42 protein-coding genes (1 of these 42 only partly in view) are annotated in these 57,671 nt (G+C 55.7%); 15 read left to right on the forward strand and 27 right to left on the reverse strand.

From position 1 onward, the window contains the following. Nucleotides 1-11 precede the first annotated feature (11 nt). The 3 genes from BM258_RS20690 to BM258_RS20700 all read left to right on the forward strand — a co-directional run bounded on the left by BM258_RS20690 (nt 12) and on the right by BM258_RS20700 (nt 6,665). Entirely contained in the window at nt 12-2,171 is a 2,160-nt protein-coding gene (locus BM258_RS20690) for a malate synthase G (protein WP_090075189.1), read from the forward strand. Nucleotides 2,172-2,385: 214 nt separating this feature from the next. Further along, nucleotides 2,386-3,549, forward strand: coding sequence for an efflux RND transporter periplasmic adaptor subunit (locus tag BM258_RS20695; RefSeq protein ID WP_090075145.1), 1,164 nt, complete (start codon nt 2,386-2,388; stop codon nt 3,547-3,549). Between the two features lie 5 nt (nt 3,550-3,554). Continuing rightward, nucleotides 3,555-6,665 carry an efflux RND transporter permease subunit gene (locus BM258_RS20700; RefSeq protein ID WP_090075146.1) on the forward strand — a complete coding sequence of 1,037 codons (3,111 nt, stop codon included), beginning with the start codon at nt 3,555-3,557 and terminating at the stop codon, nt 6,663-6,665. A gap of 127 nt (nt 6,666-6,792) precedes the next feature. On the opposite strand, the gene pta is transcribed toward BM258_RS20700, so the two are convergent. The 6 genes from pta to BM258_RS20730 form a co-directional block, all read right to left on the reverse strand. Beyond that, nucleotides 6,793-8,883 carry a phosphate acetyltransferase gene (pta, locus tag BM258_RS20705; RefSeq protein ID WP_090075147.1) on the reverse strand — a complete coding sequence of 697 codons (2,091 nt, stop codon included), beginning with the start codon at nt 8,881-8,883 and terminating at the stop codon, nt 6,793-6,795. Between the two features lie 924 nt (nt 8,884-9,807). Next, nucleotides 9,808-11,556 (reverse strand): M14 family metallopeptidase, encoded by a 1,749-nt coding sequence (locus tag BM258_RS20710; RefSeq protein ID WP_090075148.1) that lies wholly within the window; start codon nt 11,554-11,556, stop codon nt 9,808-9,810. Then, a complete protein-coding gene (locus BM258_RS20715; RefSeq protein WP_407062740.1) occupies nt 11,553-12,392 on the reverse strand; it encodes an ABC transporter permease in 840 nt (279 codons plus the stop codon). The genes BM258_RS20710 and BM258_RS20715 overlap by 4 nt, the downstream gene beginning before the upstream one ends. Nucleotides 12,393-12,409: 17 nt before the next feature. Next, nucleotides 12,410-13,333, reverse strand: coding sequence for an ABC transporter permease (locus BM258_RS20720; RefSeq protein ID WP_090075190.1), 924 nt, complete (start codon nt 13,331-13,333; stop codon nt 12,410-12,412). 101 nt (nt 13,334-13,434) lie between these two features. Then, on the reverse strand, nt 13,435-14,964 hold the full coding sequence (locus BM258_RS20725) for an ABC transporter substrate-binding protein (protein ID WP_090075150.1): 1,530 nt from the start codon (nt 14,962-14,964) through the stop codon (nt 13,435-13,437). Between the two features lie 41 nt (nt 14,965-15,005). Continuing rightward, nucleotides 15,006-16,841: an ABC transporter ATP-binding protein gene (locus tag BM258_RS20730; RefSeq protein WP_090075151.1), complete on the reverse strand. Its 1,836-nt coding sequence runs from the start codon at nt 16,839-16,841 to the stop codon at nt 15,006-15,008. A gap of 745 nt (nt 16,842-17,586) precedes the next feature. Between BM258_RS20730 and BM258_RS20735 the strand changes: the two genes are divergently transcribed. After that, a complete protein-coding gene (locus tag BM258_RS20735; protein ID WP_090075152.1) occupies nt 17,587-19,131 on the forward strand; it encodes an aldehyde dehydrogenase family protein in 1,545 nt (514 codons plus the stop codon). Nucleotides 19,132-19,298: 167 nt separating this feature from the next. Here the strand turns inward: BM258_RS20735 and BM258_RS20740 are convergent, their stop codons facing one another. The 4 genes from BM258_RS20740 to BM258_RS20755 form a co-directional block, all read right to left on the reverse strand. After that, complete coding sequence (locus BM258_RS20740; protein ID WP_090075153.1) at nt 19,299-21,512, reverse strand: hybrid sensor histidine kinase/response regulator; 2,214 nt, start codon at nt 21,510-21,512, stop codon at nt 19,299-19,301. A gap of 2 nt (nt 21,513-21,514) precedes the next feature. Next, complete coding sequence (locus BM258_RS20745; protein WP_244544797.1) at nt 21,515-22,687, reverse strand: FIST N-terminal domain-containing protein; 1,173 nt, start codon at nt 22,685-22,687, stop codon at nt 21,515-21,517. 37 nt (nt 22,688-22,724) lie between these two features. Continuing rightward, on the reverse strand, nt 22,725-23,423 hold the full coding sequence (locus BM258_RS20750; protein WP_090075155.1) for a response regulator: 699 nt from the start codon (nt 23,421-23,423) through the stop codon (nt 22,725-22,727). A 168-nt stretch (nt 23,424-23,591) separates the two neighbouring features. Beyond that, entirely contained in the window at nt 23,592-25,577 is a 1,986-nt protein-coding gene (locus tag BM258_RS20755) for a flagellar basal body-associated FliL family protein (RefSeq protein ID WP_090075156.1), read from the reverse strand. A gap of 577 nt (nt 25,578-26,154) precedes the next feature. On the opposite strand from BM258_RS20755, the gene BM258_RS20760 reads away from it, so the two are divergent. The 9 genes from BM258_RS20760 to BM258_RS20795 all read left to right on the forward strand — a co-directional run bounded on the left by BM258_RS20760 (nt 26,155) and on the right by BM258_RS20795 (nt 36,704). Further along, entirely contained in the window at nt 26,155-27,120 is a 966-nt protein-coding gene (locus tag BM258_RS20760) for a TAXI family TRAP transporter solute-binding subunit (RefSeq protein WP_090075157.1), read from the forward strand. Between the two features lie 95 nt (nt 27,121-27,215). Further along, the gene (locus tag BM258_RS20765) at nt 27,216-29,078 is read left to right on the forward strand and encodes a TRAP transporter permease (RefSeq protein WP_090075158.1); all 1,863 of its coding nucleotides are present in this window, start codon (nt 27,216-27,218) and stop codon (nt 29,076-29,078) included. 224 nt (nt 29,079-29,302) lie between these two features. Then, a complete protein-coding gene (locus BM258_RS20770; RefSeq protein ID WP_090075159.1) occupies nt 29,303-30,208 on the forward strand; it encodes a LysR family transcriptional regulator in 906 nt (301 codons plus the stop codon). 98 nt (nt 30,209-30,306) lie between these two features. Next, complete coding sequence (gene wrbA, locus BM258_RS20775) at nt 30,307-30,930, forward strand: NAD(P)H:quinone oxidoreductase (RefSeq protein ID WP_090075160.1); 624 nt, start codon at nt 30,307-30,309, stop codon at nt 30,928-30,930. A 48-nt stretch (nt 30,931-30,978) separates the two neighbouring features. After that, nucleotides 30,979-31,128, forward strand: a complete 150-nt coding sequence (locus BM258_RS24560; RefSeq protein ID WP_175528190.1) for a hypothetical protein — start codon at nt 30,979-30,981, stop codon at nt 31,126-31,128. A 28-nt stretch (nt 31,129-31,156) separates the two neighbouring features. Further along, complete coding sequence (locus BM258_RS20780) at nt 31,157-32,074, forward strand: EamA family transporter (RefSeq protein WP_090075161.1); 918 nt, start codon at nt 31,157-31,159, stop codon at nt 32,072-32,074. After that, nucleotides 32,071-32,790 carry a DUF4386 domain-containing protein gene (locus tag BM258_RS20785; protein WP_090075162.1) on the forward strand — a complete coding sequence of 240 codons (720 nt, stop codon included), beginning with the start codon at nt 32,071-32,073 and terminating at the stop codon, nt 32,788-32,790. Before BM258_RS20780 ends, BM258_RS20785 begins: the two co-directional genes overlap by 4 nt. Nucleotides 32,791-32,928: 138 nt before the next feature. Beyond that, on the forward strand, nt 32,929-34,044 hold the full coding sequence (locus tag BM258_RS20790) for a metallophosphoesterase family protein (RefSeq protein ID WP_090075163.1): 1,116 nt from the start codon (nt 32,929-32,931) through the stop codon (nt 34,042-34,044). Next, the gene (locus BM258_RS20795) at nt 34,041-36,704 is read left to right on the forward strand and encodes an AAA family ATPase (protein ID WP_090075164.1); all 2,664 of its coding nucleotides are present in this window, start codon (nt 34,041-34,043) and stop codon (nt 36,702-36,704) included. Before BM258_RS20790 ends, BM258_RS20795 begins: the two co-directional genes overlap by 4 nt. A 120-nt stretch (nt 36,705-36,824) precedes the next feature. Here the strand turns inward: BM258_RS20795 and BM258_RS20800 are convergent, their stop codons facing one another. Then, nucleotides 36,825-37,661: a universal stress protein gene (locus BM258_RS20800; protein ID WP_175528191.1), complete on the reverse strand. Its 837-nt coding sequence runs from the start codon at nt 37,659-37,661 to the stop codon at nt 36,825-36,827. A gap of 129 nt (nt 37,662-37,790) precedes the next feature. Beyond that, entirely contained in the window at nt 37,791-38,318 is a 528-nt protein-coding gene (locus BM258_RS20805) for a winged helix DNA-binding protein (RefSeq protein WP_175528192.1), read from the reverse strand. Nucleotides 38,319-38,543: 225 nt separating this feature from the next. On the opposite strand from BM258_RS20805, the gene BM258_RS20810 reads away from it, so the two are divergent. Next, complete coding sequence (locus BM258_RS20810) at nt 38,544-42,128, forward strand: hydantoinase B/oxoprolinase family protein (protein WP_090075166.1); 3,585 nt, start codon at nt 38,544-38,546, stop codon at nt 42,126-42,128. Nucleotides 42,129-42,238: 110 nt separating this feature from the next. Here BM258_RS20810 and BM258_RS20815 read toward each other — a convergent pair whose 3' ends face one another. After that, nucleotides 42,239-42,877: a GDSL-type esterase/lipase family protein gene (locus BM258_RS20815; RefSeq protein ID WP_090075167.1), complete on the reverse strand. Its 639-nt coding sequence runs from the start codon at nt 42,875-42,877 to the stop codon at nt 42,239-42,241. A gap of 256 nt (nt 42,878-43,133) precedes the next feature. Here BM258_RS20815 and BM258_RS20820 point away from each other — a divergent pair, with 256 nt between their 5' ends. Then, a complete protein-coding gene (locus BM258_RS20820; protein WP_090075168.1) occupies nt 43,134-44,009 on the forward strand; it encodes an alpha/beta fold hydrolase in 876 nt (291 codons plus the stop codon). Nucleotides 44,010-44,149: 140 nt separating this feature from the next. Here the strand turns inward: BM258_RS20820 and BM258_RS20825 are convergent, their stop codons facing one another. The 14 genes from BM258_RS20825 to BM258_RS20890 all read right to left on the reverse strand — a co-directional run. Beyond that, nucleotides 44,150-45,316 (reverse strand): M20 aminoacylase family protein, encoded by a 1,167-nt coding sequence (locus BM258_RS20825; RefSeq protein WP_090075169.1) that lies wholly within the window; start codon nt 45,314-45,316, stop codon nt 44,150-44,152. Nucleotides 45,317-45,334: 18 nt separating this feature from the next. Further along, complete coding sequence (locus BM258_RS20830; RefSeq protein WP_090075170.1) at nt 45,335-45,796, reverse strand: L-2-amino-thiazoline-4-carboxylic acid hydrolase; 462 nt, start codon at nt 45,794-45,796, stop codon at nt 45,335-45,337. Between the two features lie 12 nt (nt 45,797-45,808). Beyond that, complete coding sequence (locus BM258_RS20835; protein ID WP_090075171.1) at nt 45,809-47,119, reverse strand: NAD(P)/FAD-dependent oxidoreductase; 1,311 nt, start codon at nt 47,117-47,119, stop codon at nt 45,809-45,811. A gap of 147 nt (nt 47,120-47,266) precedes the next feature. Then, a complete protein-coding gene (locus BM258_RS20840; RefSeq protein WP_090075172.1) occupies nt 47,267-47,983 on the reverse strand; it encodes an ABC transporter ATP-binding protein in 717 nt (238 codons plus the stop codon). Further along, nucleotides 47,983-48,738, reverse strand: a complete 756-nt coding sequence (locus tag BM258_RS20845; protein ID WP_090075173.1) for an ABC transporter ATP-binding protein — start codon at nt 48,736-48,738, stop codon at nt 47,983-47,985. The genes BM258_RS20840 and BM258_RS20845 overlap by 1 nt, the downstream gene beginning before the upstream one ends. Continuing rightward, complete coding sequence (locus tag BM258_RS20850; protein ID WP_090075174.1) at nt 48,735-49,733, reverse strand: branched-chain amino acid ABC transporter permease; 999 nt, start codon at nt 49,731-49,733, stop codon at nt 48,735-48,737. Before BM258_RS20850 ends, BM258_RS20845 begins: the two co-directional genes overlap by 4 nt. Beyond that, complete coding sequence (locus BM258_RS20855; protein ID WP_090075175.1) at nt 49,726-50,640, reverse strand: branched-chain amino acid ABC transporter permease; 915 nt, start codon at nt 50,638-50,640, stop codon at nt 49,726-49,728. Before BM258_RS20855 ends, BM258_RS20850 begins: the two co-directional genes overlap by 8 nt. 67 nt (nt 50,641-50,707) lie before the next feature. Beyond that, complete coding sequence (locus BM258_RS20860) at nt 50,708-51,820, reverse strand: ABC transporter substrate-binding protein (RefSeq protein WP_090075176.1); 1,113 nt, start codon at nt 51,818-51,820, stop codon at nt 50,708-50,710. A gap of 168 nt (nt 51,821-51,988) precedes the next feature. Continuing rightward, nucleotides 51,989-52,501, reverse strand: a complete 513-nt coding sequence (locus BM258_RS20865) for an L-2-amino-thiazoline-4-carboxylic acid hydrolase (protein ID WP_090075177.1) — start codon at nt 52,499-52,501, stop codon at nt 51,989-51,991. Nucleotides 52,502-53,147: 646 nt separating this feature from the next. After that, a complete protein-coding gene (locus tag BM258_RS20870) occupies nt 53,148-54,410 on the reverse strand; it encodes an ABC transporter substrate-binding protein (RefSeq protein ID WP_090075178.1) in 1,263 nt (420 codons plus the stop codon). 179 nt (nt 54,411-54,589) lie between these two features. Continuing rightward, nucleotides 54,590-55,420: a carbohydrate ABC transporter permease gene (locus BM258_RS20875; protein ID WP_090075179.1), complete on the reverse strand. Its 831-nt coding sequence runs from the start codon at nt 55,418-55,420 to the stop codon at nt 54,590-54,592. Beyond that, a complete protein-coding gene (locus BM258_RS20880; RefSeq protein ID WP_090075180.1) occupies nt 55,417-56,337 on the reverse strand; it encodes a carbohydrate ABC transporter permease in 921 nt (306 codons plus the stop codon). Before BM258_RS20880 ends, BM258_RS20875 begins: the two co-directional genes overlap by 4 nt. After that, nucleotides 56,334-57,461 carry an ABC transporter ATP-binding protein gene (locus tag BM258_RS20885; protein WP_210186829.1) on the reverse strand — a complete coding sequence of 376 codons (1,128 nt, stop codon included), beginning with the start codon at nt 57,459-57,461 and terminating at the stop codon, nt 56,334-56,336. The genes BM258_RS20880 and BM258_RS20885 overlap by 4 nt, the downstream gene beginning before the upstream one ends. 56 nt (nt 57,462-57,517) lie before the next feature. Further along, nucleotides 57,518-57,671, reverse strand: the 3' end of a protein-coding gene (locus BM258_RS20890) for an SLOG cluster 4 domain-containing protein (RefSeq protein WP_090075181.1). 512 nt of this gene lie beyond the right edge of the window; 154 of the gene's 666 nt are visible here — the last part of the coding sequence; the start codon falls outside the window, past its right edge; the stop codon is at nt 57,518-57,520.

Genomic DNA, 57,671 nt, shown 5'->3' on the forward strand with positions numbered 1-57,671 from the left:
GGACCAAGAAAATGACCAGTAGATTGGATAAATTTGGATTACGGGTAGATCCGGCGCTTTGCGCTCTGGTGGAAAAGGAAATTCTACCCGGCACCGGTGTGGATTCCGGCATCTTCTGGAAAAGTCTTTCCGATACGGTCCGTTTGCTGACGCCGAGAAATATCGAGCTTCTGGCCAAGCGCGATGCGATGCAGCAACAGATTGACACCTGGTGCAAGGGCAACAGCGGACATGCCTTCAATCAGGGCTTCTATCGCGATTTTCTTGAAGATATCGGCTATTTGCTCCCTGAAGGCGAGGATTTTGAAATCACAACAGCTAATGTGGATGAAGAGATCGCCACGCTGGCCGGGCCGCAGTTGGTTGTGCCAGTGATGAATGCCCGCTTTGCACTCAATGCTGCCAACGCCCGTTGGGGTAGCCTGTATGATGCCCTTTATGGCACCAACGCCCTTGATCAATCAGGCGATCTCGCGCCGGGAAAAAGCCTCAATGAAGCCCGCGGACGCGCCGTCATTGCAAAGGCTTGTACCTTTCTGGACGAAGCCGTACCTCTGGCAACGGGGTCGCATGCCGATGTAGTCGTTTATGCCCTTAGCGCAGATAAAAGCACTCTGTCTGCCAGTTTTGCCGATGGCAACGTTACAACTCTTGGCGATGCATCCCAATATGCCGGCCATGTTGACGATAGATTGTTTCTGCTGAAAAACAATGGCCTGCATATCGAATTGCATATCGACAAGGGGCACCCGATCGGCAAGCTCTCCTCTGCTGGCGTGAAAGACATCATTATCGAATCCGCAATCAGTACCATTCAGGATTGTGAGGATTCCGTTGCTGCGGTTGATGCCGAGGATAAATGTCTGGCCTACCGCAACTGGCTTGGCCTGATGAAAGGTGACCTCAAGGACAGTTTTGAGAAGAACGGGCACATGATGACCCGAACCCTCAATCCGGACCGCACCTACGTTGCCCCTGATGGCAAACCACTGACCCTGCATGGTCGCAGCCTTTTGTTGGTGCGCAATGTCGGCCATCTGATGACCAATGACGCCATTCTGGACTGCTCGGGCAAGGCTATCTTCGAAGGCATCATGGATGCCTTCATCACGACCGCCTGTGCGCTGCATGATCTCAAGCGCAAGGGCAACAGCCGCACCGGCAGCATTTATATCGTCAAACCCAAGATGCACGGTCCTGAAGAGGTTGCCTTTGCAGAGGATCTCTTCTGTCAGGTGGAAGATGCCTTCTCGCTGCCGCGCAACACACTCAAGATCGGCGTCATGGATGAAGAACGCCGCACGACGATCAACCTCAAGGAATGCATCCGCGCTGTGAAGGATCGCATCGTCTTCATCAATACCGGTTTTCTGGATCGCACCGGCGATGAAATCCACACTTCGATGGAGTTGGGGCCCTTCCTTCCCAAGGACGAAATCAAGGCCCAGCCATGGATCGCGGCCTATGAGGACTGGAACGTCGATATTGGTCTGGAAACCGGCCTCAAGGGCAAGGCGCAGATCGGCAAGGGTATGTGGGCCAAGCCCGACGAAATGGCGGACATGATGGACAGTAAGATTGGCCATCCGAAAGCCGGTGCAAGCTGCGCCTGGGTGCCCTCGCCCACAGCAGCCACTTTGCACGCCACTCATTATCATCAGGTCAATGTGGCTTCGGTTCAGGACAGTCTCAATTCCCGTCCTCGTGCGGATCTGGACAAAATTCTCACAGTGCCTCTGCTGGGCCTGCGCGAGCTGGATGCCGAGACCATCCAGAAAGAGCTGGATAACAACCTGCAGGGTATTCTGGGCTATGTGGTACGCTGGATTGATCAGGGCATAGGCTGCTCCAAAGTACCTGACATCAACAATGTGGGCCTGATGGAAGACCGCGCCACCTTGCGCATTTCCAGCCAGCATGTCGCCAACTGGCTCTATCATGAGTTGGTCGACGCCGATCAGGTTCTGGAAACCATGAAGCGCATGGCGTTGATTGTGGACGGGCAGAATGCAGGGGATCCTGCCTACACCCCGATGGGTGGCAATTTCGATGGCTCTGTTGCCTTTCAGGCGGCATGTGATCTGGTCTTCAAGGGCAGAGAGCAACCGAGCGGCTATACCGAGCCGCTGCTACACTCCCGCCGCAGAGAGGCTAAACAGCTGGTGAGCTAGATACAGCCTAAAAGGAAACGGCTATGAAGCCCCGCCATCTGGCGGGGCTTTTTGCTTTCCGCAAACGGCAGATGATACCGGAATTCGTATGTCCGCCCAGAAGAAAGCGGATACAATCGGTTACAATAATGGGCTAAATGTTACTTGAAACGGCCACAAACCGATAAGATAAAAGTATAACTTTGTACATATTTGCCCCATACGGACAAACCAGATGAAACATATTTTAAGCCTGATCGCTGCGGCGATTCTCATATTTGCTGCCTATATTTATCAATTTGGAATGCCCGCGGGCATCTCTGCCCTCTTTTCAGATAAAACCGACCAGACCGCGTCCGGGCAACAGGGCGGAGCGCCACAAGCCAATAGTGGCCGACGCGCCAGAGGCTCCAGCGCCACCTATGTTACGCTGGCTGACGTGGCTTTCCGGCCCTATGAAGATACATTCAGCTCCATCGGCACGGGTGTCGCCAAGCAGAGTGTCACGCTGGTCTCTGAAGTGTCCGGCCAAATCAAACAGGTCATGTTTGAAGGCACCCCGCAAGTGTCCGCCGGTGATGTTCTGTTGCAGCTGGAAAATACCAGCCAACGCATCAATGTTGAAATCGCCCAGGCGAACCTGTCTCAGGCAGAAGACACCCTAGAGCGCTATAATCTGCTGCAATCGCGCAATAGCGGCATCGTGACAGCCACGAGCATGAAGGAGTCCGAATCGGCAGTGGCCGTTACGCGCGGCAATCTGGCTCTCGCCCAGAAAGAGCTTGAAGACCGCACGATCAAGAGCCCGATTGATGGTCGCCTCGGGCTGGTGGAATGGGAGGTTGGTGATTTTCTCTCCAATGGGGCTGAAATTGTCGACATCAACAATACGGAAACCATTCTCGTCACGTTCGAACTGCCAGAGCGCGCCATGAATTTGTTGGAGTTGGACAAAGACGTATTCGCAACGACACCGGCCATCAATGGCAAGATATTCAACGGCAAGATCATCGCCTTTGACAGCACCATCGACGAAACCACCCGTACGATCACAGTCAAGGCAGAAATCGACAATCATGAAGGGCGCCTCTGGCCCGGCATGACCTTTGAAGTGATGCTGCGCCAAGCAACCGAACCGCTGGCAGCCGTGCCCGCCATGGCGCTGACATGGACGCGTGATGGCACGCAGGTCTGGCTGGCTGAAGAAGGCAAGGTGCGGGCTGTTCCCGTCATTTTCCGCTATCGGCAGGATGATACCATCTGGATCGAGAGCGATGACCTCAAGCAAGGCACGAAAGTGGTCGTGGAAGGCGTGCAGAAGCTGCGCCCGGGCGCGTCCATTGTGGCTGAAGAGACCTCGCCCCCTTCCTCCGACGCCCCATCCCCATCTGCGGAGTAACCTAGATGTCGAACAAGCATGTTGAAGGCATGACGCGCATCTTTGTTGCCCGTCCCATTCTGGCCTTCGTACTCAACCTGTTGATCATCATTGCCGGTATTGCGGCGCTCTCGGGTGTCGAAGTGCGCGAAATGCCTGACGTTGACAAACCGTCTTTGTCCATTCGCACCAATTATGACGGCGCTTCGGCCGAAGTGGTCGACAGGGAAATCACATCGGTGCTGGAAGATGCCTTCGGGGCGCTGGATGGCGTCAAGGGTATTTCTTCCACCTCTAGCTATGGCCGCAGCCGCATCACGCTGGACCTGAACAGCGATAGCGACGTGGATATTGCCGCCAACGAAGCGCGCGAGATCGTCTCCCAGACCATGCGCCAGTTGCCTGATGATGTGGAAGATCCGACCGTGCGCAAAAGCAATGCAGATGCCGATCCGATCATTCGCCTTGCGCTTTCGGGCAACAAGAGCCTTGCCGAGCTGACGACCCTCGCCGAGGGCCAGATCACCGACAGGCTTAATCTGGTGGAAGGCATTGCCGAAATCACGGTGACCGGTGCCAAGGCCAATGAGTTCCGCATCAATGTCTCCATGCCCGCGCTGCTGGCCCGTGGATTGACGCTCAATGACATCAGCACCACACTCAGAACCCTGCGCAATGACTATTCGCTGGGCTCGGTTGATAGCGACACGAGCACGACGACGCTCCGTTCTGTCAATCCGGACGTCACGGCTGAAATGATCGGCAAACTGCGTATCAACGCAACCACCTATGTGTCCGACATCGCCAATGTGCAGTTGACAGGCGAAGACACAACACAGGCCGCGCGCGTCAATGGCCGCCCATCTATCGGCCTCGATATCGTGCGCCAGTCTGTCGGCAACACGCTGACAATCTCGCAGGATGTGCGGCAGGCAGTCGAAGAACTACAGGGGCAGTTGCCTGAAGGCGTTGCCCTGACAACCACCACCGATGACGGTATCTTCATCGAGGGCTCCATTCAGGAGGTAACCAAATCCATCCTGCTGGCCGTGGCCATCGTGATTGTCGTGATCTTCCTGTTCTTGCGCTCCTGGCGGGCCACCATCATTCCGGCCATTGCCATTCCGGTTGCCCTGATCGGGACGCTTGCGGCCATCTGGATCGTCGGATTTTCGGTCAACACCATCAGCCTGTTGGCTCTCGTGCTTGCCACCGGCATGGTGGTGGACGATGCCATTGTGGTGGTGGAGAATATCGTACGTCGCCGCCATGAGGGCGAAGGCGCGCGTTTTGCTGCCGTAACGGGCACCAACGAGGTGTTTTTCGCGGTGATCTCCACCACGGCAACGCTGGCCGCCGTGTTCATTCCCATTTCCTTCCTGCCCGGACAGGCGGGCGGCGTGTTTTCCGAGTTCGGCTTCGTGCTCGCCTTCTGCGTCACCCTGTCTTCTCTTGTGGCCCTCACCATGGCGCCAATGCTGGCGTCCATTCTCGATCCGGGCAAGCCATCCCGAAAGATGCTGGCAGCCAGCGAAAAGGACGACTATTTCGAGGACAGCCTGCCCAAGAAGCTGTTCCTGAAGGTCATCGACAAGGCCATACGCTTCCCGCTGCTGACCATCGGTATCGCCATTGCCTTTGCCGTCTTTGCCATCGGGGCTGCGCAGAATCTCACCAGCACCCTGACGCCATCCGAAGACCGGGGCATGTTCTTCATGATTGTCTCCGGACCGGTTGGTGGGGCCAATGACTATATGAACGAGCAGACAGAACAGGTGGAAGAGATTCTCGCTCCCTATCGCGACAGCGGCGAGATCACATCCGTATTGAGCCTGATTGGCCGCGGCGGCGGTACCCGCGCCTTCGTAATTGTCCGTCTGGCCAACTGGGCGGATCGAGAACGCGACCAGCAGGCGATTCTGGCTGAATTGAACCGCAAATTCACCCAGATTCCAGGCATTCGCGTCATCGCCCGCTCGGGCAACTCGCTCGGCATTCGCGGCGGTGGCTCTGGGCTCAGTTTCGCGGTTACAGGGAACGATTATCCAAGGTTGGTAGAAGGCGCGGACACGCTGATTGCCGCCATGGAACAAGATCCCACCTTCACCAACCCGCAACTGCGCTCCAATGATACCTCCCTACAGATCAGCGTAGACATTGACAGAGACCGGGCGCTTGAGCTGGGCATCACACCGGACACAGTCGCCGACACCATTTCGGCGGTAACGCAGGGATTGACCCCGACCTCGGTTTTCATCGACGGGGAAGAGGTTGATCTCACTGTCAATCCCGATGGGGGCTGGCCGGTCAATGATGCCAGCGATCTGGAGCGCATGTTTGCCCGTACCAGCGAGGGCAACATCATTCCGCTTTCCTCGGTTGCCACCTTCCAGCAGGTGCTCAGTCAGGCATCTTATGCGCGAGAAGGCGGCTCATTGGCGATTTCCATCAACGCCAATCTGCCCCAAGGGGTAGATCTGGGACAGGCGGTTGAGCGCATGCGTGCCATCGCGCAAGATGTCCTGCCCCAAGGCACCAGCGTAACCCTGCTTGGCGAAGCCGCCGAGCTGGATTCGGGACGGGCCGGAACCCTGCTGATCTTCGGCATTGCCGCGATCATCGTGTTCCTTGTTCTTGCCGCCCAGTTTGAAAGCTTCGTCTCGGCGCTGATCATCATGATCACAGTGCCGTTTGGCCTTGCGGCCGCCATGCTGGCGATCCTGATCACGGGCGGAACGCTCAACTATTACAGCCAGATCGGCCTTGTGATGTTGATCGGTGTGATGGCCAAAAACGGCATTCTGATCGTGGAATTTGCAAACCAGCTGCGCGAGCGGGGACAGGATATCGACAGCGCCATCCGCGATGCCGTCAGCCTGCGTATTCGTCCGGTGATGATGACCATGGTGTCCACCGTCTTTGGCGGCTTGCCTCTGATCCTGACCTCGGGCGCCGGAGCAGAGGCACGCATCGCGGTCGGCTGGGTCGTGGTGGGCGGTTTGGGCTTTGCCACCCTGTTCACCCTTTTCCTTATTCCTGTTCTCTATCGCTGGATTGCCCCCTTGGGCGGAGAACCGGGCGCGGCCAGCCATCGGCTGGATCAGGAAGTGGCCTCTCATATTGGCTTGACGGACTAAAGCTTAGGACCTTGATGTGCAGGCATGCCAGAGCATCGTCTGTCGCCAGAAAAAAGATACAAAAAGAGGCTCCCGGACGTTTTGTCCGGGAGCCTCTTTTCAATTCATAGGCCTCGCTGCGGTTAGCTTAGGCCTTTTCAGCACCAGCCTGAATGGCCGTCAGAGCGATGGTATAGACGATATCGTCAACCAGAGCACCGCGAGACAGGTCGTTCACTGGCTTGCGCAGACCCTGAAGCATCGGGCCGACGGAGACGACATCAGCAGACCGCTGAACAGCCTTGTAGGTGGTGTTACCGGTGTTCAGATCCGGGAAGATGAACACGTTGGCATGACCATCGAGCGGGCTGCCCGGCGCTTTCTGGCGGTTGACGCTCTCAACGGAAGCCGCATCATATTGGATCGGGCCATCGATAATGATGTCAGGGCGTTTTTCCTTCACGATGGCTGTTGCCTCGCGCACCTTGTCAACATCAGCGCCAACACCGGAGGTGCCGGTGGAGTAGGAGATCATGGCCACTTTTGGCAGGATACCGAAGGCCTTGGCGGAATCGGCAGACTGCATGGCCACTTCAGCCAGCTGGGCTGCATCCGGGTCCGGGTTGATGGCGCAGTCGCCATAAACCAGAACCTGATCCGGCATCAGCATGAAGAAGACCGAAGACACGATGGAGTTGCCCGGAGCGGTCTTGATCAGCTGCAGAGCAGGACGCACGGTGGAAGCCGTGGTGTGAACAGCGCCGGAAACCAGACCTTCAACGTCGCCGGTTGCCAGCATCATGGTGCCCAGAACCACATTGTCTTCCAACTGTGCTTCAGCCTGATCGGGGGTCAGGCCTTTCTTTTTGCGCAGCTCGCACATCGGTTCGATATATTTGCCGCGGATTTCGTCAGGATCGACAATTTCAAGTCCGGCAGGCAGGGTAATGCCATGGCTTTTGGCAACAGCTTCCACATCGGCAGGTTTGGCCAACAGCTGGCACCGGGCGATATTCTTTTCAACGCAGATGGCCGCAGCACGCAGTGTGCGTGGCTCGTCGCCTTCCGGCAGAACAATGGTTGCGCCAGCGCGGCTTGCATCCTTGATCAGGCGATGGCGGAACATTGGAGGAGGCATGTGAACGGTCGCATCTCCACTGTCATCCAGGCGCAGAGCCGCCAGATCCGTGTGGTCGGCGGTGTGATCCATCAGTACTTCCATGCGTGGGTCATCGCCCAGACGGACACGACGGTCCATGGCAGCCAAACGGGTTGCCGCATCAAAAGTCTGTTCTTCGATTTCCAGAATGGTGAGATCGGAAAAGCGAGCGCTGAGGAACTCATCAAGGGAAGGCGAAAGCGGAACGCCGCAGGTCAGCATCAGGCCGGCAATCGGCATGCCTGAGCTTTGAGCCAGAGCGGTTGTCATGATGACGTCGGAGCGGTCGCCCGGCGTGACAACGAGGGTGCCCGGTTTGAAGAGCTTGACCAGATGCTCTGGTGGGCGTGCAGCAACAACCACATCTTCCATGCGTGCCGCATCAAGACCACCCTTGTAGCGGATGTTGCAGCCCATTTCAGCCACGACATCCTTTAGACGCGGTGCGTTGAGAGTCTGGGTTACCGGATAGGCAGCAATCACCGGGAAGTTGAGATTGGCTTGTTCGAGCGCCACTTTGATGTCGCTGGCGAGCGAAACATCCGGCAGGCGACCGATCATAACACCAGCCAGCGGGCGAACGGCCGTGTTGACACGCAGAGCAACGTCGCGCGCAGCATCCACGATGGCATCAACATCGCCGGATTTACCGGAGAGAACCGCAATGACTTCTGCGGCAAGGCTGCGCCCCATGGCCACGTCCAAATCGCTGATCAGATTGTGATCCTCGGCAGGAACGACGCCTTCGACCACAACGATTTCGGCATCGCCTCGGGCTTCTTCAACCAGCGCCACGATATCTTCGAGCAGGGTGCTGATATTACCAGAGCGGATCTGATCTTCCGCATGGGCCAGAGAGATCGGTTCGGGAACGGTCAGGTTGCACAAGGAGCGTGCGAAATGAACCGAAATATCCTCTTCGCCATCCTCAAAGGTGGAATCGGCAACAGGCTTGGCAAAAGCCACCGTGTGGCCTGCGCGCTGCAGAGCGCGAACAAGGCCAAGCGCCGGCGTGGCGAGACGGAACGCATCCGTCGTCGGCGTCAAAAAGAGCGTGCGGGGTTTAGCAGGAGCGGTCATGAAGGCTACTGTCCTTTTGTTGGTGGTGGCCTTGCCATCATCAAAAGCGATGAACGCAATGTCACTCTGGGGCCAGCGCTCAGCATCTGGAGGAATGATGAGAGCTGCCGATCCTCGGCGGTTATGAATTTTAAGATGACGCCAGACCGTCCCTGAGACGGGCTCGTCTTAATCCGGCATCATGCTTGATGCCGGTAAGCGGGCATCATCGCATTATTCCATTGGCATGCACGTTGACTAAGATCTCACCGGTGCCAACGGGTCACGACGAAGGCATAGCGAGAGTCAAAAAATTGTTCGTACGGACTAAGGCGATAGGCTAAGACGTCACACGCGTCAAGTGCCTTGTCCCGGCCCAAAGCACCCGATTTGGCGTCACCCGCACCCCCGTTCGGCTTTTGAGACAAGCTATGGAAAGCACAGGCATTTTTTTCCCGTTTCGAGATCTCATATCAGCATCGCATTGCGGTACAGATTTTCCGGATAAGACAGGTGACCATCGAGCTGGCAGGGGCAAGATTGGCGTATTGACTTGCCAATCAAGGGCTTCTCTCCAGAGGAAAGAAGCCAGAAAAATCATCGGGTTATTTTGTTTATGGCTGGAGAAAGCGCAAGAATGTCGCCTCACTGGACAAAAATGTGCAGCTCCTGATGACAGAAGAAGGAGGCTTCAAACCGAATTTTCCTTTAAAACTCATATTTTAGCCCTCCCAATTTTGCATAACGACTATTACGAAGACAAAATGTCGCGATCAATTTTTTGCTACCGTGGGCCGATTTCTAGTGAACAAAATCTGGATATCTTCCTATCGGCGCAGGCTTGCTTTTTTGCAGCATCAGCCTTGCACCACGATATGGGCCGGAAGCCTTTTACAGACGGCAAAAAGCCCTGTTCAATCCAAGCAAAAACACGCCACCTTCCCCTTATTCATCCGCGTTCGGGAAGACCATGGACTGCCAAACATCATAGGCGGCAACTGCGGTATTCATCTGCGCGGTGTGCCCCTGAATGAAGTCATCGCCATAGATAGACTCGTCGGGATATTCGGTGATGAGCGTGATCGGAACCCGGTGGCGATCATCAACCGACAGCATGACAGGAAAGCCATTCACAACAGGCCATTCAGGCTTGCCTGCATGGGTGGTGTAAAGGTCAATCTCCTGGGCGTTGTAATCCACGAGCACCTTATTGGCAGCAAGCCGTTCGGTCACCTGTTCGATCAGCGAGTAGGCTTGTTGCTTCCAGTTCTCATGATAGCGGACAATCAGGAAAAAGCCCTTGGGTAGAGTCCACATCTCAAAGCCACGTGGCACATACCCGGTCAAGGGGCGGGTCCATTCATGGGCTGGATAACCATGCAGATTGACATGCAGCTTCGCGCCCGTCAGTCGTTCGGCTTCAAAGCGGATCGCCGTTTCATAAGGATCGTCAGAAGAACGATATTCCAGATCGCAGCCAAAGGCAGTGTAGCGTGCCGCATGATGCATATGGTGGGGGTTATCCGCTCTCAGACGCCACCCCATCTGGTAGCCATCCGGATTCTCCAGAGGAGACACGACGAAATGCGCATCCGGTCGCTTGGCTAATTCAAGGCCCGAACGCATGGCACCAGCAGCGCCGGTCACTTCATTGGCATGCTGACCTCCGCTGATGATGATCGGGCGCTCCGGTCCTTCATGATAGCATGCGGAAACCAATCGTCCGGCACGGGAGCGGGCTGAAAAGGGCGCCCCCTTGATGCTTGCCAGCTCTTTGCGAATACGGGCCGCGGTGAAAGGCGTAGTGAGCTTCTCAACAGTTTCAGCTTGCTTCACTTCTGTCTCGTCATCGGTGAGCGGACGCAGCGAAGCCTTGACCGTCAGGGCTTTCCCGGCTTCCCCTTTGAGGATTTCGGGCACAATCTGGCCGGGCATCAGGCCGCGGTCGCCAACGGGACGACCAGATTTCTTCTGAAACAACTCAAGCAGGGAGAAGTAGAACTCTTCATGCAGCGCTTCCCTGAGGCTGATCAGGGCATCAACCGGCGCCATGGGCAGCCATTCATCTTCCGCCGGATGGGTGACCGTGATGTTCAGTTCGCCAAAATAGGGTTCATCCGGGCCCCAGTCATGATCAATCATGCTTTGCATCGCCGCTTCAAACAGCAGCTCATAGTCGGTCTTGAAAGCTTCATCCAGGCCGTCACCGGTGCGAATCCAGCCGGTCGGGGACAGCGCTTTCTCCCCGATGGAATCATCATGCACCCGGTTCGGCGCAAACAGCTGCACGGTTTCCTCGCGTCCGTCCTGCCACTTCATATGGATGCCATATTTCAGGTCATCCCCTAAAGGCGCGGGAGAGAAACGCACGTCAGCCGGAGCAAGCAGGGCCGCTAGAGGATATGCTTCCAGCAGGAAGCGGTTTTCAGGCGCGGCAGCATGAACCGGATAGCTGATCTCCACCAGCGCCAGTCCTTCACAGGCCACATCTTCGCGGAAATAATGGACAAGCGGCTTGTAGGCGCTATGCACCCGCGCGGCGATCCCTTGCGCCTTGAGCGTTGTTTCCAGCGCACGGCGGGTGGCCGTATCATCAAACAACCAGATATCGGCCTGTTTGCTCTTGCGGGAGGCCAAAAGCTCCGCAACAAGATCGGTGCTGCGAGGGAAGGAGGATTCGAACAGAAGTGTCATAGAGATGTCTTTCCGGTGGGATCGAGCTGATCACGCATCCAGTCGCCCAGAAGGTTGAGGCCGAGCACGGTCAGCATGATGGCCAGACCGGGGAACACGCTAACCCACCAGGCAGTTTGCAGATAAGAGCGGCCTTCAGCAAGCATACCACCCCAGGTCGGGATCGTCGGATCGACACCCATGCCCAGGAAGGTCAGGCTGCTTTCCAGCAGGATATTGTTGGCCACGTTAAGGGTCATCAAGACAATGACCGGGCCGGTGAGATTGGGCAGAAGATGCTGCACGATGATGCGCCAATCCTTGACCCCGATAGCGCGCGCCGCAAGGATGAACTCCCGGTCGCGCAGAGCCAGAACCTGTCCGCGCACAAGACGGGCATATTGCACCCACTGGGACACGATCAGCAGTATGATCGTGTTTATGAGGCTGCCGCCTAGAATGGCGATGAAGGTGATGGCGAGCAAAATGAAGGGCAAGGCCAGCTGGATATCGACAAAGCGCATCATCAGCATGTCAGTGATGCCGCGATAAAAGCCGGCAATCAGGCCGATGGTCACCCCGAGCGTTACTGCGCCGATGACGGACGTTACACCAATCAACAGCGATATGCGCCCACCGGCAACCACGCGAGCCAACACATCACGCCCCAGCGGATCAGATCCTAGCGGATGCTCGGGCTTGGCAAAGGGCGGGGTCAGGCGGGAGAGCAAATCGATCTTGTCCACGCCATCGGGAAACAGCTGATGGGCAAAGAGAGCCGACAGCAGAATGACAATCAGCAGCGTAGCCCCCACGATGAGTTCCATGCTGAGATCGAAGGATCGTTTCTTTTTCATGCTTTCAGCCATCTCTTCTACTCCGTCCGAATGCGTGGGTCGACAAGTCCGTAAATGATGTCGACAGCCAGATTGACGAGAATGATCATCAGGGACAGGACCATGATGGTGGCCTGCAATACCGGATAGTCACGAGCGCCGACCGCATCAAATGCCAACGTGCCCATGCCGGGCCAGTTGAAGACACGCTCGATGACCACGATGCCGCCCAGCAGGCCGCCAAACTGAAGGCCTAGATAGGTGATGAGCGGAATGGCGCAGTTGCGCAGGGCATGCTTATAAAGCACTTTGCGTTCGGAAAGCCCCTTGGCGCGAGCGACCATAATATATTGCGCATTGAGCGTTTCCAGCATGGTGGTGCGCACCAGCCGCACATTCGTCGCAGTCAGGATGATGCCCATGGTTACGCTAGGCATGATGTAAGACAGGGATCCGACCATGCCGCTTGGCGGCAACAGGTTCCATGTGATGGAAAAGACCAGCACCAGCATGATCGCCAGCCAGAAGTTCGGGAAGGAAAGACCAACCAGCGAGAACACGCGAATGACCTGATCCACCATCTTGTTGCGATGCACCGCTGCGGTGATGCCCAGCGGAATGGAAATCATGATGGAGACCAGCATGGACCAGAAAGCCAGCACCAGCGTGGAGGGCAACGCCCCCTTGATCAGCAGGCCAACCGAGGTTCCGCCCAGAAAGCTTTTGCCGAAATCGAAGGTCACCATGCCTCGTAGAAATTCGAAATATTGCACCAGGAACGGCCGGTTAACCCCGAGGGCCTCGCGGATGCGGGCCAGATCGGCTTCCGTGATACTGCCTGCCCCTTGCGTCAGCATCAGGGCCGGATCGCCGGTCAGGCGAATGGCATATGACACCAGCAATGTGACGATAAGCGTTGCGAAAATCGCCTGAAGCATGCGTTTGACGATAAATCCGGCCATCAATCCGATCTCCGTTTCTTCTTCAAGAGCCTTGCCCGGGGCAAGGAAGGGGAGAGGGCGGCAGCGACCGCCGCCCCGAGCCATAGTCCATAAGGACTTCGTTACTGCTTGATGCTGACCGTGTTCAGCTTGACGCGGTTATCCGGAGCCGGCACGAAGCCTTCAAGGCGCTTGTTGACGCCATAGATGGCTTTGAGGCCATAGAGCGGCATTTCCAGAGCTTCATCAGCGACATAGGCGGCGATGTTCTTGAGCAGCTCTTCACGCTTTGCCACATCGGTCATAGGACGCTGTTCTTCAAGCATGGCGTCGAGTTTGGCATCGGTGCCATATGGGTTCCATTTCTGGCCCGTATGATAGAGCAGATAGGCGGTGTTATCATAGTCGAGGGTCCAGCCACCCCAGCTCTGCTGGAACAGGGCACCGGTCTTGCCTTGCGGCACGATATCGTTCAGGAACACGCTGTTCTCGTATGGCTTGATGACAGCTTTCAACCCGACGGTCTGCAAATAGGCACCAACAGCCTGCACCACTTCGTTGAAGGTCGGCTTGCCTGCGCGGATATCGATCTGGATTTCCGTGCCCGGAGCAACGCCAGCCGCTTTCAGCAGCTTCTTGGCTTCTTCAGGATTGTAAGGCAGCGGCTTCAGCTCGGGATCATAGCCAAAGGAGAGCGAGCTCTGGAAGCTTGCGATTTCTTCGGCTTCACCTGCCAAGAGAGATTTGATGATGGTGGAGCGGTCAACGGCCATGACAATGGCCTTGCGCACATCCTTATTGGCAGTGATGCCGTCGCGGGTGTTGAAGCGCAAACCATAAACGGTTGGACCAGCGGTAGAAACAACATCGAGCTTGGCATCGTCCTTGACGACAGAAAGCATTGAAATCGGCAGATCTTCGACAATGTCGAGGCGCCCGGCCTGCAGCTCGGCGACAGCTGTGGTCAGCTCGGAAATGAAGCGATATTCCAGCTCGGATACCTTGGCGACATCGCCCCAATAGTCCGGATTTGCCTTCAGCTCCAGATCAACCTTCGGCTCGTAGGAAACGAAGCTGAAAGGGCCGGTGCCGACCGGATGGGTATTGAAATAGTCTTCGCCTTTTTCCGTGATATATTTAGGCGGCACGATCATGGCGCCATACCCTGCCAGCTTGGTCAGCAGAACCGGATCTGGCTGGGTGAGATGGAAATCAACGGTATAGTCATCAATGATTTCAACGCTTTCAACCGAGGTGTAGTTGGCGCGCTGCGGACCTTTTGCCCCGATTTCACCCAGCAGACGATCGAAGGTAAATTTGACGGCTTCGGCGTTGAATGGCTCGCCATTATGGAATTTCACACCTTCGCGCAGCTTGAAGCGAATGCGCACGCCCTCATCAAGCACTTCCCAACTGGTGGCAAGGCCCGGATGCAGTTTGGCATTGGTGTCGCGTTCGGTCAGTCCGTCAAAGATGTTCGAGCCGACAGCACCCCATGCGACAAGAAATGTATCGATTGGGTCCCAACTGCCTGGATCAAGAGCGACGGAGACAGAAAGCTTGCCTTCTGCCATGGACTGGCTGGTTGCCATGCCCATGCTGGCAATGGCCATGACAGCCACGGCAGCAGTCGTTTTCAGAAATTTATTCATTTTGATGTTCCCTCTTTTGACGAACTTTTTGATGAAGTGATTTATTGATTGGCGACAAGGTGACCGGGTGCGACTTCCCGATGGGAAAGGCGAGCCGGTTCATTGCCCACGGCCCGAATGGGGCTGGGGATGTCGGCTTCATTGATGGCCATCATGATACGCTGGTGCGGATCGGCAATCGGCACGGCAGCGAGCAGATTCTGCGTGTAGGAGTGGGTCGGGTTTTCAAACACCTGACGGCGACTGCCAAATTCGACAATCTGCCCCAGATAGAGCACGGCCACCCGATGGCTGATCTGCTCCACCACCGCCATATCATGGCTGATAAAGAGGTAGGAGAGCCCCCGCTCCTCCTGCAAATCCATGAACAGATTGATAATCTGGGCCTGTACAGACACATCCAGCGCCGAAAGGGCTTCGTCCGCGATGATCAATTCGGGATCGGACGCAAGGGCGCGAGCGATGCAGATACGTTGGCGTTGCCCGCCCGAGAATTCGTGCGGATAACGCCGCCCATGGGATGCCGACAGGCCGACACGGTCCAGCAATTCGCTGACGCGTTTTTCGATCAGCTCTTGATCATGCAGAATGCCGTGGGTGCGGATCGGTTCCGCAATGGAGAAGCCCACCGTCTTGCGCGGATCAAGAGAGGCGTAAGGGTCTTGGAAAATATACTGGATCTTCTGCCGCAGGGCGCGCTTCTCGCCCCGGCCCATATCTGCAAACCGCTTGCCATTGAAGGTGATATTGCCTGCCTGGCTTTCCTGCAGCTGTTGAATGGTACGGCCGATGGTCGATTTGCCCGAGCCACTTTCGCCTACCAGAGCCAGCGTTTCTCCCGGGTAGATATCAAGGCTGATTTCCTCGACCGCATGCACCCGATGGGTTGGACGGCCCAGAAAATTCTTCTTCACATTGAAGCGCACGACAAGATCTTCCACACGCACCAGCGGGGCAGCTTCATAATTGGCGGTATTCTGAACTCGCAACTCCCCTTCTGTGTGAGCTCCTGCCTCATCATAGACCGAAACCGGCAGGCGTTTCGGGAAATCCTCACCATTCATGGCACCCAGCTTGGGCACAGCCGAAAGCAGCGTCTGGGTGTAGAGATGCTGCGGATTGGTGAAAATGGCCTCCACGGGCTGCTCTTCCACCTTGTGACCCTTGCGCATGACGACCACATCGTCGGCCATTTCCGCCACAACGCCCATGTCGTGTGTGATGAAGATGATTCCCATGTCGAGGCTGTCTTTCAGATCCCGCAAAATTGCCAAAATCTGGGCCTGAATGGTTACATCCAGCGCGGTGGTCGGCTCATCTGCAATCAACAGCTTGGGACGACAGGCCAGTGCCATGGCGATCATAACGCGCTGACGCATGCCGCCGGACAGTTGGTGCGGATAGCGGCCAATGATGCTTTCTGCGTCAGCCAGACGCACCATCTTAAGCAGTTTCACCCCTTCGGCCAAAGCCTCCTTGCGTGCCATACCCTCATGCAGCTGCAGGACCTCGGCAATCTGGTCACCGATTGTGAAGACAGGATTGAGCGAGGTCATCGGTTCCTGAAAGATCATGGCAATTTCCTTGCCACGGATGGCGCGCATTTCCTGCTGCGACAGGGCAAGCAAATCCTGCTCTCCCTTAGTCGATTCAAACAGAATGCGTCCGCCCAGATAGTGCGCCCCGGAAATATCTGCGAGCCGCAGGATCGACAGGGACGTGACCGACTTGCCCGAACCGCTCTCGCCGACGATGGCCAAGGTCTGGCCGGAGCGCACCGAGAAGCTGAGATCTTCAACCACCTTTTCGGCACCGAATGCCACGGTGAGGTTTTCTACCCTGATGAGAGAGGATGCATCGGAGGAACTCTCTTTCACTGTTCAACCTTTCAAAATTCTTCAGCCGAGCAGCGCTGGCAGGAGAGGCAACTAAAACATTTTCCCTAGGACAGGGACGCCGGCTAGCGGGCGATGATCTATGTTTTGAGGGGAAATTCAGCGGGGGAAACATGAATTCCCGTGCGTTCTGTCAACGCGGGGGACACACTCAAACAATGCCAAAAACTTGTATTACATATGTCGACAAATATGTCGAAATGAAAAGAAAAATCAACTGTAAAAATTATTGTTGCACCAACAGCTTGATCAAATCGGTGCATGCACGAAAGATCTTGGACCACCCCTGATTGCAGGACCATTTTGGGGCCATTGGCTATCTGTCTCGATTCCAAGACAGAATCCCCGGACTGAACCTGCTTTGCTTGCAAACCCAGCGCGCAGCCATGATCAGTGAGACAAATGAACGCAGCGAGCCTTGCCTTCGGCCTCTTCAACAACGAGCTGACCTACCGGACCATTAGCCCCGTGCCAAAGTCGGCATTTGTCGTTTCGAACCCGCTTGTCGCACTGCGGTAAGTCATTGTTTTCCCGACAAGTGAGTCATCGCAATTTTCTACGTAAATACACTAATACTTAAGATAGGCACCTTGGTCTCATAGGCGCGCGAGCGGGTCGGTTTTAATCTGGAATAGTTACAGTTTGCGGACCGTCAGAAATAAGCAGACCCACGAGCAAGAGGTCCGACAGGATCTGGGCGGCACGCAGTATTTTTGGGAGGAAAATCATGGATATCAATACACCGATCAGCCGCAGTGCGGCGCTTGATACGACGCATCTTAATGTGGAATTCCCGTTCAAGCCCCGCTATGGCAACTTCATCAATGGCGCATTCGTCGAACCGAAGTCCGGGCAGTATTTCGAGAATGTGACGCCCATCACCGGCGAAGTCATCTGCGAATGCGCCCGTTCCAACGCCGATGACATCGAAGCCGCGCTGGATGCAGCTCATGCGGCCTTCCCGACCTGGGGCAAGACCTCGCTGACAGAGCGTTCCAACATGCTGCTCAAGATCGCGGATCTGATGGAAGCCAACACCCAGATGCTGGCCGTGGCCGAAACCATCGACAATGGCAAGCCGATCCGCGAATCCATCGCGGCCGACGTGGCACTGGCGATCGATCATTTCCGCTATTTCGCTGGCTGCATCCGTGCAGAAGAGGGGCATATCTCGGAGATTGATCACAACACCTATGCCTATCACATTCCTGAGCCATTGGGCGTGGTTGGGCAGATCATCCCGTGGAACTTCCCGCTTCTGATGGCGGTCTGGAAGATGGCTCCGGCGCTTGCTGCAGGCAACTGCGTGGTGCTCAAGCCTGCCGAGCAGACTCCGGCTTCTATCATGGTCTTTCTGGATCTGGTCGGTCATCTGCTGCCGCCCGGCGTGCTCAACGTCGTCAATGGCTTCGGTCTGGAAGCAGGCAAACCGCTCGCCTCGTCCAACCGCATTGCCAAGATCGCCTTTACGGGCGAGACGACCACGGGTCGTCTGATCATGCAATATGCCTCGCAGAATCTCATTCCCGTGACGCTGGAGCTTGGTGGTAAATCGCCCAATATCTTCTTTGAAGACATCATGGATGCAGACGATGCCTATTTTGACAAATGTCTTGAAGGCTTCTCGATGTTCGCCCTCAACTCTGGTGAGGTCTGCACCTGCCCGTCTCGTGCCCTGATTCAAGAATCCATCTATGACGACTTCATGGCCCGTGCATTGGAGCGCGTGAAGAAGGTCAAGCAGGGTAATCCGCTCGACATGGAAACAATGATCGGTGCACAGGCTTCCGGAGAACAGAAGGAAAAGATCTCGTCCTATCTGACAATCGGTGAACAGGAAGGCGCCACCTGCCTGATGGGTGGCACGGTTGCCAATTTGCCCGGCCTAGAAGGGGGCAACTATATCAATCCGACGGTCTTCAAGGGTGACAACAAGATGCGCATCTTCCAGGAGGAAATTTTCGGGCCAGTATTGTCCGTTTGTACCTTCAAGGATGACGAGGAAGCATTGGCCATCGCCAACGATACCGACTATGGCCTTGGCGCAGGGATCTGGACCCGCAACGGCAACCGTGCCTTCCGCTTCGGTCGTGAGATTCAGGCCGGTCGTGTCTGGACCAACTGCTACCATGCCTATCCGGCTCATGCGGCCTTTGGCGGCTACAAGCAATCTGGCATCGGGCGTGAAAACCACAAGATGATGCTTGAGCATTATCGCCAGACCAAGAATATGCTGGTGAGCTATTCAACCGATGCTCTCGGTTTCTTCTGATACTCCCGCAGGGCTCCGGCCCTGCCCCCCTTCCGGGGATGCGTGGGTTTAGATATTTCCCGGAAGGACGGGCTTGCAAAAGCCAACACCCACAACGAAGACGAAGACCATCAAGATGTTACAGTCCCCCAGCTGTTCACGGTGAGCCAATAGGCCTGAAAGCAAGCCTATCGGCTCACCGCATCTTCCAGAAATTCCCTCAATTCCAACGGGTTCAATGGTTTATGATGCAATGATGCCCCCATCCGTCGGCAGTGGTCGGCCAATAAAGGCGAACGGTTGGCCGAGATGATGCAAGTGGGCACCTTGCCATAACGCTCGCGCAAACGCTCCACCACATCGGTGCCCAGCTTGCCATCATCTAGCTGGTAATCCGCGATGATGGCATCGGGTGCGATATCGAGCTCTTGCAAGACCGAAACCGCTTCCTCTTCTCTGGCGCAGGGCAACACGTCCACACCCCATTTTTCCAGTGTGATCGTGATGGCGCTCCTGAGGCTATCGTCATTTTCAAGCAGCAGCACGATGTGATGCTCTAGGCTCAGGCGCTTTTCCTTGCCCAGAAGGATCAGATCATCGGGCAGGTCGCATTTTGGCGCCACCGACGAGATCGGCAGCTCAACCGAGAAGCAAGTGCCCTTGCCCACCTGAGACTGAAGATGCAGGGGATGTTTGAGCAGGCGGCAGGCGCGCTCCACGATGGCGAGCCCAAGCCCCATGCCGTCTGCTGCGCTGACGCTGGCATTAAGGCGCTGGAATTCATCAAAGATCCGGCCGCGCTCATGTTCTGGAATGCCGGACCCCGTATCCCTCACTTCAACGAACAGGCGTCCCTGCCGTTTGCGCACCCCGACCAGAACCTTGCCCTGCCGGGTATAGCGAATGGCATTGCTGATCAGGTTCTGCAGGATACGGCGCAAATAGGACGCGTCGCTATCGACAACGGCCGGAGGCGCGATCATGCGGAATTGCAGGCCCTTCTTTTCAGCGAGCGGCCCCAATTCATCGCGCAACTGATCCAGAATCTGGTGCAGGGACACCGGACCCACATGCAGTGCCGCCCGGCCGGAATCCAGCTTTGAAATATCAAGGAGCGCATTGAGGATATTCTCCGCGCTCATTAAGGCATTGCTGGCCTTGGAAATGCGCTCGGCCAGCTCCGGCTCTTCGATTTCGCTTTCCAGGGAGGCTACAAACAACTTGGCCGCGGAGAGAGGTTGCAACAGATCGTGGCTGGCGGCGGCCACGAAACGGGACTTGGAGGCATTGGCTCGTTCAGCCTCCCAGAGCGCGTCTTCCAGCTCCAGCGTGCGCTCGGTGACCCGTTGTTCCAGTGTTTCATTCACTTCTGATATGGCCCGCACAGCTGCCCGCTCGGCGGACACATCGGTAAAGCTGATCACGAAGCCCGCATCGGGCATCTGCTGGGCAAAGACCGCCAATGTCCGCTCTTTGCCGATAACAATCTCGAAGGAGAGCGGCGCGCGGCAGACCCCATCCCGCACCCATTTTTCGATCAGGCCAACATCGGTCTTGTTGGAAACGCTCACCTTGGTGCAGATCTGCTTGTAAAGTGCAGCAAAGCTATTGCCCAACTGAAACTGCCTTGCGGGAATGCTGAGCAGTTCACCGGCCCGCTGGTTCCAGCCTATGAGCCTGTTCTGATTATCAAAAATGCAGATACCCTGATTAAGATGCTCCAGCGTGGCGCGGATGAGACGGGCCTGACCATCGAGCAGTCGCTCTCGCTCCTGCCGTTCGAGCAACACCATGTCGGTGATGTCGGTTTGCAGAATGACGGTGCCCCCGTCCGGGGTGCGATGTTCGCTCACCTGTAGCCAGCAATCCCCGGCCATGCGCACATTGAAGGCAACGTGGCTGTCCTTATGTCGTTCCATCCGGTTGGCCGCCCAGATTTTCGCCGTTTGCGCCTCGGGCAGATCAAAATAGGCACTGGTGCTGACCATCCGGACATAGTCCTCGAAATGCAGCCCGGGCTTGAGGTGAGGATGGATGTCAAGCATGGGCAAGCCAAACCGGCTGTTGCACATGACCAGCACATCGTGAGCATCAAAAAGGGCAAAGCCCTCCTGCACTGTTTCGAGCGCGTTGGCCAGATTGACCCGTGCCGTTTCGGTTTCCGCATTGGCCTTGGCGAGGCGGGCGTTGGATTCATTGAGCAGATCCAGCGCCCGTTCCAGATCATGAGTGCGTGCGCGCACCTCATCTTCCAGCAAGACTGCGCGCTGGAACTGGGCATAGGCCACGCCGGAGGCGTCGACGCCCTTCTCCACCCGCCGCATCAGGGTCGTGACGATCTTGAGCAGCTTCTCATTCTGCCGCTCCAACGTGTCATTGGGATTGATGAGACCGTGATCCAAAGTCACACCTCATCGGGTGGGTAGATGGCAACACCGGTGAGCGTCTGGTTGACATGCATGGAGTTATATTGCTCGCCATAGGTGGAAAAGCCCACCACTCGATTGTTGGCCAAAATCTGTGAGAGTTGGCCAAGCTGCTGCTTCTGCTCGGCTTCCAGACGCCGCAGGATGCAATCGAACGCGATAATCGCATCCGGTTCTTTTGGGTCAGCCAAAGCATGCAGCTCCCTGTTGAGGTGATCGGCCATATTCTGAGGCTCGGCCAATGTCAGCACGACGCCTTCATCGATGGCGGAAAAGAACACCAGATCGCCATTGTCTGCCACTCGCTGAATGGCCCGCACATGGTGCTGGCCACCGAACTGGACCACCACCGGATGGGCCGCAAAGATGAATGGTGTCAACTGTTCCGGGTCCTTGCCAAGGATACGGGCATATTCCCGTGCTGCCGGTTCGGCATTGATCTCGGAGACCACGCGCCGAGAAGGATCGGCTCCGGTGACGACCATGCGTGTCTGGGCGGGCAGCAAATGGTCGGTCTTGAAGACCCGGATCGGACATCGGCTGATCATCTGCACCAACACAGCAGCGTTGGAGACCACCTTGCCATCATGCAAAACGAAAGTGCGGGTAAAGTCGGTGCCATCCCCCGCCGAGCCACCCGATAGCGGCACCGGACCAAGCCCGAAGGAGATTTCCGCCGTTAGTTGGTCCTCGCAGGTTGAGAGACCATCGACCAGCAAAAGCGAGCATTCCGACTGCCATGACGGGGCTTGCACAGCGAGCGCATTACGATTGCGGATAATACTGGCCACCATCTGCTGGCCGTCAAGTGTGTCGAGATCTTCAATCAGCACATTGCGGGTCGCAAAGTGGCTTTCGGGAAAGCCCAGCGCCACAATTGTGCCCTCGGCATACCCGTCCCGCGTTATTTCTCCTGCCGTCGAGCATCCCACCAGTTTGGTTTTGCCAAAACTCTTGCCAAGGCGCGCGACAAAGGCGGCAATGTCGGTGCGGGGCGAAAAGAACAGGATAACAAGATCCAGATCATCCGGCTGAAGCGCCAATCGTAGCGTCTCCACCGCGTCGACAGCCTGACAATCCACGCAGCCGGTGCGCAGAATTGCATCCGCTCTCCCGCCCTCAAGGCCCATCTGTGCTGAACAGCTTGTCATCGCTCCTCCCCATTACCCGCTGAAGGCATCCAGCGCGCTAGCTGGGCTCGCGCCCGTCATCAAACACATGCTCAAAGCTGGTTTTTCTGGCCACGAGGGCGGCCTGGGTGCGGCTTTTCACGCCCAACTTGCGCATGATGGCGGTGACATGGGCTTTTACGGTGGTCTCGGCGATGGAGAGTTCGAACGCGATCTGCTTGTTCAATTTGCCCTCGCAGATCAATTGCAGAATGCGGCCTTGCTGGTTGGTCAGCGATGCCAGACGTTTGACGGTTTCGTCTTCGCTGAGGGCCGGGCTGTTTTCCAGCAGCTCATAGCCTGCGGGAATGAATTTTTGCCCCTGCGCCAATGTCTCGATGGCCTTTTGAAAGATTGCCCGGTTGGAATGCTTGGGAATGAAGCCGGACGCGCCGGTATGAATGACTGAACTGATGATCTTGTTGTCCGCCATGGAAGAGATGACCACGATCGGGGAACGCGTCGTGTTGCGCAAGCGCAAGAGGCCATCAAGCCCCTGCACATCGGGCAGATTCAGGTCAAGCATGATCAGGTCGGGGCTATCATGTTCGATGATAATGTCCAGCGCGTCTTGCAGGCTGTTGACCGTATGAACGGATCGGATCGAAGACACCGCCTGCAGCGTCATGCAAAGGGCGTCACAAAATAACGGATGGTCATCAACGATCAGTGCAGACCGAAACTGAGCTGGTTGGCTATTCTCGTTATAGGCAAGCATGGCGCTCTCTTTTTGTTTGTGAGAGCACCAGTTTAGCAAAAGCCGGGCTTGGCAACCTATGAGGCAAAGGTCTTAGTTTAAAAGACCTGTAAGATACAATCTAAGACGTTATGATTATTGGGCTATTCAAAACAGAACCAAGCGCCTCTTGAGGTCGGCACAATCGCGTCAGAATTTCCAGATTGCACCATAGCGCCGCCCCTTGTCTGTTGCGAAGCCAGCGCCATACAGAGTGTCTCCGTAGCTATCAATATCATTCACGATGGCGTTGCTGTAGGAGTAGCGATTTTTCAGGTTGCCATATTGATCAAAAAACACAACCGCAGAATAAGGCTTGCCCTCGGCTTCACGCAGCAGGACCGCGAGTTGGCCAGTGCCATAAAACTCCAGATCCCGGATGGTCAACCCCTCGTGCCAATTGGAGTCATTGCGTACAAACATGCGCTGCAAGTCCGCTTTGCCATCGACAGTCCAGACCAAATAGGCATCAACACGAGAACTGCCATCCTCATTTTTCTGGTTACCCATGCCCCAGACTACTCCGCCCATGGCAAAGGACTTCCGGTAGGTATCGACGGCTGCGGCTGTCATCCTGATGCCGCCACCCAAACTCGTATATTTCTGGAATACGCCTTTGGGCAGAATGTCTTGCGGTTTGAATATCTGCGCCTTCGTGCCTTCAAGTGTCACGCTGGAGGATTGGGCCTTAATCCGGATCCCATTCAAATAACCATTGCTGGGGGCGAAAAGCGTGCTCCTGCTCCCGGAAACGAGGGCCGTCCCTTGCTTGATACCGTCCTTGGAATGAACATCAAGAGCAATATGCGATCCATAATCGGAATAATTTGACAGGTCGTAGGGATCGCTCCATATCCTGTAAGCCTCAGTTTTGCCCTTCTCGTTCGAGACAAGCATATTTTGCGAATAACTCTCTGTGTTTTGCAATAGTAGGGCCATCAAACCACCGTCTTTGACCGCATACTCCAAAGAGTAACCCTTCTTGAAAGCTCCCGTTTTCTTATCCGGTTTCCTGTTGCCGAAATAGTGATAGGCGCTCACTTCGCTTTTCTTGTTCTTGGGAGAAATCAGGACGGTCGATACATCTCGCTGAGGATAGTCTGCAAAGATGAAAGCCTTTTCAGGGTCCGTATTCAAATAGCGAACATTTCGAAAGGGGCCATTCCCACTGAAGGAATAGCTGGTCACGATGGAACGTTTGTCGGCGCGGCCAACAAGCTGTACCCGCCTTCTGCCCGCATCCAGTGACAAGAATTCGATATCGCGGGCTTTGCTATTTTTACTTACATAACGCACAAAGTTTTGAGAGTTAATATTCGGAATTTTTTTCCAATCCCTGTCCTGCTCTGCGGGGTAGGGACGCGTTGGCAATGGTTTGGGAGCCGTTGGCTTTGTCGAAGCGGGAACAGGCGCCGATTTTGTCGATACGGTGGACGCGGAAGGCGTCCGCGAGGGAGACGTCGGCTTCTCTTCCAGAAACTGCATCGCAACAGCGCCACCCAAGAGCACCACGACAAAACCTGCGGCCACCAAAGCGATTTTTTTGCCTGAAGGGGCATTGCTGGCTTTACCCGCCTCTTCCTCTTTTGTGCCGTCCCCCGCTCCGTGGAGCGGTTGCGCACCTTCGGACGGTTCTTGCGGTTGCTCATCAGGCGGCCCATCCGACGATGCGCTTGCTGTGGCTGTTTCGGCTTCTTGTGCTGCTGAAGGCTCCGTTTGGGCTGGGCGGATGGATTCCTTTTGCCCCGAAGCTTGCGCATATGCGGCCTGATGGGCTTGTTGCGCTTCCCTTGCAGCGCGCTCTTTTCGGGCCTGCTCCTGTTGCGCCCGTTCCTGTTCCTCTGCCTCGGCTTTGCCCGCCGGACCATCGTCCTCTGGGGCAGATGCGGGCTCATCAGCAAAGGTCTCGATTACCAATAGCATTTTGCGTTCGTCCAGAATGGCATCGGCTGGCGGCGCTTGAATGACCCGCCCCTCATGGCCGCATTTGATGGCAATGCGGCGCCCTTCTGCCGTTTCGGCCAATAGAGCTCTCGTATCCGGTTTCACCAACTCACCGGGTGCAACGAAAACCTCTTTGACACAAAGCGGATAATGCGCAGCAACTGCGGGGGACATTATGGTTTTGAACGCCATGCTTGCGCCTTTGCTACCTATCTTGAGAGAAACGGGTCGAAAATGAACATGAAGAAATTTTGCACATTTATCGTCAAATGAGAAGTCTTCTAATCAAGCCTCCCCGAACAAAGCGTTATCTAATCGTGCCTTTTGACCGTGTTGATAAGAGCATCACTTATTCCGCCCAACTTACAAGCCTCCCATGTGCCCCTTTTTGCGCCTCCTACGATCGAGCGGTTATGCCTATTTTTTAACTATTCAAGCGAAAGAGAAAAGATCATCTCTTCCATCAATAATAATCGTACCGAAATTCTCATTATATTTTTTGATAATTGCGCCCTTAAAGTTACCCAACAGTCAGTTATCTCACTCGGAAGTACGCAATCCGAATAATGCCCGTAGTTTCAACAGAATAGTCTATGTAATGCAAACTTCATACAACTTATGGAGGGTATGTTTCGACCATACTTGCTGAAATACTATTGGACGGGGCGGGGCAATTTATGTGTCTCACTATTGTTCGTCGACAGAATGTCGCAACTATTAAATTTATTACGATGTTTAAGTGCCCTGGATTTAACATGGAGGACGATTAATGTTTAAGAAAATGGCGCTGGCAGTCTCTCTGGCGTGTGCAACTCTTGTCGCTATTCCTGCCAGTGCGCAGGATCAGCTTCGCTTTTCTGCAGGCCCTCCGGGAGGAAACTGGTTTGCACTTGGTGGTGCTTTGGCAGAGACCTGGTCCAAAGAGGGCATCACAACCTCAAGCAGCACCGGCGGTGGTGTTTCCAACGTGGTCAATACAGACAGAGGCAAAACCGACCTAGGCTTCTCGGTAACGGCCCTTGTGGGAGCAGCTTCCAAAGGCGCAGCACCTTTCAAAAAGCCACTTGATAACGTCTCGGTTCTGGCAAACGTTTATCGCCAATATACCTATTTCGTGATGCGCAAGGATTATGCAGACGAAAACGGCATCAAATCCGTTGCCGACATCGTTGACAAGAAGCTTCCTATCCGTCTGGCAACCTTGAAACCGGGCACCTCTTCAGAATTCGTGATCCGCTCCGCTTTTGAAAAAGGACTGGGCGTTGGCTGGAAAGACATTCAGGATTGGGGCGGCTCGGTTTCCTTTGCCTCCTATTCTGACGGTTCCAACCAGCTGGCCGATAATCATCTGGATTGCTTTGCCTTCTCCGTTGGCCGTGCGGCCTCTGTTGTTCTGAAGATCGAAAGCCAGCTGGATGTGGTCATTCTGCCGGTAGACAAGAAAATTCTCGACGCGATGACCGAAGCCCTCGGCACGGTCAGCTTCGAGATTTCTCCGGAAATCTACAAGTCGGTCACAGACCCTGTTCCGACGATTGGTGATTACACCAGCATCATCGTCCGCAAGGATCTGGATGAAGACACGGTCTACAACATGACCAAGGCTCTTTGGGAAAATAAAGACACCCTGCAAAAAGGCGTGAAAGCCGTTGCCGAGTTGAACCCGGAGGAAGCCGTTCCGGCTCTTGCTCCGGCCCATCCGGGCGCAGTGAAATACTGGAAATCGGTTCAGTAATTCCAATTCATCAGCATCATGGCCCGGAGCCGAAATTCCGGGCCATGATCACTTTGTATTGAATTCCTCGTTCGAGAAAGAAGAAGGGCAGCGGTATGCGCGCGACAGGTTCACTCGTAAAGAGAATTGTCTATGTCTACATTTTGGGGGTCGGGTTATTCCATCTGTATACATCGGTGTTCGGCAGCTTTGAGGCTTATTTGCAGCGCAGTTTGCATCTGAGCATGGTGTTTCCGATGGCCTTCATTCTCTACCCCATGCGCGCGGCCGACAAGGACAGTCCGAATGTCCCGTGGTATGACTGGATTTTGGCCATAGCCTCTACGTTGCCCGGCATTTATATCGTCCTCAATTATGAGTCGATCACCTTCCGCATGGTGCAGGTGGACGACGTCACCATGGCTCAGCAGGTGCTCGGCACCGCGCTTATCTTCTTCCTTCTGGAAGCGACCCGCCGCGTGGTTGGCATGCCGCTGGCAATCATTGTCGCCTTCTTTGCTGGCTATATGTGGTTTGGCAACTGGATGCCCGGCGTCATGCAGGGCCTCCCCTTCACCTTCCCTGAAGTCATCGAGCAAATCTACCTTACCGATGAAGGCATCTTCTCCATTCCGCTTGGTGTCTCGGCGACCTTCGTGATGGTCTTCCTCATTTTCGGCGGTTTTCTGGAAAAGAGCGGCGTGGGGCAATATTTCATGGATTTCGCGCAGGCCTTCACCGGGACCTCTCCGGGCGGCCCGGCCAAGATCTCCGTGGTCAGCTCGGCTCTCTTCGGCTCCATCTCGGGTGCCGCAGTTGCCAACGTCTATGGCACCGGCACCTTCACCATTCCCTTGATGAAACGCATTGGCTATCCGCCTTTCTTCGCTGCAGCGGTTGAATCGGTCGCCAGCACAGGCGGGCAGATCATGCCCCCGATCATGGGTGCGGGCGCCTTCATCATGGCCTCTTTCCTTGGCGTGCCTTTCAGCGACGTCATTATCGCGGCCGTTGTTCCTGCGGTTCTCTATTATGGTGCCGTACTGCTGATGGTGCATCTGGGCGCGCTCAAGAATAATCTTCAGGGTCTGAGCGAAGAAGATCTGCCCGACAAGAGAAAAGTACTGCTGCAATCCTACAAGCTGCTACCGATCGTGGCGCTGGTCTATATGCTGCTATCAGGCTATTCGCCCATGCTGGCTGCAGCCGTGGGCATTCTGGGTGCATGGCTGGTCTCCCTGCCAGATCCAGAACATCGCATGGGCCCCAGAAAGATCCTCGACGCCATTGTTGCCGGGTCTCGCAACGTACCGGTTGTCTGCATCGCATGTGCAGCGGCTGGCATCGTGGTTGGTTCGGTTTCACTCACCGGTTTCGGCTTCAAGTTTGTCGGTCTGGTCTTTTCTCTGGCGCAGGGCATCCCCTTTATCGCGCTGGTTCTGATTGCTCTGGTATCCCTCATTCTGGGCATGGGGCTGCCAACCACCAGCGCCTATATTCTGGGAGCGGCACTTGGCGTTCCGGCTCTGGCGCAATTGGGCTTTGATCCTCTGGCCGCTCATATGTTCGTATTCTATTTCGCCATTGTCTCTAACATCACACCGCCGGTTGCCTTGGCGGCCTATGCGGCCAGTTCTCTAGCCCAGTCCAAACCGACCGAAACCGCCATTCAGGCGCTCAAGCTTGGCATTCTGGCCTTCATGGTGCCTTTTGCCTTCTGTTATGATCTCGGCTTGCTCTCAAATGCTGGCTGGGTAGGCAACAGCTTCGCCGTCTTTGGCGGCATCGGGGCTCTGTTTGCCATGGCCTTTGCCATGCTGGGCTTTATCAAAACGCCAATCCCCATGTGGCAACGTTACGTCTTTGGTGCTGCTGCCATCCTGTGCCTGTGGCCGCTGGTGGCGGTGAAGCTAGCAGGCGTTGCCCTGACCGCAGCAGCCGCTATGCTTTGGAGCCGAAAGGTGGCAACAGCGGCATAACGGCCGCAAAGCAACAAGCGCAACTGGCGACTAATCAAGGAATCGCAGGATCTGTGACCTTTTAAAAGATCACAGGTCCTGTTTTGTTTAAGAGCTGCGAGATGCCGGTATGCCCAACACGCTAGCTGGTCGGCGTCCTTGCTCCCTTATTGAAAAGTTGCACCGCTCCCACAATCCCGGCATGGTAAGCAACGACAGATCATCAGACTCCGGGGTGCTGCCAAATGGATAAATTTTCCGTCATGACTGCCTATTGCCGCATTGTCGAACGCGGCAGCTTTGCCCGTGCGGCGGAAGATCTCGGCGTTTCTGCCGCCTTGCTCAGCAAGGAAATCAAACTGCTGGAAGAAAGCCTCGGATCGATCCTGCTCAGCCGGACCACTCGCAGCATGTCGGTTACGGATGCGGGCCAGCAATATTATGAGGAAGCCCTGTCCATTCTCGAAGCTGTTAGCAAACTGGATGGACGCATCCGTGAGGTTTCCGGCTCCGTGAAAGGGCAATTGCGGATCAACGCGCCCAATTCTTTCGGTCAGGCCGTGATTTCGCCGATGCTGCCTGCCTTTCTGGAAAAGCACCCCGATCTAAGGCTCACCTTGTCGCTTGATGATCGCGTGGTTGACATGATCGAAGGCGGGTTCGATCTTTCAATCCGGGTGCGCTCCAGTCTGCCCGATTCCTCTCTGATAGCCCGCCGTCTGGGCCGGGTGCAGCAATGTCTGTTTGCTTCGCCCGACTATCTGGAGACGGCCCCTGCCCTCAACCAGCCAGATGACATCAAGGCTCATCCGGTCATAGGCTTTCTGCTGGCCGATCATGTCAGTGAATGGAGCCTTCTAGGGCCGGGCGGGCCGCATACCTTTTCTTTCAAGCCCCATGTCAAGGTGGGGAGCAGCTTTGTGCTTCGCGATCTGCTGATTGCCGGTCATGGCATTGGAACATTGCCCGATTTCATTTCGCAAGCCCCGGTCCGCGAAGGAAAACTGGTGCGCATTTTGCCCGCCTTCTCGTTGCAACCGCGCGAGGTCTTTGCCGTCAGCGCCTCCCGCTTTGGCATGCAAGCCAAGGTTTCGGCCTTTCTAGATCATTTGCAAAGGGCCATGAAGGACTGCATTCATAACGCCCTGTAAAGAATGATTTAAAAACGAGCCGCTTATTCATCCACGCAGCCAGAGCTACCTTTTCAGCATCGAAACCAAGACTGAAATCGAAACTGAAAAGGCTCACCATGACCCGCATTCTCGTTCTTTACTATTCAAGCTATGGCCATGTCCGCGATCTCGCTCAGGCAGAGGCGGAAGGCGCACGCAGCGTTCCCGGCACCATCGTCGAGCTCCGCCGCATTCCTGAAACCATGGCTGAAGAGGCCCGCCGCAATGCCGGTTTTATCGAAGATGAAACCCCTGAGGCCTCCCCAGCCGATCTGGCCCATTATGACGGCATCATTTTCGGCACGCCGACCCGCTTTGGCATGATGGCTGGCCAGATGAAGCAATTTCTGGATCAGGCTGGTGGTCTCTGGGCGCAGAATGCGCTGGTCGGCAAGGTTGCGGCCGTTTTTGCTTCTACCGGCTCCCAGCATGGCGGACATGAAGCAACCCTGCTCTCCACACAGATTCCACTGATGCATTTTGGCATGTTGATCGCCGGGCTGCCTTACAGCTTCGCTGGCCAGACAGCGCGAGACGGCATTATCGGCGGTGCTCCCTATGGCGCTGGCACCATCGCCGGTGCGGACGGTGCTTTACAGCCCACCGAAACAGACCTCGCAGGTGCTCACTTTCAGGGTCAGCATGTGGCCCGGATTGCATCTCGTCTTGCGGCCAGCGCAACGAACCGCGATGTCGCCTGATGCGTGCCCTTTTACCAGCTATTGACATTTGATCGGAGGATCTGCCTCATGAAACGCTGGACCAAATCGTCTCAGGAACAGCGGTGCGCTTTAAAAACGCATCGCGTTGCTTGTAACCTTCCGCCCTATTTGATGCGTGATATCGGCCTTGAGCCATTCCATGAGCGTCTGCCCGTTTCGCTTCATCTGATCCGTTAGCCATAAAAGGCCCACAAAGGCTCCTGTAATGATCAAGTCTCTATCCCGCTCCTATGACACCTTTCTAACGGCGCTTGCTCCCGCTATCTGGGGCAGCACCTATCTCGTCACCACAGAATTCCTGCCCGCTGGCTACCCGCTGACGCTTGCGGTGTTGCGTGCCCTGCCGGCGGGGCTGCTGCTCATGCTGCTGATCCGCGCTTTGCCACCGAGAGCCATGCTTGGCCGCCTCTTTTTGCTCGGAACACTGAATTTTGCGCTCTTCTGGAGCCTGCTTTTCGTGTCGGCCTATCGGCTCCCCGGCGGAGTGGCAGCAACATTGGGAGCAACACAGCCGCTGATGGTGTTGTTGTTGGCCCGCTTTGCCCTGAGCATACCCTTGCGCACCGCTTCGGTGCTTGCGGCTCTTTGCGGCATTCTCGGCGTAGCCATGTTGCTGATCGGGCCCGAGGCAAAGCTTGATACCATCGGCATCGCGGCGGGGCTTGGAGGGGCAGCCTCCATGGCGGCGGGCACTGTACTCAGTCGGAAATGGCAGGCCAACGTCTCCCCGCTTACCTTCACCGCTTGGCAATTGACCGCCGGTGGCTTGATCCTTCTGCCAATCGCGCTCTTCTTCGAGCCAGCCTTACCCGCCTTGAGCGCCACCAATCTGGTAGGGCTTGCATGGCTAGGCCTGATTGGCGCGGCCTTGACCTATTGGCTCTGGTTCCGCGGCGTTGCACGGCTGGAGCCGGGCGCGGTTTCCATGCTGGGCATGATGAGCCCGATCACGGCCGTTGCTTTGGGTTGGCTCTGGTTGGGACAATCACTCACGGGCCTTCAATTTGCCGGTGCTGCGCTTGTGATTGCATCGGTCTGGGCGGGGCAACGTTTCAACAAGCCCTCGGCTCGGCAGGAACAAGCGTCAGGCCCTCTCATCCTGAAAGAGAGAACGGATCCATGAGTTCGCCACCACATCAAACACAGATCTGGCGTATGGCGAGGGCCGCCGGATGCCTCTATGTCGCAATTATCCTTCTGGGACTATCCGCAGAACTTGGCATCCGGTCGCAGCTCATCCAGCCTGATGATACTGCTGCGACAGTGAGTGCCATCCTCGCTCATGGTGGCCTGTTTCGTCTCGGTCTTGCTGCCGACCTCGTCATGGCTCTTAGCGATGCCGGGTTGGCGCTGCTGTTCTTCTTCATGTTTCGGGCAACCGCGCCCGCTCTGGCTTTATCAGCTATGGTGTTCCGCCTGCTGCAAACCGGGGTAATCGCGGTCAACCTGCTCAATCTGCAGGCCGCCTGGCTGCTGATAAACGGGTTTTCCGGCTCTCAGGCAACCATGGCGATGCAGTTTCTCCTCCTTCATGGCTATGGCTACGATCTGGGCCTGTTATTTTTTGGCGTGAATGGGCTGCTGATGGCTGCGCTCATCTGGCAATCGCGCCTTTTCAGCCGGGTTTTCGCTGTCGGGCTGGGGGTGGCCGGTGTCGTCTATCTTACCGGCAGCGGACTGCGCTTTCTGGTGCCCGATTTGGCCGACAATTTCGAACCGGCCTATGGCATCCCGATACTGGCGGAAAGCCTGTTTTGCATCAGATTGCTCATCGGTTCTGGATTTGCCTCAAAGCGGTTGGGACGAGAGGCCACCCCGCATGCCGCGGAAGAGAAATGACACACAGTTGGCGCATCTGAAAGTTGCGCAATGGTGGGCGCTTAAATATGGTTGAGCAACAGGGTGATTTGTTCGCATAGTCTGGGGACAGCCGGTCTGACTCCATTCACCCGTTCTGCCAACCTCAAGAGCCTCATCATGCGCTTTATTCATTGCGCCGACTTCCATCTCGGCAAACCTTTCGGAACGTTCGACGAGGACACCCGCGCAGCGCTGAAGACGGCACGCCTGGACGCCTTGCGCGCCACGGGCAATCTGGCGATGGAACGGGGAGCAGAGCTGGTGCTGATTGCTGGCGACACCTTTGATGCGGAGGCACCGCCCTCACGGCTGGTCCGGCGTGCCATTGATATCATGGCAGACTTTTCGTCCATCACATGGATCTGGATGCCGGGCAATCACGATTCCCTTGCCGCGGTTGATCTGTGGGAGCGGATCGAACGGGACAGGCCGGAAAATGTCATTCTCGCCACAAAGGCCGAGGTGATCGAAATCGGGCAGGATGTGGCCATTTTGCCTGCGCCGCCCGCTGTCAGAAGCCCCGGCTTTGACCTCACAGACTGGATGACGCGCGCTGAGACGGGCGATCGCATCCGGATTGGCCTTGCCCATGGCGGGGTGACCGATTTCGGCTCGGAAGATGGCGGGCTGGCAACCATTCCGCCGGACAGGGCCGAGCAATCAGATCTTGACTATCTGGCACTTGGCGATTGGCATGGCCAAATGGCCATCGGGCAGAAGACATGGTATGCGGGCTCCCCCGAGGCAGACGGCTTCAAAGGGCATAGTGAGGCCGGTGTGCTGTTGGTCAGCATTGATGCGCGTGGAACGGCGCCGCGCGTCGAGCCCATTCCTTTGGGGCGCTACAAGTGGCATCGGCTGGAGGTCAGCTTTTTTGCGGGTAGCGATCCGGTGGAAAGCATGATGATGGCTCTGCCTGAAGCAGACCGCGCCCACGCCCTCATCAAGCTCATCGGCTCGGGTCGCCTGACGCTTAGTGAATTGGCCCGCCTCAAGGAAGCCTGCGACGGGATCGCGGACGCCTTCCACTATTTCGATGCCGACTTGATGAAAATCGGCATCAAGCAGAATGAGGATGATCTCGACCTTATCGCAGAAAGTGGCGCCCTCAGGGTAGCCGCAGAAAGCCTTTTGGCCGAAACCTCGACCGACGGGCGGACAGAGGAGGATGCGCACATCGCTCAGCAGGCACTGTCGCACCTGTTCCATCTGGCGCAGGAGGTGGACCAATGAGATTACGCAAACTGATCCTGCATAATGTTCGCCGCTTTGCCGACAAGACCGTCACTCTCGGCCCCTTTGGCGATGGGCTCACCACCATCACCGAAGAAAATGAACGCGGCAAGAGCACCTTTTTTGATGCCCTTCATGCCCTGATTTTTCATGACTATGGGTCAGCCCGCAAAGAAATCCGGGACTTGCAGCCCTATTCGGGCGGAGCGGTTCAGATTGCGGCGGAAATCGAGCTTGGCAGTGAGGCCTATCGCATCGAAAAACTCTTCAATCTGAAGAAGGCAGGCTCGTCTGCGCGGATCATCAGTCTTGCAACCGGCGCCATTCTCAAGCAGGCCGACGATGCCGAGCAGTGGATTCACGATACCATTCTGAGCAGCAGCAAGGGACCGGTGGGTCTGCTCTGGGTTCGGCAGGGAACCGTCGGTGTCGATGCGGCAAAGGCTGAAGCCGAAGGGGTTGATGCCCGCCGCGATGTCATGTCCAGCGTTCGTGGCCAGATCGATGCCGTAACCGGCGGGCGGCGCATGGACACGATATTGCAGCGCTGCCGCAGCGAACTGGACGCAATAGCCACCAAGGGCGGCAAGCCAAAGGCTGGCAGCCAATGGAAGGAAGCCGAAGATCTGGCCGAAAGCCTGCGAGAGCAACAGGCCAAACTGCAAAAATCCGTCGATGCCCTCAGCCACGATCTGGAGATGAAGAAGCGGCTTACCAAGCGCCTGCGTGAGCTCAATGACCCTGCCCTTCGCGCAAGGCGCGGTGATGCGATCAAGGCAAGCCAGGCTGAGCTTGCCGCCGCGCGGGATCATGACCGTCGCATCAAGGAAGCCGAGCAGGGTCTCAAGCTTCTGATGGCTCAGGAGCAGGATATCGAGCGCACCATTAAGGAGATTGGCTCCCTGCGCGACAGACGTGAAGCCTTGCGCCAAGCCATCAGCGAGCGCGAAGCCACACTGGCAAAAATCAAACAGGCCAAGGCGCAAGTGCAGGCGGCCATGGCGCAGCAACAGGCAACCATCAGCGAAAAAGAAGCCGAAAGATGCTCTTTGAGTGACGCCTTAACCCGTGCCCGCCAGCAGGAACGCTCTCGTGAGAAACGGCGACGCCTGATCGCGCTTGGGACTCTCCTTGCCAGCCTTCAGGAACCGCTCTCCCGTCTGGCCGAGGCGGAGCGCATTCTCAAGATGCCCACCGCTTCGCCAGCAGATCTGGAACGCCTTGCCAACCTTGAGCATCGGCGGGACATCGCCCGAGAAAAGCGCAAGATCCATTTTTCCAGCTTTTTGCTTTCCTCGCAGGGCGAGCAAGCAAAGTGCGCAAGCGCAATCCTGCCAGATGGCGAAGCCCAGCTCATTGATCGCCCGCTCGATATTACGCTGCCGGGCTTTGGCGGGATCCAGTTGCGACCGGCAGAAGGAGCGGCACAAGCCATCGAAGACCCAGACGCCTTGCAAGCGGAGATCAATGCCACGCTCGGCGCGCTCGGGTTTGAAACGGTAACAGCTGCAAGAGCTGCCCATGACGTCCATCGCAAGGCGCAGGATGCCAAACAGCTGGCGCAGGCACAGATCCGGGCCAGTGCGCCAGACGGGCGGGAAGCATTAAGACGCGAGCAAGACCAGCTATGCACCGAGCTTGGATGCAGCATTGAACAGGCTGCGTCCTTGTTGGTTGATGACAATGCCAACGCGCCGCGCACCTTAGAAACAATGGAACATGGCCTACGTGATTTGGACGAGGCACTGTCCGCACTTCGTGGGTCTCTGCCCAAGCTTCAAGACCGTTTCACCCATGCGGCCAATGCCTTGACCGAAGCGGAGGTTCTGTTGGGAGAAAGGCGCAAGGCACTGGCTGATCTCGCCCCCCCTGCCGATGAAGAAGCACAGCTTGACCAGAGCATTCGGGCAAGAAACGAACTGGCGCCAAAACTCGCCACAGCCCGTGCGCAAGTCAACCAGCTTCAGCAGCAGGCGCCCGATCTTGCCGCCGCCGATGCCGCCCATCAACGGGCGCTTCAGGCTGACGAACAGGACCGGAAGGAAATTCACCTGCAGGAGACGGAACTGGCGCGGCTCAATGGTGCCATTCAGACCCAATCTGAAGGAGCCGTTGAAGAAAAGCTCGCAGAGGTCAGCGGCAGGCTAACCCGCGCTTTAGAGAGGGCGGCGCAGTTTGCCAGCCACGCCAAGGCCATCGACTTGTTGATCACCCATCTCGAAGCCGCCCGGGCACAAGCGCAGGAAACCTATTTCGAGCCGATCCGACAGGAATTGTTGCCCCTGTTGCGCCAATTGCATGCAGGTGCTGACTTCCAGATTGATGCCGACAAGCTGCTGATCGACACCATCACGCGCAACGGCATCACCGACAAGGTTGATGTGCTTTCCGGCGGGGCCTATGAGCAGATTGCCATTCTAACCCGTCTGGCCTTTGCCAAGCTGTTTGCCAAGCGTGGCAGTCATGTTCCGATTATTCTCGATGATGCATTGGTGCATACGGACGATGAGCGCATTTCCACCATGTTCAACATGCTGGCCCAGATGGCCAAGGATCAGCAGATCATTGTTCTGAGTTGCCGCACCCGGGCCTTCTCGGACCTTGGGGGTGAGCGGGCCTTCATCAGTGAGGGACGAGAAGACAGCCCAAGAGAGCATTAAGGATCAAGGCGGCCCGGCATCGCTTTGCTTTGCTTTGCTTTGCTTTGCTTTGCTTTGGCAAGGATGCCGGGATGCTTTACCCGTCACACCATCAAAAACCTGATGGCAGGCGCCCTCGTCCTAGTGAGCCATCAAGACTGGCAGGGTCGGATCTTTCATGAAGGCTTCTGTGACACCGCCAAAGATCCGCTCCCTCAGGCGCGAATGCCCGTAAGCGCCCATAACAATCATGTCGGCCTGCACGGCCTGCGCATGCTGCTTGACGAGCTTGTCCTGATCCTGCCCATCGCTCGAGAGCACATCAACGCTGACATTGACATCATGACGGGCCAGATAGGTGGCGAGATCCGCTCCGGGTTCTTCGCCGCTTTCTTCTACGCGCGCAACAGGATCAACCATCAGAATGGTCACGTTGGTTCCCTTTTTCATCAGGCCCAGCGCACTATAAATGGCGCGGGATGCTTCATCGCCGGAGTTCCAGGCGATCATCATCCTTTCTGGCTTGAGAGTGGCTTTGCCATCTTTGGGAACAATCAGAACCGGTCGGGTTGAGCGGAAAATCGCCCCTTCGATTACCGGCTGAAGGGCGATCCGGTTTTTCATGATGGAATTGCTCAACACAAGCAGATCGCTAAAGTGGGCACGCAAGGCGATTTCGTCTTCAAGCATCGCCTCTAGTAGATATTCGTGCTCGACATTATAGGATATCCCTTGAGACTCAAGAATATCCCGCGCACTTGAGACGCGCACAGAGAGGGCTTCAGCTTCGCTGTCTCTTTCCTTGGCCCAGAGCAGGAAGCCTGCGTCGGCATATTCACCCACGGGCGGGTAGGTGGACAGCCCCATTACGATGAGAGACAGGTGGGCGTCGACTTCAGCACACAAGCCCGCGACCAGTTTGATCTCGGAGTCCGGAGTGTTGGCCGTGCAAATACTCAGTATCGTTCTGATAGCCATGATAACCTCCTTATGGATACTCATCACGGCCCCATTCTACCAGCAATCCGGATAGGCTTGTATGAGACTTAATAGGCGTAAAATCAGCCGCTTGGCGAATAATCCGAGGCCACTTACCGGAGGTTGACGCTACATAGCGGCGGCGGCTCTTGCGGCCTGATCATAATTGCCCGAGACCATGCGCAAGGTGGAGGCAACCTGAGACAATTCTTTTTCATCCAGCCCGAGCGCCTTCATTGGCTTGATCAGCAGAGCTTCGCGCAGCCTTTTATATTCCAGACAGGCGTCTTCTCCGGCGGGGGTGATTTCGGCGATCTTTTCCTTGCCTCTCTTGCCCGAGGCAACCAATCCGGCTTTTTCGAGTTTTTTCAAGGCATAAGCAACGGTGTGCGTGTCTTCCACATTCAGCACCAGACAGATATCGGACAGGGTTTTGGAGCGCCCCCGATGGTTGACACTGTGCAGCACGATGACATCAAGTGGACCAAGGCCTTCAGTGCCACTGGCCGCCATGCAGCGCTCGATCCAGCGATGATAGGCATTGACCATCATGGTGAGCGCAAATTCCACCTCCGAAAGCGCAGGCATGGCCCCTGATGCCAGATGCGAAGCGGCAACGACCGGGCCGATTTGTTTCTCCGTGCTATCCATGCTCATGAGTTTTCCCCTCTTATCCCGTTGCAATTTTCCCGTCATTTTGCACCAGAGATACCTGCATTGCATCGATCTGGCGATTGGGATCATGCAAACTGCTTGACCACCTTAAACTTTTGTATATAGATTTTATCGATAAAATATAGACAAAATGTCAAAATAAAGCAATCACAGACCACGCCTTCCAACCCTAACAAAAGTGGTCTGCCATAAGCCAGAGGTATTGATATGTCAGGAAAGTGGGATTTTTGGATCGACCGTGGTGGCACCTTCACGGATGTTGTCGGTCGGTCGCCAGAGGGCACTTTGCATCCGCACAAGCTTTTGTCCGAAAATCCGGAAGCCTACCGCGACGCCGCCATTCAGGGCATTCGCGATCTACTGGGCGTGAAAACCGGAGATCCGATCCCTTCCGATCAGATCGACTCGGTGAAAATGGGCACAACAGTTGCCACCAACGCGCTTCTTGAACGCAAAGGCGAGCCGACCGCCCTGTTTATCACGAAGGGCTTTCGCGATGCGCTAGAAATCGGCTATCAGGCGCGCCCGGAGATCTTTGCCAAGGAGATCATCAAACCCGAGCTGCTGTATCACGATGTCTATGAAATAGATGAGCGCATTCGGGCGGATGGCTCGGTGGAGACGCCACTTGACGAAGCGTGCGCTCGGACCAGCATGCAATCGGCGTGGGATGCGGGCATCCGCAGCATCGCCATTGTTCTTATGCACGCCTATGCCTATCCTCAGCATGAATTGCTGCTGGAAACACTGGCCAGAGAAATCGGCTTTACACAAATCTCCGTTTCCCATCAGGTATCCCCGCTGATGAAACTGGTGGGCCGAGGCGACACCACTGTCGTGGATGCCTATCTCTCGCCCATTCTGCGCCGCTATGTGGAACAGGTGCAAGAAGAACTGGGCGAAGGCCCGCGCCTGATGTTCATGCAGTCTTCCGGCGGATTGACCGCAGCCAATCTGTTTCAGGGCAAGGATGCTATTCTTTCCGGTCCTGCTGGCGGGGTTGTCGGCGCGGTCGAGACCGCCCGCATGGCAGGCTTTGAAAAGATCATCGGGTTTGACATGGGTGGGACATCCACCGATGTCTGCCATTTTGACGGCGAATATGAACGCGCCTTTGAAACCGAGGTCGCCGGTGTTCGCATGCGCGCCCCAATGATGATGATCCATACGGTGGCTGCCGGTGGTGGCTCCATCCTTCATTACAAGGACGAACGCTTTCAGGTCGGCCCCGATTCTGCGGGCGCCAATCCCGGCCCGGCCTGCTATCGACGCGGAGGGCCGCTGACGGTTACCGATGCCAACCTGATGACAGGCAAACTGGCAACGGACTTCTTCCCCCAGATTTTCGGCCCCAATCAGGATCAGCCTCTTGATAAAACCGTCGTGCGGGAGAAATTCGCCGCTCTGGCTCAAAAGGTCGGTGATAATCGCAGCCCCGAAGATGTCGCGGATGGCTTTCTCAAGATCGCCGTTGAGAATATGGCCAATGCCATCAAGAAAATTTCGGTTCAGCGCGGCTATGACGTCACCTCCTATGCCCTTGTCTGCTTTGGTGGTGCGGGCGGTCAGACAGGCTGCCGCGTGGCCGATAGCCTTGGCATGAAGACCGTGGTGCTGCACCCCTTCTCGGGCATCCTTTCAGCCTATGGCATGGGGCTTGCCGATATCCGCGCCGACCGGCAGCAATCCGTGGTCAAGCGGTTGGAGGAGAGCCTCATTCCTGACCTTGAAGCGCTAAGAGACGGTCTCGCCCTGCAGACCGAAGAAGAACTGGAACGGCAGGCTGTTCCGGCAGACAAGCGGCAGACGCGCACCATTGTGCATCTGCGCTATGAAGGATCAGACACCTCCTTGCCGGTTCATTTCGGAGCTGTATCGGAAATGAAAGCGGCCTTCGAGCAGGCACATAAGGCCCAATTCGGCTTTGCCTATTCCGACAAGGAGATTGTCGCCGAAACACTGGATGTGGAAACCACCGGTGGCGGAGCAGGCCTCATCGAGCCGGATCTGACGCTTTCCAGCGAGACCCCGGAGGCTGCCGCTGCAACACGCATCTACGCAGAAGGCGAATGGCACGACACCTCCATCTACAAGCGCGATAGGCTGAAACCCGGCATGACCGTTACTGGCCCAGCCATCCTTGTGGAATCCCACGCAACGATCGTCGTGGAAGATGGCTGGCAGGCCAAGCTCAATGCCAAGGATCATGTGGTGCTCAGCCGCATCGTGCCTCTGCAAAGAGACAAGGCCATCGGTACCCAAGCCGATCCGGTGATGCTGGAAGTCTTCAACAATCTGTTCATGTCGATAGCGGAACAGATGGGGGTAACCCTGCAAAAGACGGCTTATTCGGTCAACATCAAGGAACGGCTCGACTTCTCCTGCGCCATCTTTGACGCCAAAGGAGCCCTGGTTGCCAACGCACCGCACATGCCGGTGCATCTGGGCTCAATGGGCCGGTCCGTGGAAACCGTCATCAAGCTCAACGAAGGCAACATCAAGCCCGGCGATGCGTTCGCCCTCAATGCGCCTTATAATGGCGGTACGCATTTGCCCGATATTACCGTCGTCACGCCGGTGTTTGATGACGAGGGCGAGAGCATTCTGTTCTGGGCTGCTTCGCGCGGTCACCATGCCGATGTCGGCGGCACCGCTCCCGGCTCCATGACACCGCTTGCCACCACCGTGGACGAAGAAGGCGTGCTGTTTGACAATTTCAAGATTGTCGATCAGGGCCATTTTCGCGAGGCAGCTCTAAGGGACTTGCTGACAGATCACGCCTATCCAGCCAGAAATCCGCACCAGAATATCGCAGACCTTTCCGCCCAGATCGCGGCCAACGAGAAGGGCATTCAGGAAGTGCGGAAGATGGTCGCCAACTTCGGGCTGGATGTGGTGGAAGCCTATATGGGCTATGTTCAGGACAATGCCGAGGAAAGCGTGCGGCGTGTCATCGAGGCGCTCAAGGATTCCGAATGTGAGTATCATACGGATCAGGGCTCCGTCATTCATGTGAGGATCACGGTCAATAAGGAAAAGCGGGAAGCAACCGTGGACTTTACCGGCACAACCGGCGTCAAGGCCAACAATTTCAATGCGCCGGAACCCGTGACACGGGCAGCAATCCTATATTGCTTCCGCGTGATGGTCGAAGGCGACATTCCCATGAATGCCGGATGTCTCAAGCCGATAAACATCATTGTTCCGGAAGGCTGCATGTTGCGCCCGAGCTATCCGGCAGCGGTGGTGGCAGGCAATGTGGAGACCTCGCAACATGTGACCAACGCCGTGTTCGCCGCATTGGGCGCCATGTCTAATTCGCAAGGCACAATGAACAATCTCACCTTTGGCAATGACATCTATCAGTATTATGAAACCATCTGCTCGGGCTCTGCAGCCGGACCGGGCTTTCATGGCACGGATGGTGTGCATACCCACATGACCAACTCCCGTCTTACGGATCCTGAGGTTCTGGAATTCCGCTTCCCTGTTCTTCTGGAAGATTTCCATATCCGCAAAGGGTCCGGCGGCAAGGGCAAATGGTCTGCGGGCGATGGCACTGAGCGTAGCTTGCGCTTCCTTGAAAAAATGGATTGCGCCATTCTTTCCTCGCATAGAAGTGTCAAGCCTCGCGGGCTTGAAGGGGGTGAAAATGGAGAGCTCGGCCACACCTGGGTTAAAAGGCTTGATGGGTCGGTGCAAGAGCTGAAGGGTTGCGATCAGACCATACTGGATGCTGGCGACACCATCACGGTGGTGACCCCGACACCAGGCGGATGGGGCGCACTCTAATCTTTTCTGCCACGCTGAATCTTGACGCACACACAAAAGCCCGCTCCCATCAACGATGAAAGGAGCGGGCTTTTTTCTGCAAACTCAAGATCTGTAGTCTGTGACCGATATTAAAAATCTGTGATCCCCTCGGCATAGAGTCGGTCCACCCAAACGCGATATCCCTTGCCATTGAGATGCAACCCATCAAAGGTGTATTTGGGGTTCAAACCCGTTTCAATGCTCAGATACGGGTTCAAGTCGATGAATTTGATGTTGTTCCTGTTGGCATATTTCACCAGAGCCGCATTCAATCTTTTGACCTTATTGTTGAATATGCGCTGGCATTTCTCCCGCGCGCACTCCAACGTGGACTGAAGCACGACCTTGATATCATTTTGCTGCAATTGCTCGGTTATGGCGACAATGTTGTCGAAGGTCTTCTTAACCGATCGGCCATGGGTCAAATCATTGATCCCCACCATGAGGTAGGCGACTTTTGGCTGGGTTTTCAGGATGGTGTCCATCCGCTGCAGGATCTGATCGGCTTTGTCTCCACCGACACCTCGGTTGGCGATTTTGATTTCGGGAACAAACTCGCTCCAAAGCCCCTGCTTTGTGATGCTATCGCCAATCATGACCACATCAACATGCGGGCTGAATTCAAGAAACAGGGAAGATCTTGGCTTTATGCGCCCAGAAGCATTGGCCCCCGCTGAAAAGCCAAGAAAAGCCACGCAAAGAGCAAAAGTCATAATTTTACGTATCATCGAAAGCCGCCTATTCGGTAATCCGATAAGAGAAGGGATGCGCCTGTTGGGAACAAAGCAGAAAATAGCGGCGCATCTTGTTTCGTTTTATCGGTTAATACACAACGCAAAACTGTGATTCCTTTTCATCGTCTCATCATTGGCTTACCGTGTATTGAAGCAAGAACTGAGCGGTGAATTTTATTGCAATCATTTTCAGCAAGAAGTCAGATAACAGTGGCGGATTGATGACAAGCCCTAAATTGAGACATTTATTATGCGCTTATTAAGTAACGATGGCCTTTATGCCGCAGATATCTTCATTCAGAATGATGGCCCGATCGTCTTCGCATTTGACAATATGAATTCGGCAGGCCCGATAGAAAACCGCGTAGGTTGGGGCTTTGATTTCATTCGCTCCAAGGATATCAACGTTATCTCCTTTCTCGAAACCAGATCAACAGCATGGTATCGCAGGACCAGCTTTTTTCACTTTCTGGACGAAATTGATAGAGCCTTTAATTTCAATCAATTTTCTTCGAGGATCAGCTATGGAGGATCAATGGGGGGATACGCCGCTGGTGCATTTGCGTCGCGCCTTAACTGCGATTCCGCAATTTTGCTCAACCCGATTTCAACGCTAAACAAACAGTTAGCGCCATGGGAACCGCGATATCCCAAGGCGAAAAAGGAAAACTGGGAAAGCTCCTTCCACGATGCGAGTGAAGGCATAATCGGCGTTTCCAAGGTTTTTCTGGTTGCTGACCCTCTTCTTGCCCCGGATCGCAAACATATTCATCGTTTTTTTCAAGCTTCGCCCAGATGCGAGTTTTATCGTATTCCCGGAGTTGGGCATGGTATGCCACGGCACATGCATTCTCTCGGCGTTTTAAAGCCCTTTGTGCTGGATATTCTCAAAGGGAATATTCCAGACAAGGTCGCCTTCTCTGCAGCGGTTCGCAATCGGCGTGACTATCTTGGCTATTATCAAGGTATTTTCTCGAATGAAAGCCTGCACCGTACTCCAATGAGAACGAAGACCCTTTCAAAAAATCTGGCAAAAGTTTTAAACAGCGACCAAGTTCCCAAACCGCAAGCAAAGAAGATGTTTGCCAGGATGACGGGGAAAAATCCAAGTCGGTTTGGCTTGTAGGGCCGTGAAGCTTTTGGAGGTGTTTTGAAGTCGCTATAGCCTTCAGTTTGGGCTGACATAGGAAAGCCGACCGGAGGCATGTCCATTCCGGTCGGCTTTGTTGTTAGATCTCGCCCCTCATTGAGAGGCACGCCGAGAGGCTAGAGCGGTAGGCGATCACGCACCAGCTGTGCCCAGTAGGAGCACCCCCATTTGATCACATCATCATTGAAATCGAATTTCGGGTGATGCAACTGGGCTGACGGGCCATTGCCCACATGGATCATAGAACCCGGCACGGCGTTGAGCATGAAGGCAAAGTCCTCACCACCGAGGGTTGGCGGCATTTCGATGCTGACGGCATCGTCACCGGAAACCGCGCGGGCGGCCTTTGCGGCATGCTCGGTTGCTTCATCATGGTTGACCATCACCGGATAGAGGCGGCGATAATCAAGCACGCCGACGCAATTGTTGCCTTCGGCAATCTGCGACACGATCTTGCCAAGGCACTCTTCAACATGGTCGCGTACGGCTTCATTCAGCGTGCGCACGGTGCCCTTGATGTTGATCTCTTCGGGGATCACATTGTAGGTGTCGTTGCTGGTGATGCCGCACAGGGAAACCACGTGGGAATCCAGCGGGTTGACCGTGCGTGCGCTCATGCCGTTGATAGACTGGATAATGGCAGCCACAGCCGGGAACGGATCGATGGCATTGTGAGGCTGAGCGGCATGGCCACCGCGACCGGTCACCTTGATGTCGAACATGTCGACCGCTGCCATGCTCGGGCCCTTGCCGGTGACGAAATGGCCGACCGGGACATCGGGAATATTGTGCATGCCATAGACTTCATCACAAGGCCAGCGCTCGAACAGGCCATCATCGATCATGGCCTGCGCGCCCGCACCGCCCTCTTCGGCTGGCTGGAAGATAACCAGCACCGTGCCATCAAAGGCGCGGCTTTCAACGAAATGTCTGGCAGCGCCCAGCAGCATGGTGGTGTGTCCATCATGACCGCAGGCATGCATCTTGCCCGGAACCTTGGAAGCGTGAGGCAGGCCCGTGGCTTCCACGATGGGCAGAGCATCCATATCAGCCCGCAGAGCTATGGTGCGGCCGGACTTGTTGCTCTGGCCACGGATGACACCAACGACGCCGGTTTTGCCCAGCCCTTCAACCACCTCGTCCACGCCAGCGGCGCGCAGCGCTTCAGCCACTTTATTCGAGGTGCGTTCAAGGTCGTAAAGCAGTTCGGGATTTTCGTGCAAATCCCGCCGAAAAGCGGTCAGATCTTCGATTTCGCGCGAAACCCAATTATCAACTGCCATATTCTTCTCTTCCTCTTCTCATTTCATTTTGTAACGGAAATCGCAGTGAGACGCGCCCTTCATGATGGTCTGGGTGCGATCCAGCTTGATTTCCGGGTTATAGCCTACGCAGAAGTCGCCGTCACGGTTGCATGACAAAAGATGGCCGATGTCGCCAAGGCCCATTTCTTTATACATTTCAGCATAGCGACAACGGGTGACGTTAAAGTCCATCTGCTCGGGTTCGGTTACCAGCGTTTCGATCTGGAGCGCATCTTCCTTGGTCCAGTTGGGAAGGATGTCGGCAAAATCGGAAAGGGTCGGGGCGTGGTCGAGCCCTTCAGCCATGGCCTTGCCCTGCTCGATAGCCGAGCGCGAGCAGGTTTCGCCGATCACAGCTTCCGCTTCTTCGCGGCCGCTGCGTTCGGTGATCACATCCAAAACATGCTTCAAGATCATTGCCTCGATGCGGCGGCGTTCCAGAATAGGGATATCGTTCATGGTCAGGTCCTGTTAGCTTTTATATTCTCGGTGGTCCTTGAATCTATACCAGAAGAGATAGTATGGGGCGATGGCGCGGCCGATGGCGTGGAACGGCAGCGCATGCGGCGTGGTGGTCGGCAGGGCCAGCGAGGCGAGATCTTCGCCGCTGGTTGCACGAGCCATTTCGCGACCTAGCGAATAGCCAAGCGCAACACCACGACCATTGCAGCCGATCCAGGTCCAGCCATTCGGGCCAAGGCTATGCACGCGTGGGAAGCGATCCCAGTTCATGGAGAGATAGCCTTCCCAGACATGGGTCATCTTGGGTGGCGCAAGCTGAGGGAAGCTGTCTGCCAGATTGTTGGCCGCCTTGCGGGCCATGCGGGCAGCGAGATCGCCAAAGCCCATGATGGCGCCGCCAGTGATCAGCCGGTTGTCGCGGTCATAATGGAAGAAGCGCAAGTCGCCGCGGGTATCAGACACCGCCTGACGTCCCGGCAAGATCGAAGCGCGCAATTCATCGCTGAGAGGTTCGGTGGACATCTGCCAGGAAGAAACCGGCACAATGGAATGAGCCAGACGGCGGTTGAGCTTTGGCACCACTTCGCCGGTATAGGCGTTGGTCGCCAAGATCAGCGCACGTGCCTTCACAGTACCCTGATCGGTCTTGACGACCCATTGGGTGCCGTCATGCTCATAGAACAAGACCGGCGTGGCTTCATAAATGGTGCCACCAGCCCGCTCCACGGCCAAAGCCAATCCGCGCGAAAGGCCGAGCGGGTTGATATGACCACCTGATGGGGCAAGCATGCCACCATACCAATGCTCGGTGCCGAGCAGATCGGAGGTAGCCTTGTGGTCGAGATAGCGGGCATCAAGGCCGAAACGCTGCCATGCATCAACGCGTTTCTGACTCAGCTTGGTGCGGCCCGGCGTGTGAGCAGGCTGGAACCAGCCGGTCTGTTCAGCATCGGCATGGGAGGTGATGTCCTCCTCGCGAATAGCATCAAACAGCACGTTGGCGGAGGCACCGATCATCTGGGCAAACAGACGCCCTGTTTCACCATAGCGCTGCACCCACATATCGGGTTCGGCTGCTGTAAGGGTCGGGATGACCTGCCCGTTGTTGCGACCAGATGCGCCCCAGCCGATGGCTTTGCCTTCCAGCAGAACCACGTCGCTGCCAGCCTTGGCCAGATGCAGGGCAGCGCCCAGCCCCGTGAAGCCGCCACCGATCACCACAGTGTCGGTTTCAATCGTCTCGGTAAGGGGGGCAGCCTGTGTACGGGCTGGCGCAGTGACGGCCCAGATGGAAGGAGGAAAAGTGACTGGGTTGCTCATGTCTTTTCTTTCATTGTTTAGACTGACCAAACGGCGTCGTTTATCTGTTAAATTCAATAGATCAGAGGGTTTGGCCCCTCTGAAGGAGGTGCGGGAAGAAGAAAAATCCCGGCATGGTGCGCACGCCGGGATGATCACTCATGTGTCTTACGACCCTTCGTGCACATGTCCGCCCAGATAGGCATCGGCCACACGCTTGTCACTCATCAGCTCGTGGGCATCGCCCTCGATGACGATCTTGCCATGCTCGATGACATATGCCTTGTCGGAAATGCGCAGAGCAGCCTTCACATTCTGCTCGACCAGAAGAACAGAATAGCCTTCATCGCGAATTCTGGTCACAAGCTCGCAGATGAAGCCCACCAATCGTGGAGCAAGACCCAGGGACGGCTCATCAAGCAGCAGAACCTTGGGCTTATGCATCAATGCGCGCCCGATGCAGAGCATCTGCTGTTCACCACCGGACATGGAGCCGGCCTGCTGTTTGAGGCGTTCCTTGAGAACCGGGAACAGGGTCAAAACATGATCCAATTCCTGTCGACCAAGCGCCCCCGCACCAAGCAACAGATTTTCCAACACGGTCATGGTTGAGAAGATCTGTCGCCCTTCGGGCGCCTGCATCACACCTCGCTCAACGATATCATGGCTTTTGAGCTTTGAGATATCCTGACCGTCGAGCAGAATCTCGCCGCCTGTGGCATGGTAGATGCCCGAGACGCAGCGCATCAGCGAGGTTTTGCCAACACCGTTGGCGCCCAGAACTGAGACAATGCCCTTTTGCGGCACCTTGACCGTCACGTCATGCAGGATATCCTGAACGCCGATCTTGAGCGACAGATTGTTGATTTCAAGAATATTGCTCATCAGTCGTCACCTCCCAGATAGGCTTCCAGAACGGCGGGATCCTGACGCACCTTGGAAGGCACGTCATCGGCGATCTTCTGGCCGGACGCCAACACCACCAAGCGCTGACAGATGCCCATCACCAGCCCCATGTCATGCTCAACAAGCATGATCGTGAGGCCCGTCTTGTTGAGATCGGTGATGAACTGGGCCAGTTCTGCCGTTTCGGAATCGTTCATGCCTGCTGCCGGTTCATCCAGTATCAACAGATCCGGATTCATCGCCAAAGCGCGTGCGATTTCGAGATATTTGCGCTTGCCGTAAGACAGGTTCGCCGCCAGATCATCGGCATGAGCCGTAAGGCCCACCTTTTCGAGCATCTCCCAGCTGCGCTCGGAGATTTCCTTTGCCTTGGCCTTGCCGCCCCAGATGGAGGAAAAGGGGCTGACCCCGATCATGCCCAATGCCCCGACGGAGATATTGTCAAAGACGGTCATGTTGGGGAACACACGCAGGTTCTGGAAGGTTCGCGACATGCCCTTGTGCGCAATCTTGTGCACTGGCAGGCCCGTGATGCTCTCACCCTTGAAGCGGACATCGCCCGAGGAAGGTGGTGTAAAACCGGAAATCAGGTTGAACAAGGTGGTCTTACCCGCCCCGTTCGGCCCGATCAAACCGCACAGTTCTCCCTCAGACACCTTGGTGGAGACATTGTCCACGGCTTTCAGGCCACCGAAGACGCGGGTCAGGGAATCAAGTTCAAGTATTGCCGTCATTTCCAACCGATCCCTTTCTCAGAATTGTCTTCCGACCATGCCGAGCCAAGCAACCTACGCGCAAAGTTGAGCGCATTCACTTCGCCGAACAGGCCCTTGGGCAGGAACAGGATCGCGCCAAACATCAAGAGACCAACGATGATGTTGCGGATATCGCCAAAATAGCGCAGCACTTCGGGCAAGAGGATCAGCAGCAGGGCACCAATCAGCACGCCCGGCAGAGACCCCAAGCCACCCACCACAACCATGGTCAGGATCAGGATCGACTGGGAAAAGTTGAAGTCGTTGGGGGAGATATAACCCGTGGTGTAGGCCCAGAGCGCCCCGGCGATGCCTGCAAAGAAGGCAGAGATCACGAAGGCCTGAATCTTCATCACGGTGACATTGATACCCATTGCCGCCGTGCACTGGTCATCCTCACGCAGCGAGCGAAGGGCATTGCCATAATAGGAATGGCTAAGGCGGTTGAGAATGAGGATCGACACCGCAGAAACGGCCGCGACCACATAATAGATCCCCAGCTCACTGTTGATGGCAACCCCGAACAGATCAATACCGTCAAACAGCATCACGCCGTTGGGGCCGTTGGTCAGTCCAACCCAGTTCTGGAAGACCAGAAACAGCATCTGACCGATACCAAGCGTCGCCACGGCAAAATAGATCGACATCAGGCGCATGGTCGGCAGCGCAACCAGAAAGGCAACGAATGCCGCCCCAAGTCCGGCCAGAGGCAAGCCGATCGTAAAGCCGATGCCATATTTGGAGCCAAGCAGCGCGGCCACATAGGCCCCCACACCATAAAGGGAGGCATGGCCCAGATGCAGCAGGCCCGCAACGCCGGTAACCAGATGCAGAGACGCGGCCAGCAGCATGAAGACGAAAGCCAGTGTGGCGATCTGGTAATAATAGCCCTTGCCAAAGCCTTCGAGCGCTAAAGGCACCACGGCGAAGACAATAACCAGAAGCAGGAGTTTGATGAGAAGCGGCTTAGACACGTTCCCTCCTTGCTCCGAAGAGCCCCTGCGGGAAGAAGATCAGCGTAGCCAGCAAGAAGGCATAGGCAACCATGTCAGACCAGACAGATGGCATGAAGCTGGTTGAAATGCTCTCGGCCAGGCCAAGGATCATGGCAGAGACCACAGCGCCCGGAATGGAGCTAAGGCCGCCCATGACCATGGCAACAAACGCCTTGATACCCGGTGTGAAGCCCATGGCGGGGAAGATGGCGCCATAATAGAGCCCGACGAGAATACCAGCCAGTGCGCCCATGCCCGAACCGATGATGAAGGTAAAAATGATCGTCCGGTCGGTATTGATGCCACAATATTTGGCACCGAGCGCATTGTTGGAAACCGCGCGAATGGACATGCCGATGGGGCTCTTCTTGAGCAGCCATTGCAATCCGGCCAGCATCAGGAGCGTGATGCCCAGAATGATCAGGTCACCATTGACGATGGTGATCGGGCCGATCTCGATCGGTTTGTTGATCAGGTAGGCCAGATCGACAGACTGGAACTGCGAGCCGAAAATCAATTCCATCGCTTCACGGGCAATGATGGACATGGCTAGGGAAGACATCAGGGTGGCTTCACGCATGGCGCGGGATTTTAGCGACGCTTCATCGGAAAACCGGCGAAATGGCCGGAAAGCAAGGCGCTCAAGACCGAAACCGGCAAAAGCCCCTGCAGCAAGAGCAATGAAAAGCACCACCAGAAGCGGCGGAGCGAATGCGGTAATGGCCATAAGACCGGCAAAGGCTCCAATCGTGTAGACTTCACCATGAGCAAAGTTCACCACATTGAGCACGCCGAAAATAAGCGTGAAACCGATCGCCATCAACGCATAAATCATACCCAGCGAGACGCCAATGGCGAGCTGCTGCAAAAAATAAGGATCGAACACTCGGTCCCCCTTTTCTCTTATTGCCACCCGCCCGAAGGCTCGGCTCCGGGCGGGATGGGGGATAGGGTTACTTGACTTCTACGAACACGCCGCCTGTGACGGTGGCTTTGGTGAGTTCCTTGAGGGGTTCACCATTTTCGTCAAAGGACGTGTTGCCGGTTACACCGGGGAAGTCTTTGGTGGCGGCGACTGCGTCACGCAGGCTCTCACGGGTAACGTCCGGATAGGCCTTGGCAACCGCAGCAAGCATGATGTTGACAGCGTCATAAGCCTGTGCTGGGAACTGCCCCGGCGCATTGTCATGGCCTTTTTTCCATTCGGAGACGAATTCGGTTACGTTGGCATCCGTACGGGTCGGCAAGAAAGTGGCAGTCAGCTTGAGGCCTTCGGCTGCTTCGCCGGCAAGCTCGATCAGCTTGTCGTTATAGGCAGCTGAGGTGGAGTAAACCGGAATGTCCGCATTGAGCTGGGCAACCTGTTTGAGGAACTGGGCACCATCTTCATAGAAGAAGCCGGTGTAAACAGCCTCAGGCTTCTGCTCTTCGATCTTGGTGATAATAGAGCGGAAGTCAGCCAGACCACGGTTGAAGAATTCGGTGTAGACGACTTCGCCACCCAGTTCCTTGAAGGGATCAACGAAGCCCTTGACCACAGACTGACCCCAGTCGGTCTGTTCAGCAATCACGGCCACCTTGGTGATACCCTGATCAATCATCCACTGGGCGTTGACGGCGCCTTCCTGATTCTGGGTGGTGATGTTGCGGAACTGCCATTTGGAGATTTTTGCAAAATCCGGATGGGAGGCTGTCTGGGAAAGCTGAACCATGCCGGAGCGCTTGTAGACCTGTGCAGCAGCCATGGAAACGGTTGAGGTGAAGTCGCCCAGTACGCCGACGATTTCGTCGTCATCGACAAATTTACGGGCGATGGTTACGCCTTCCTTGGCATCAGAGCGGGAGTCTTCATAAATGATTTCAACCGGCACATCGATCTGGCCGGAGGCGTTGAATTTGGCAAGCGCGATTTCTGCTGCGTCCTTGAAGTTCTGGCCATACTGTGCGGTGTTGCCGGTAAGGGGCAACTGGTAGCCGATCTTGATGCTGTCGGCAGCCTGGGAAGCGGCTGGAAGCATAACCGAAGCGACAGTGAGTGCCAAAAGCGTTCTGCGAGAAAATTTCATAGCTAATGTTCCCCAATGGGTTGGTAATCGGTGTACTAAGCGCCTGACTTTCATCAGGCAAAGGGAGGTGAAGCCCGTTTTAACGGGTCTGTTTTATGTCCGGTATTCCGGATCATGCATTTCGACGTCCGATTTGCCGGATCTGTCTGTATTATAAAAAGATCTTCTTCAAACTGCTTCTGCTTCAGAACCTGGTTTCACAACCAGACGGCAGCAGCCGGTGTCGCCAATCTTCCAGGTCTCGCCTTCAAAGGTGAAGCCGGCCTTGGAGAACATGCCTGCATCAATGGCACCAGCGGCCTTGCACAGCAGCTCGAGCGCTTCGCCCTTGCGACCGGCAGCAACCCAGTTGTCTTTCAACGGGCATTTATGGAATTTGATTTCCATGCCTTCATGGTCGCATTTGCGCAGTTCTGGGCCAAACAGATGGTCACGGCACGGAATGCCCTGCAGGAACTGCTCAGTGAGGCCTTCGATATTGGCCGGGCCATGGGCTTGCAACTTTTCACCCATTTCTTCTCCGAGACGATAGGTGGCATCGCTCATCAGTTCGACAGCTTTGTCGTTGCCAAAATTTTCAACCAGAACATCAAACATGAACATGTAGAATTTGGCACGCATGGCATAGGCGCCGGAAAGCTGCTCAAGTGTGATCTCGGGGGTTGTGGTCTCTTCTGACATTGGTCTCTCCAATTGTGGTCTTGTGGTTGACACCTTATGGCCTGACGTTGACGGCCATTCACATGGCCCTCTAGCGGTCCGCCAAAGGCGAAACAAGCATATATCAGGCGGGAGCTAAGGCTCGACCGTCTCTTCTTTTAGCAACAACGCTTTAAAATCAAAGCGGTTGTCCGCGCAAATGACGGAGGCTTGCGCCTCTGTTTTGATTTTTACTAAGAACAGTTTGCAAGAGCAAATTGCAACAGCGTTCTATGAATATTTTCATGCTACGCCCGCCCATACGGACGAAAATGCCTTAAAATTAGACTTGCTCAAATTTTACGCACACAAGTTTGTGAAGCGCAAATGAAATATTGTTTTCCATACAACTAAAGTAATTTTACCAAGGGCTTCGCTCAATCAAATCGCAGTCGAAACAAAGAAGGCATGTATTTCTGATAGATGCGGAAAGTCCCGGACAACCAAACGTTCGGACGGAAAGCTCCGCTCTGGCCACTGGCCATCCAAACAACAAAAACCCCTCCCATAAGCGGGGCGGCTTACGGGAAGGGTTCACTTTAAAGGAACGCGCCTTTGCGATGGAGAGGGCGAGTGAAAACGCCAGATCTGGAAATCGCGTTCCAAATCGAAAGACGACAAAGACCGCTTATTCGAATCCGAGCTTTGCACTCACATCACTGGCGACCTGTTTGATGGTCTTTTCCGCGTCCGCCCCGTCGATCACATCCACAAGGCCTGCGGCGATCATATCTGTCACGGCCACACCTTCAGACCCCGGATAGGAATACCAGGGACCCGCAAAGGCAGACACCTGAGCGTGCGCCCGTTTGGCATTCTGGTTCTTTGCATAGAAGTCGCCAAGATAGGTGTCGTCCTGCAGAACGATGGCATTGGTGGGTGCATAGCCGGTATTTTCAACGATGATCTTGGCCGCATCCGGACCCGTTACATAGCGCATATATTTCCAGGCTGCCTGCTGGCGTTTTTCATCATCGGTCAGCATGACAACTGCAGAGCCACCGGTCGGGAAGTAGATGGAGCTTTTGTCCTTGGCCGCCGTAATGAAAGGCAGAAGCGTAACATCAAAGCGATCACCGGCCCCTTCAACCATGCGCGTAAGGTAAGAGGAGCTATCGATATAGATGCCCAGCGTGCCAGCAACGAAAGCCTGACGGGCATCATTGCCGGAATAGCTTTTCATGCCGGCTTCCTTGGCGAGACGACCATAGAATTCAGCAGCCTTGACGCCTGCTTCGCTGTCGAAGGTGATTTTGGTTTCGTCTTCATTCATCGGGCGTCCACCATAGGAGCCCAGCACCGACTGAAAACGCCAGTCATGCGCAGCAATCCAAGCACCGTCAATCGTGTCGCCCAGAGCATTGATCTTGCCAGCCAGATCGATCAGGCCGTCAAAATCCTGCGGGAATGCATCCAGAGACACACCGGCCTTTTCGACCAGATCGGGATTCACATACATGACCAGCGTGGAGGCAGAGGCCGCCAGAGCCCACTGCTTGCCTTTATATTGCCCCAGAGAACGCAGAGCGCGGGTGTAGCCATCTTTCTCAAAAGCAGCTTCATCACCAATCAACCCATCAAATGGCTGGGCCAGTTCACGGGATTCCAGAATACGCCAGCGATTAAGGCCCACAAAGGCCACGTCCGGCAGGTTACCAGCAACGGATTCGCGCAGCAGACGCTGGACGCCATCGGCATAGGTTTCTGCCGGGCTGTCATACTGGATCTTGATGTCCGGATTCTTTGCCATGAAACCATCGGCCAGCTTCTGCTGAACTTCGGTCCACAATGTCGGGTTGGCATAATGCACACGCAGGGTGATGTCTTCAGCTTTTGCCGCAGCCGTGGCAAACAGGCCAGCAGCAAGAGAGGCAATGAGTAGTTTTTTCATAGTGACGTTTCCTATCCAAGATACGCAATAATTTTTCGGGTTGAGGGAAAAAGCTGGTTGCCCTCAAGTCATGCTTGTCTGGCGTTTGTTTGCCTTTACGCCGTTTTTCTTTCTTGTTCGGCTCCTTCGCACGCCAAGAACCGGCCCACAAAGAAAGCAAGGGTGCAGAGCCCGCCGCCCTATCCTTTAAGGCCGGTCATGGTGAGCCCCTGAATGAAGGCGCGCTGAGCCATAAGGAAGACGAGCACCAGCGGCGCGGTGACAATGGCAGTGGCCGCCATCAGCGGCCCGAAGCTTGAGCCCGCTTCCACATCACGGAAAAACAGAATGCCGCGCGGCGGCGTCGCCAATTCCGGACTGGATACAGCGATAAGCGGCCAAAAGAGATCATTCCAATGGGCGACCACTGAGAAGACAGCAAAAGCCGTGGCCGCAGGCCATGCGAGCGGAAAGGCAATGCGCCAGACGATGGACATTTCGCTCAAGCCATCCACCCGTGCGGCGTCGATGAGATCCTTGGGGATGGTGGCAAAGAACTGCCGGAACAGGAAAATGCCAAACACCGAGGCGATAAAAGGCAGAATCAGGGCTGCATAGCTATCCAGCAGGCGCAATTGTGACAGGCCCAGAAACAGGGGAATGGCTGTTACATGATAGGGCACCAGCAATCCGGCCAACACCATCCCCATGACAATCGCCTTGCCGCGAAAGTCCCGCTGGGTGAGCGCATAGGCGCACGGCACGGCAATCAGAATTTGCAGGATGAGAATGCCGCAGCAGACGATGATGCCATTGATGAGAAAGCGCCAGAGGGGCATCTTGGTAAAGGCCACCACATAGTTGTTCCATTCAAAATGGCTGGGCAGCAGCTGGATGCTGTCCTGAAAAATTTCGTCGGCTGGCTTTAGGGAAAGGGAGATCATCCAGAAGAAAGGCAACAGGATGATGGCTGCCCCCAGGAGCAAAAGACCAAGGCTTACGGCGCGGGAAAGGTATCGGGCAGCGATCATCGGTAATGCACCTTCTTTTCAACGATCCTTACCTGAGTCAGAGTCAGGATGAGCACGGCCACAAAGAAGACCACTGTGATGGCGCTGGAATAGCCCGCCTTGAAATAGACAAAACCCTCACGATACATCGCATAGACCAGCGTGTCGGAGGCATAGGCCGGTCCGCCCTGCGTGAGCGTTGCGACGGTTTCAAAGACGCGGAAGGAACGGGTCGCCGTTACCACCAGAACGAACAGGGTGGTGGGGCCCAACATGGGCCATGTGACGGTCCAGAAACGATCCCACCAATTGTTGGCACCGTCGATTTCTGCGGCGTCATAAAGCTGGGAGGGAATGGCCGTGAGCCCGGCCAGAAACAGCACCATATTATAGCCGATGGTCTCCCATATGCCGATGGCGGCCAACGTATAGAGCACCAGCCCGCGATCGGAGAGCCATGACTGGCCCGGAATGCCCACCAGCCCGATCAACTGATTGATCAAGCCGAGGCTGGGGTGAAGCAACATCTGGAACACCGTCGCCATGGCGACCAATGTCGCGGCGACAGGCATGAAATAAGCCGTGCGCAACATGGTCGCCAGCCTCGGGCTCCAGGTTGAAACCGACTGCACCCCAAGGGCAACAACCAGCGAGAAAATCATGGACAGCGGCATCACGACCGCAACATAGAGAAGCGTATTGGTGACCGCACGACGGCCCGTCCGGTCGGTAAAGAGGGTCACGTAATTATCAAGCCCAACCCAGTGAAAGGAACGGGCGCCAAACTGGTAATCGGTGAAAGAGAAGACCGCCACGAGAAGCGAGGGAATGAAAATGAGTACCAGCATGGCAAGGGTCGCGGGCCCTGCCAGCGACAGGGTTGTCGCGGCTTCCTTGAGGTGCGGCGCGGAGAGCTGACGGGGGGACAAAGCCATCATACGGCCTCCCCTCTTTGTCTGACCTCAAGGGGCAGCCGCTCACCACTTTCAGCCTTGAACAGATGGATCTTCTGCGGTGCGATGGATAACTGCACAACATTGCCCACCGCAGGCACAAGCGGCCCCTCCTCATCAGCAACCCGCAAGCAAATGCCTTCGGACAGCTCCACATCAAGCAATGTGTGGCCGCCCAGATAATCTACCCGCGTCACCCGGCCCTGAAGAGGGCCGTTTTCGACGAGCGCGATATTCTCTGGCCTCAAGCCAAGAATGATGTCTCCATCCCAAGCTTCAGATAGAACAAAGGCCCCAAAGGGGGACTGAAGTGCTGTGCCTACCGGTTTGACTGTCAGCAGATTGATCGGATGCTCACCGACGAAGGCCGCGACCTTGGTGTTCGCGGGTCTCGAATAGAGAATGCGCGGCGGTGCGACCTGCAAAATATGTCCTTCCATCATCACCGCTACCTGATCGGACAGGCTCATAGCCTCCGTCTGGTCGTGGGTGACATAAATGAAGGTCTTACCGGTCTGCTTATGCAACAGGCTGATTTCTTCGCGCATCTGGCCGCGCAGCTTGGTATCAAGATTGGAGAGAGGCTCATCAAAGAGAAAGGCCTTCGGGTCTCGCACCAAGGCACGCCCGACAGCAACACGCTGCTTCTGCCCACCGGAAAGCTCTGAAGGCTTGCGTTCAAGCAACTCGGTGAGGCCAAGCATGGCCGCAATCCGCTCCACTTCACGCCCGTTGGCTGCCCGTTTGCGTCGCGCAGAAGGCAACAGGGCCGTCACGAGCGGGAGCCGTTCCAGGCGGCTCATGGACCGCATCGCCAGCGGCAACCCGATATTGGCCCGCACCGTCATATGAGGATAAAGCGCATAGGACTGAAACACCATCGCGATATTGCGGAGGGTCGCGCTTTTCTCCCGCACATCTTCGCCATCAAACAACAGCGTACCAGCGGAAGGTTGATCAAGACCGGCCAGAATGCGCAACAAGGTGGATTTGCCGCATCCGGATGGCCCCAAAAGGGAGGTAAAACTCCCTTCCGGAATTTCCAGATTGATGGCATCCAGAACCGGCTTGTCATCAAATATGCGCGTCAGCGACTTGAGCTGGATCACGGTTTATCTCCGATAAATGTAAATTAATTTACAGATATCGGAGATAGATGTAAGTTTTATGACGCATCGCTCTTTGTTGATGCTGGCAGGTGGAGAAGCACGGGAACAAGAGCCTCCAGAACGGCCTCTACACTTTCCTTATGCTGCACCCCGTCAATGTCGGGAGCATGACACAGCCCGAAAACCTGCTTGCCAAACACCAGTCCGAAG

This window comes from Cohaesibacter marisflavi (assembly GCF_900115225.1).
GTDB classification, from domain to species: domain Bacteria; phylum Pseudomonadota; class Alphaproteobacteria; order Rhizobiales; family Cohaesibacteraceae; genus Cohaesibacter; species Cohaesibacter marisflavi.

Excerpts from the sequence above, each read along its gene's own strand:
- BM258_RS20690 (WP_090075189.1), top strand. The coding sequence starts at position 12 with ATGACCAGTAGATTGGATAAATTTGGATTACGGGTAGATCCGGCGCTT.
- BM258_RS20695 (WP_090075145.1), top strand. The coding sequence starts at position 2,386 with ATGAAACATATTTTAAGCCTGATCGCTGCGGCGATTCTCATATTTGCT.
- BM258_RS20700 (WP_090075146.1), top strand. The coding sequence starts at position 3,555 with ATGTCGAACAAGCATGTTGAAGGCATGACGCGCATCTTTGTTGCCCGT.
- pta (WP_090075147.1), bottom strand. The coding sequence starts at position 8,883 with ATGACCGCTCCTGCTAAACCCCGCACGCTCTTTTTGACGCCGACGACG.
- BM258_RS20710 (WP_090075148.1), bottom strand. The coding sequence starts at position 11,556 with ATGACACTTCTGTTCGAATCCTCCTTCCCTCGCAGCACCGATCTTGTT.
- BM258_RS20715 (WP_407062740.1), bottom strand. The coding sequence starts at position 12,392 with ATGAAAAAGAAACGATCCTTCGATCTCAGCATGGAACTCATCGTGGGG.
- BM258_RS20720 (WP_090075190.1), bottom strand. The coding sequence starts at position 13,333 with ATGGCCGGATTTATCGTCAAACGCATGCTTCAGGCGATTTTCGCAACG.
- BM258_RS20725 (WP_090075150.1), bottom strand. The coding sequence starts at position 14,964 with ATGAATAAATTTCTGAAAACGACTGCTGCCGTGGCTGTCATGGCCATT.
- BM258_RS20735 (WP_090075152.1), top strand. The coding sequence starts at position 17,587 with ATGGATATCAATACACCGATCAGCCGCAGTGCGGCGCTTGATACGACG.
- BM258_RS20745 (WP_244544797.1), bottom strand. The coding sequence starts at position 22,687 with ATGACAAGCTGTTCAGCACAGATGGGCCTTGAGGGCGGGAGAGCGGAT.
- BM258_RS20750 (WP_090075155.1), bottom strand. The coding sequence starts at position 23,423 with ATGCTTGCCTATAACGAGAATAGCCAACCAGCTCAGTTTCGGTCTGCA.
- BM258_RS20755 (WP_090075156.1), bottom strand. The coding sequence starts at position 25,577 with ATGGCGTTCAAAACCATAATGTCCCCCGCAGTTGCTGCGCATTATCCG.
- BM258_RS20760 (WP_090075157.1), top strand. The coding sequence starts at position 26,155 with ATGTTTAAGAAAATGGCGCTGGCAGTCTCTCTGGCGTGTGCAACTCTT.
- BM258_RS20765 (WP_090075158.1), top strand. The coding sequence starts at position 27,216 with ATGCGCGCGACAGGTTCACTCGTAAAGAGAATTGTCTATGTCTACATT.
- BM258_RS20770 (WP_090075159.1), top strand. The coding sequence starts at position 29,303 with ATGGATAAATTTTCCGTCATGACTGCCTATTGCCGCATTGTCGAACGC.
- wrbA (WP_090075160.1), top strand. The coding sequence starts at position 30,307 with ATGACCCGCATTCTCGTTCTTTACTATTCAAGCTATGGCCATGTCCGC.
- BM258_RS24560 (WP_175528190.1), top strand. The coding sequence starts at position 30,979 with ATGAAACGCTGGACCAAATCGTCTCAGGAACAGCGGTGCGCTTTAAAA.
- BM258_RS20780 (WP_090075161.1), top strand. The coding sequence starts at position 31,157 with ATGATCAAGTCTCTATCCCGCTCCTATGACACCTTTCTAACGGCGCTT.
- BM258_RS20785 (WP_090075162.1), top strand. The coding sequence starts at position 32,071 with ATGAGTTCGCCACCACATCAAACACAGATCTGGCGTATGGCGAGGGCC.
- BM258_RS20790 (WP_090075163.1), top strand. The coding sequence starts at position 32,929 with ATGCGCTTTATTCATTGCGCCGACTTCCATCTCGGCAAACCTTTCGGA.
- BM258_RS20795 (WP_090075164.1), top strand. The coding sequence starts at position 34,041 with ATGAGATTACGCAAACTGATCCTGCATAATGTTCGCCGCTTTGCCGAC.
- BM258_RS20800 (WP_175528191.1), bottom strand. The coding sequence starts at position 37,661 with ATGGCTATCAGAACGATACTGAGTATTTGCACGGCCAACACTCCGGAC.
- BM258_RS20805 (WP_175528192.1), bottom strand. The coding sequence starts at position 38,318 with ATGAGCATGGATAGCACGGAGAAACAAATCGGCCCGGTCGTTGCCGCT.
- BM258_RS20810 (WP_090075166.1), top strand. The coding sequence starts at position 38,544 with ATGTCAGGAAAGTGGGATTTTTGGATCGACCGTGGTGGCACCTTCACG.
- BM258_RS20815 (WP_090075167.1), bottom strand. The coding sequence starts at position 42,877 with ATGATACGTAAAATTATGACTTTTGCTCTTTGCGTGGCTTTTCTTGGC.
- BM258_RS20820 (WP_090075168.1), top strand. The coding sequence starts at position 43,134 with ATGCGCTTATTAAGTAACGATGGCCTTTATGCCGCAGATATCTTCATT.
- BM258_RS20825 (WP_090075169.1), bottom strand. The coding sequence starts at position 45,316 with ATGGCAGTTGATAATTGGGTTTCGCGCGAAATCGAAGATCTGACCGCT.
- BM258_RS20830 (WP_090075170.1), bottom strand. The coding sequence starts at position 45,796 with ATGAACGATATCCCTATTCTGGAACGCCGCCGCATCGAGGCAATGATC.
- BM258_RS20835 (WP_090075171.1), bottom strand. The coding sequence starts at position 47,119 with ATGAGCAACCCAGTCACTTTTCCTCCTTCCATCTGGGCCGTCACTGCG.
- BM258_RS20840 (WP_090075172.1), bottom strand. The coding sequence starts at position 47,983 with ATGAGCAATATTCTTGAAATCAACAATCTGTCGCTCAAGATCGGCGTT.
- BM258_RS20845 (WP_090075173.1), bottom strand. The coding sequence starts at position 48,738 with ATGACGGCAATACTTGAACTTGATTCCCTGACCCGCGTCTTCGGTGGC.
- BM258_RS20860 (WP_090075176.1), bottom strand. The coding sequence starts at position 51,820 with ATGAAATTTTCTCGCAGAACGCTTTTGGCACTCACTGTCGCTTCGGTT.
- BM258_RS20865 (WP_090075177.1), bottom strand. The coding sequence starts at position 52,501 with ATGTCAGAAGAGACCACAACCCCCGAGATCACACTTGAGCAGCTTTCC.
- BM258_RS20870 (WP_090075178.1), bottom strand. The coding sequence starts at position 54,410 with ATGAAAAAACTACTCATTGCCTCTCTTGCTGCTGGCCTGTTTGCCACG.
- BM258_RS20875 (WP_090075179.1), bottom strand. The coding sequence starts at position 55,420 with ATGATCGCTGCCCGATACCTTTCCCGCGCCGTAAGCCTTGGTCTTTTG.
- BM258_RS20880 (WP_090075180.1), bottom strand. The coding sequence starts at position 56,337 with ATGATGGCTTTGTCCCCCCGTCAGCTCTCCGCGCCGCACCTCAAGGAA.